This is a genomic window from Pseudomonas sp. C7.1, from assembly GCF_056312395.1.
Genome location: NZ_JBWDTL010000003.1, coordinates 57672 through 114257, shown reverse-complemented (window position 1 = coordinate 114257; position 56586 = coordinate 57672). Strand labels below are relative to the sequence as shown.

General features: G+C 60.9%; 53 protein-coding genes and 1 pseudogene (2 of these 54 running past the window's edge). 25 read left to right on the top strand and 29 right to left on the bottom strand.

What is annotated here, in order from left to right:
- Positions 1-1381: the 3' portion of a PAS domain-containing protein gene (locus AC0T4W_RS03840; protein WP_476316363.1), read on the top strand. It extends 2 nt beyond the left edge of the window; 1381 of the gene's 1383 nt are visible here — the last part of the coding sequence; only part of the start codon is in view: it crosses the left edge, with 1 base visible at position 1; it ends in the stop codon at positions 1379-1381.
- 73 nt (positions 1382-1454) lie between these two features.
- A complete protein-coding gene (locus AC0T4W_RS03835) occupies positions 1455-1634 on the top strand; it encodes a hypothetical protein (RefSeq protein WP_476316360.1) in 180 nt (59 codons plus the stop codon).
- Between the two features lie 2 nt (positions 1635-1636).
- Here the strand turns inward: AC0T4W_RS03835 and AC0T4W_RS03830 are convergent, their stop codons facing one another.
- The 3 genes from AC0T4W_RS03830 to AC0T4W_RS03820 all read right to left on the bottom strand — a co-directional run bounded on the left by AC0T4W_RS03830 (position 1637) and on the right by AC0T4W_RS03820 (position 7228).
- Entirely contained in the window at positions 1637-2821 is a 1185-nt protein-coding gene (locus AC0T4W_RS03830) for a multidrug effflux MFS transporter (protein ID WP_476316357.1), read from the bottom strand.
- Positions 2822-2947: 126 nt separating this feature from the next.
- Positions 2948-6076: an efflux RND transporter permease subunit gene (locus AC0T4W_RS03825; protein WP_476316354.1), complete on the bottom strand. Its 3129-nt coding sequence runs from the start codon at positions 6074-6076 to the stop codon at positions 2948-2950.
- 12 nt (positions 6077-6088) lie between these two features.
- Entirely contained in the window at positions 6089-7228 is a 1140-nt protein-coding gene (locus tag AC0T4W_RS03820; protein ID WP_476316351.1) for an efflux RND transporter periplasmic adaptor subunit, read from the bottom strand.
- 138 nt (positions 7229-7366) lie between these two features.
- On the opposite strand from AC0T4W_RS03820, the gene AC0T4W_RS03815 reads away from it, so the two are divergent.
- The gene (locus tag AC0T4W_RS03815) at positions 7367-8005 is read left to right on the top strand and encodes a TetR family transcriptional regulator (RefSeq protein ID WP_476316348.1); all 639 of its coding nucleotides are present in this window, start codon (positions 7367-7369) and stop codon (positions 8003-8005) included.
- On the opposite strand, the gene AC0T4W_RS03810 is transcribed toward AC0T4W_RS03815, so the two are convergent.
- Positions 7992-8204, bottom strand: coding sequence for a heavy-metal-associated domain-containing protein (locus AC0T4W_RS03810; RefSeq protein WP_476316345.1), 213 nt, complete (start codon positions 8202-8204; stop codon positions 7992-7994). The two genes, AC0T4W_RS03815 and AC0T4W_RS03810, sit on opposite strands and share 14 nt — an antisense overlap.
- A 148-nt stretch (positions 8205-8352) precedes the next feature.
- Between AC0T4W_RS03810 and AC0T4W_RS03805 the strand changes: the two genes are divergently transcribed.
- Positions 8353-10758 carry a heavy metal translocating P-type ATPase gene (locus tag AC0T4W_RS03805; RefSeq protein ID WP_476316342.1) on the top strand — a complete coding sequence of 802 codons (2406 nt, stop codon included), beginning with the start codon at positions 8353-8355 and terminating at the stop codon, positions 10756-10758.
- A gap of 198 nt (positions 10759-10956) precedes the next feature.
- Positions 10957-11355 carry a Cu(I)-responsive transcriptional regulator gene (cueR, locus tag AC0T4W_RS03800; RefSeq protein WP_476316339.1) on the top strand — a complete coding sequence of 133 codons (399 nt, stop codon included), beginning with the start codon at positions 10957-10959 and terminating at the stop codon, positions 11353-11355.
- 242 nt (positions 11356-11597) lie between these two features.
- Here the strand turns inward: cueR and AC0T4W_RS03795 are convergent, their stop codons facing one another.
- Positions 11598-12185 (bottom strand): HAD family hydrolase, encoded by a 588-nt coding sequence (locus tag AC0T4W_RS03795; protein WP_476316336.1) that lies wholly within the window; start codon positions 12183-12185, stop codon positions 11598-11600.
- Entirely contained in the window at positions 12182-13051 is an 870-nt protein-coding gene (gene tesB / locus AC0T4W_RS03790) for an acyl-CoA thioesterase II (protein WP_476316333.1), read from the bottom strand. The genes AC0T4W_RS03795 and tesB overlap by 4 nt, the downstream gene beginning before the upstream one ends.
- A 317-nt stretch (positions 13052-13368) precedes the next feature.
- On the opposite strand from tesB, the gene AC0T4W_RS03785 reads away from it, so the two are divergent.
- The 3 genes from AC0T4W_RS03785 (at position 13369) to AC0T4W_RS03775 (ending at position 16692) form a co-directional block, all read left to right on the top strand.
- Complete coding sequence (locus AC0T4W_RS03785) at positions 13369-14289, top strand: histone deacetylase family protein (protein ID WP_476316330.1); 921 nt, start codon at positions 13369-13371, stop codon at positions 14287-14289.
- A 287-nt stretch (positions 14290-14576) separates the two neighbouring features.
- Complete coding sequence (ampC, locus tag AC0T4W_RS03780) at positions 14577-15734, top strand: class C beta-lactamase (protein ID WP_476316327.1); 1158 nt, start codon at positions 14577-14579, stop codon at positions 15732-15734.
- Between the two features lie 133 nt (positions 15735-15867).
- The gene (locus AC0T4W_RS03775; RefSeq protein WP_476316324.1) at positions 15868-16692 is read left to right on the top strand and encodes a class I SAM-dependent methyltransferase; all 825 of its coding nucleotides are present in this window, start codon (positions 15868-15870) and stop codon (positions 16690-16692) included.
- 116 nt (positions 16693-16808) lie between these two features.
- On the opposite strand, the gene AC0T4W_RS03770 is transcribed toward AC0T4W_RS03775, so the two are convergent.
- On the bottom strand, positions 16809-17942 hold the full coding sequence (locus AC0T4W_RS03770) for an aminotransferase class V-fold PLP-dependent enzyme (RefSeq protein WP_476316321.1): 1134 nt from the start codon (positions 17940-17942) through the stop codon (positions 16809-16811).
- A 112-nt stretch (positions 17943-18054) separates the two neighbouring features.
- Here AC0T4W_RS03770 and AC0T4W_RS03765 point away from each other — a divergent pair, with 112 nt between their 5' ends.
- The 4 genes from AC0T4W_RS03765 to AC0T4W_RS03750 all read left to right on the top strand — a co-directional run bounded on the left by AC0T4W_RS03765 (position 18055) and on the right by AC0T4W_RS03750 (position 21299).
- Positions 18055-19299, top strand: a complete 1245-nt coding sequence (locus AC0T4W_RS03765; RefSeq protein WP_476316318.1) for a TIGR03862 family flavoprotein — start codon at positions 18055-18057, stop codon at positions 19297-19299.
- Positions 19300-19418: 119 nt separating this feature from the next.
- Positions 19419-20387 (top strand): response regulator, encoded by a 969-nt coding sequence (locus AC0T4W_RS03760; RefSeq protein ID WP_476316315.1) that lies wholly within the window; start codon positions 19419-19421, stop codon positions 20385-20387.
- A gap of 11 nt (positions 20388-20398) precedes the next feature.
- Positions 20399-20854, top strand: a complete 456-nt coding sequence (locus AC0T4W_RS03755) for a PAS domain-containing protein (protein WP_476316312.1) — start codon at positions 20399-20401, stop codon at positions 20852-20854.
- 82 nt (positions 20855-20936) lie between these two features.
- Complete coding sequence (locus tag AC0T4W_RS03750) at positions 20937-21299, top strand: VOC family protein (protein WP_476316309.1); 363 nt, start codon at positions 20937-20939, stop codon at positions 21297-21299.
- Between the two features lie 46 nt (positions 21300-21345).
- On the opposite strand, the gene AC0T4W_RS03745 is transcribed toward AC0T4W_RS03750, so the two are convergent.
- From AC0T4W_RS03745 to AC0T4W_RS03730, 4 genes are all read right to left on the bottom strand, one after another.
- Positions 21346-22686, bottom strand: coding sequence for a DEAD/DEAH box helicase (locus AC0T4W_RS03745; protein WP_476316306.1), 1341 nt, complete (start codon positions 22684-22686; stop codon positions 21346-21348).
- A gap of 149 nt (positions 22687-22835) precedes the next feature.
- Positions 22836-23930 (bottom strand): cell division protein ZapE, encoded by a 1095-nt coding sequence (gene zapE / locus AC0T4W_RS03740; protein ID WP_275961852.1) that lies wholly within the window; start codon positions 23928-23930, stop codon positions 22836-22838.
- Between the two features lie 151 nt (positions 23931-24081).
- Positions 24082-25428, bottom strand: a complete 1347-nt coding sequence (locus AC0T4W_RS03735) for a tryptophan--tRNA ligase (RefSeq protein ID WP_476316302.1) — start codon at positions 25426-25428, stop codon at positions 24082-24084.
- A 145-nt stretch (positions 25429-25573) separates the two neighbouring features.
- Positions 25574-26203: an alpha/beta hydrolase gene (locus AC0T4W_RS03730; protein ID WP_476316299.1), complete on the bottom strand. Its 630-nt coding sequence runs from the start codon at positions 26201-26203 to the stop codon at positions 25574-25576.
- Positions 26204-26361: 158 nt separating this feature from the next.
- Here AC0T4W_RS03730 and AC0T4W_RS03725 point away from each other — a divergent pair, with 158 nt between their 5' ends.
- Complete coding sequence (locus tag AC0T4W_RS03725) at positions 26362-26802, top strand: Z-ring associated ZapG family protein (protein ID WP_476316296.1); 441 nt, start codon at positions 26362-26364, stop codon at positions 26800-26802.
- 103 nt (positions 26803-26905) lie between these two features.
- On the opposite strand, the gene ltrA is transcribed toward AC0T4W_RS03725, so the two are convergent.
- The 4 genes from ltrA to AC0T4W_RS03705 all read right to left on the bottom strand — a co-directional run bounded on the left by ltrA (position 26906) and on the right by AC0T4W_RS03705 (position 32601).
- On the bottom strand, positions 26906-28162 hold the full coding sequence (gene ltrA / locus AC0T4W_RS03720; protein WP_476323438.1) for a group II intron reverse transcriptase/maturase: 1257 nt from the start codon (positions 28160-28162) through the stop codon (positions 26906-26908).
- 716 nt (positions 28163-28878) lie between these two features.
- The gene (gene cysN, locus AC0T4W_RS03715; RefSeq protein ID WP_476316293.1) at positions 28879-30780 is read right to left on the bottom strand and encodes a sulfate adenylyltransferase subunit CysN; all 1902 of its coding nucleotides are present in this window, start codon (positions 30778-30780) and stop codon (positions 28879-28881) included.
- Position 30781: 1 nt separating this feature from the next.
- On the bottom strand, positions 30782-31699 hold the full coding sequence (gene cysD, locus AC0T4W_RS03710; RefSeq protein ID WP_476316290.1) for a sulfate adenylyltransferase subunit CysD: 918 nt from the start codon (positions 31697-31699) through the stop codon (positions 30782-30784).
- 143 nt (positions 31700-31842) lie between these two features.
- Positions 31843-32601: a Nif3-like dinuclear metal center hexameric protein gene (locus AC0T4W_RS03705; protein ID WP_476316287.1), complete on the bottom strand. Its 759-nt coding sequence runs from the start codon at positions 32599-32601 to the stop codon at positions 31843-31845.
- A 112-nt stretch (positions 32602-32713) separates the two neighbouring features.
- Between AC0T4W_RS03705 and algW the strand changes: the two genes are divergently transcribed.
- Entirely contained in the window at positions 32714-33856 is a 1143-nt protein-coding gene (algW, locus tag AC0T4W_RS03700; protein ID WP_476316284.1) for a Do family serine endopeptidase AlgW, read from the top strand.
- Between the two features lie 225 nt (positions 33857-34081).
- Here the strand turns inward: algW and hisC are convergent, their stop codons facing one another.
- The 10 genes and pseudogenes from hisC to AC0T4W_RS03650 all read right to left on the bottom strand — a co-directional run bounded on the left by hisC (position 34082) and on the right by AC0T4W_RS03650 (position 41987).
- Entirely contained in the window at positions 34082-35134 is a 1053-nt protein-coding gene (hisC, locus tag AC0T4W_RS03695) for a histidinol-phosphate transaminase (RefSeq protein ID WP_476316281.1), read from the bottom strand.
- 65 nt (positions 35135-35199) lie between these two features.
- Positions 35200-36510, bottom strand: coding sequence for a histidinol dehydrogenase (gene hisD / locus AC0T4W_RS03690; RefSeq protein WP_476316279.1), 1311 nt, complete (start codon positions 36508-36510; stop codon positions 35200-35202).
- A gap of 180 nt (positions 36511-36690) precedes the next feature.
- Positions 36691-37317, bottom strand: coding sequence for an ATP phosphoribosyltransferase (gene hisG, locus AC0T4W_RS03685; RefSeq protein WP_476316276.1), 627 nt, complete (start codon positions 37315-37317; stop codon positions 36691-36693).
- A 4-nt stretch (positions 37318-37321) separates the two neighbouring features.
- A complete protein-coding gene (gene murA, locus AC0T4W_RS03680; protein ID WP_476316273.1) occupies positions 37322-38587 on the bottom strand; it encodes a UDP-N-acetylglucosamine 1-carboxyvinyltransferase in 1266 nt (421 codons plus the stop codon).
- A gap of 12 nt (positions 38588-38599) precedes the next feature.
- A complete protein-coding gene (locus AC0T4W_RS03675; RefSeq protein WP_476316270.1) occupies positions 38600-38839 on the bottom strand; it encodes a BolA family protein in 240 nt (79 codons plus the stop codon).
- A 121-nt stretch (positions 38840-38960) separates the two neighbouring features.
- On the bottom strand, positions 38961-39269 hold the full coding sequence (locus AC0T4W_RS03670; protein ID WP_476316267.1) for an STAS domain-containing protein: 309 nt from the start codon (positions 39267-39269) through the stop codon (positions 38961-38963).
- Positions 39266-39898, bottom strand: a complete 633-nt coding sequence (locus tag AC0T4W_RS03665; protein ID WP_476316264.1) for an MlaC/ttg2D family ABC transporter substrate-binding protein — start codon at positions 39896-39898, stop codon at positions 39266-39268. The genes AC0T4W_RS03670 and AC0T4W_RS03665 overlap by 4 nt, the downstream gene beginning before the upstream one ends.
- A gap of 14 nt (positions 39899-39912) precedes the next feature.
- Positions 39913-40383, bottom strand: a complete 471-nt coding sequence (mlaD, locus tag AC0T4W_RS03660) for an outer membrane lipid asymmetry maintenance protein MlaD (RefSeq protein ID WP_476316262.1) — start codon at positions 40381-40383, stop codon at positions 39913-39915.
- A pseudogene (gene mlaE / locus AC0T4W_RS03655) lies at positions 40383-41179 on the bottom strand (lipid asymmetry maintenance ABC transporter permease subunit MlaE). The gene mlaD and the pseudogene mlaE overlap by 1 nt, the downstream one beginning before the upstream one ends.
- Entirely contained in the window at positions 41124-41987 is an 864-nt protein-coding gene (locus AC0T4W_RS03650; protein ID WP_476316259.1) for an ATP-binding cassette domain-containing protein, read from the bottom strand. The pseudogene mlaE and the gene AC0T4W_RS03650 overlap by 56 nt, the downstream one beginning before the upstream one ends.
- Before the next feature lie 246 nt (positions 41988-42233).
- Here AC0T4W_RS03650 and AC0T4W_RS03645 point away from each other — a divergent pair, with 246 nt between their 5' ends.
- The 10 genes from AC0T4W_RS03645 (at position 42234) to AC0T4W_RS03600 (ending at position 49368) form a co-directional block, all read left to right on the top strand.
- Positions 42234-43208, top strand: a complete 975-nt coding sequence (locus AC0T4W_RS03645; protein WP_476316256.1) for a KpsF/GutQ family sugar-phosphate isomerase — start codon at positions 42234-42236, stop codon at positions 43206-43208.
- On the top strand, positions 43208-43747 hold the full coding sequence (locus tag AC0T4W_RS03640) for a KdsC family phosphatase (RefSeq protein ID WP_476316253.1): 540 nt from the start codon (positions 43208-43210) through the stop codon (positions 43745-43747). Before AC0T4W_RS03645 ends, AC0T4W_RS03640 begins: the two co-directional genes overlap by 1 nt.
- A 7-nt stretch (positions 43748-43754) precedes the next feature.
- Positions 43755-44324: an LPS export ABC transporter periplasmic protein LptC gene (lptC, locus tag AC0T4W_RS03635; RefSeq protein ID WP_476316250.1), complete on the top strand. Its 570-nt coding sequence runs from the start codon at positions 43755-43757 to the stop codon at positions 44322-44324.
- Positions 44311-44853, top strand: coding sequence for a lipopolysaccharide transport periplasmic protein LptA (gene lptA / locus AC0T4W_RS03630; protein ID WP_476316247.1), 543 nt, complete (start codon positions 44311-44313; stop codon positions 44851-44853). The genes lptC and lptA overlap by 14 nt, the downstream gene beginning before the upstream one ends.
- Before the next feature lie 2 nt (positions 44854-44855).
- Entirely contained in the window at positions 44856-45581 is a 726-nt protein-coding gene (gene lptB / locus AC0T4W_RS03625) for an LPS export ABC transporter ATP-binding protein (protein WP_476316245.1), read from the top strand.
- A gap of 138 nt (positions 45582-45719) precedes the next feature.
- Positions 45720-47234: an RNA polymerase factor sigma-54 gene (locus AC0T4W_RS03620; protein ID WP_476316242.1), complete on the top strand. Its 1515-nt coding sequence runs from the start codon at positions 45720-45722 to the stop codon at positions 47232-47234.
- A 190-nt stretch (positions 47235-47424) separates the two neighbouring features.
- Entirely contained in the window at positions 47425-47733 is a 309-nt protein-coding gene (hpf, locus tag AC0T4W_RS03615; protein ID WP_476316239.1) for a ribosome hibernation-promoting factor, HPF/YfiA family, read from the top strand.
- 16 nt (positions 47734-47749) lie between these two features.
- A complete protein-coding gene (gene ptsN, locus AC0T4W_RS03610; protein ID WP_282876768.1) occupies positions 47750-48223 on the top strand; it encodes a PTS IIA-like nitrogen regulatory protein PtsN in 474 nt (157 codons plus the stop codon).
- A 2-nt stretch (positions 48224-48225) separates the two neighbouring features.
- Entirely contained in the window at positions 48226-49083 is an 858-nt protein-coding gene (gene rapZ / locus AC0T4W_RS03605) for an RNase adapter RapZ (RefSeq protein WP_476316236.1), read from the top strand.
- 12 nt (positions 49084-49095) lie between these two features.
- Positions 49096-49368, top strand: coding sequence for an HPr family phosphocarrier protein (locus AC0T4W_RS03600; protein ID WP_476316233.1), 273 nt, complete (start codon positions 49096-49098; stop codon positions 49366-49368).
- A gap of 65 nt (positions 49369-49433) precedes the next feature.
- Here the strand turns inward: AC0T4W_RS03600 and pmbA are convergent, their stop codons facing one another.
- Positions 49434-50780 (bottom strand): metalloprotease PmbA, encoded by a 1347-nt coding sequence (gene pmbA / locus AC0T4W_RS03595; protein ID WP_476316230.1) that lies wholly within the window; start codon positions 50778-50780, stop codon positions 49434-49436.
- Positions 50781-50883: 103 nt separating this feature from the next.
- Here pmbA and yjgA point away from each other — a divergent pair, with 103 nt between their 5' ends.
- On the top strand, positions 50884-51402 hold the full coding sequence (gene yjgA / locus AC0T4W_RS03590; protein ID WP_304868319.1) for a ribosome biogenesis factor YjgA: 519 nt from the start codon (positions 50884-50886) through the stop codon (positions 51400-51402).
- A 206-nt stretch (positions 51403-51608) separates the two neighbouring features.
- Here the strand turns inward: yjgA and tldD are convergent, their stop codons facing one another.
- From tldD to AC0T4W_RS03575, 3 genes are all read right to left on the bottom strand, one after another.
- Positions 51609-53066, bottom strand: a complete 1458-nt coding sequence (gene tldD / locus AC0T4W_RS03585) for a metalloprotease TldD (protein WP_476316226.1) — start codon at positions 53064-53066, stop codon at positions 51609-51611.
- Positions 53063-53932 carry a carbon-nitrogen hydrolase family protein gene (locus AC0T4W_RS03580; RefSeq protein ID WP_476316223.1) on the bottom strand — a complete coding sequence of 290 codons (870 nt, stop codon included), beginning with the start codon at positions 53930-53932 and terminating at the stop codon, positions 53063-53065. Before AC0T4W_RS03580 ends, tldD begins: the two co-directional genes overlap by 4 nt.
- A gap of 85 nt (positions 53933-54017) precedes the next feature.
- Positions 54018-56586 carry the 3' portion of a YhdP family protein gene (locus AC0T4W_RS03575; protein ID WP_476316220.1) on the bottom strand. It continues 1265 nt past the right edge of the window, so the window shows 2569 of its 3834 coding nt (coding positions 1266-3834); its start codon lies beyond the right edge, outside the window — the gene reads right to left on this strand; it ends in the stop codon at positions 54018-54020.

Below are 56586 nucleotides of genomic sequence, written 5' to 3'. Positions count from 1 at the left end.
GCGACCCGATCTTCAAGGCCCATTGCGCCTGGCCGGCGTATATATCCTATTCAGCGTCCTGTGGATTTTCGGCAGTGACTATTTGCTGCATACGCTGGTCCTGGACAGCGAATTGTTGGCCGAGCTGCAAACCGGCAAAGGCCTGCTATTTATTCTGCTCAGCACCGGGCTGATCTTTTTTGTCAGCCTGCGTGACCGTCAGGCACAACGCCAACTGCTCGAAGAACTCACCCATAACAGCCGCGTACTGCAGCAAACCCAACGCAATGCAGGTCTCGGCAGCTGGGAATACCGCAATGGCTTCCACTGGAGCGAAGAAGCCCTCTGCCTGCTCGGCCGCGCCCCGGACAGCCAGCTATGTAACCCCGAACAGCTGCTCAGTTGGCTGCACCCCGCCGAACGTTCTGCCGTGCAGCGCGCCCTGCACGCCTTGCTCGAAAACCGCTGCGCCATGACAGTGAGCGCGCGCCTGCTGCATCCCCAGCCACATCAAGCCACCTGGCTGGTGTGGCGTGGTGAGGCCGACGAACACGGTCGTATCCTCGGCACCGTGCAGAACATCAGCGCGCAGAAACGCGACGAAAGCGCCCTGCGTGAGAGCGAACAACGCTTTCGCCTACTGTTCGAACAAACCCCACGAATTGCCGTGCAGGGCTATGACCGCGAACGCCGGGTGATCTACTGGAACCAGGCCAGCACCCTGCTCTATGGCTATGCCGTGCATGAAGTGATGGGGCGTCGCCTGGAAGAACTGATCGTGCCGCTCCCGGCGCGCAACAAGGTGGCCAGCGAGATCAACCTGTGGCAGCTCGGCGGCTCGCCAACTCCTGCGGCAGAGGTGCAGTTACAACGCAAGGACGGCAGCCTGGTCTGGGTTTATTCCAGCCACCTGATGCTGCGCAACAGCCTCGATCAGTTGGAGCTGTATTGCGTCGATATCGACCTGAGCGAACAGAAGAAAATGGACAGCGAATTGCAGGTCAGCGAGAGCCGCTACCGCTCGTTGGTCGAGCACCTGGGTGATGCGATTTTTATTACCGATACCGACGACAGACTGAGCTTCCTCAACCCGGCCTGGGAGCAGATCAGCGGTTACTCGATCCACGAAAGCCTGGGCAGCCCGTTACAGCGCTTTATGCCGGAACTGGGCCAAGCCACGCTTAGCCAACGCTTGGAAGCACTGCGCAGCGGCAAACTGGGCAACCTGCGTCTGGAATGCCAGCTGCTCACCCGCAGCGGCCAGGCACGCCGAGTTGAACTGCACCTCAACCTCAGTTTGCCCGAGCACAGCCTGCACGGCAGCCTGCATGACGTGCATGAGCGCCATCAGGTCCAGCACCCGCAAAGTGAGCGAATCGGACCAGCGGCGCGTCAGCCTTGATTGATTTGTTACAAGTCAATGAAAGTTCACATTAGGCGACTAGACTGGCTTTTCTTGCATAGGAGGCTCGTCGATGAACATCATGATCCAACCGGTAAAAAACGCCGCAGGTCCAGGCTGGCAAGTAAGTTTTGGTAAGCAGAGTGTGACCTTTCGCAGTGAAAGCGAGGCCCGTGAGTTTGTCAGCACCCTGCAAGCGCGCCTGAGTGCGCCACATATGTTGCCGTTCGAGCAGCAGCGCGCCGCTGGCTAACCCTATGCGCGGATCGCGCCGCGCTCGACCCAGCGGGTGAACAGGGAAAAGCTCACAGCCAATACCCCGCACGCGAAGATCACCACGGCAATCGGCCAGGCGCTGCCGTCATGCAGCACGCCCACCATGGCAGCGGCACTGGCGGCAATCACAAACTGCAGGCTACCGAGCAACGCCGAAGCACTGCCGGCATGGCTGCCTTGCCCGGCCATGGCGCAGGCTGAGGCATTGGGCATAAGAATACCCAGGCTGGCAATGCAGCCGAACAATGGAACCAGCAGTGGCCATAAGGCTTGCGGCTTGGCCAGTGCCACCAGCAACAGGGCCAGGCCGCACGCCAGGTAGAACCATACGGTCTTGCCCAACCAGTACGCGGGTCCATGCCGCGCCACCAGCCAGGCATTGAGCTGCGCCACCAGAATAAAGCCCAAGGCATTGCTGCCGAACAGCCAGCCGTAATGCTCGGCGGGGATGCCATACAGTTCAATAAATACAAACGGTGAGCCGGCGATATAGGCAAACATCCCGGCAATCGCACAGCCGCCGGTCAGCGCATAACCGAGAAACGGCAAGTCAGCGAACAGCCGCTTGTACTCCCCCAGCGCGCCGCGCAAAGGCGCAGGAGGCGCATCCTTGGCCAAGGTTTCCGGCAGCCACTTAGCCACCGCCAACAGGCAGATAAAGCTGAACAGCGTCAGGCAGATAAAGATCGACGGCCAGCCCAGAGTGCTGAGCAACAGCCCACCGCCCAGCGGCGCGAGAATCGGCGCCAGGCCCATCACCAGCATCAGTTGGGAAAATACCTTGGCCGAACTGATCGGGTCACACAGATCACGCACTACCGCCCGCGAGATCACCATCCCGGCGCAGCCGCCCAGGGCCTGCACAAAGCGCGCGGCAATCAGCCACTCCAGGCTCGACGCCAGGGCACAGGCCAGCGACGCCAGACTGAACAGCGTGACCCCGACCAGCAGCGGCTTGCGCCGGCCAAAGCGGTCAGCCAGCGGGCCGTACGCCAGCTGACCAATGGCCAGGCCGGCAAAGTAGGCGGCCAACGACAGTTGCACATGCTCCACATCGGTGGAGAACGCGCGTGCCAGGGTGGGGAAGCTCGGCAGGTAAAAATCGATGGCCAACGGGCCAAAAGCGCTTAACGCGCCAAGAACCAACAGAAGACGTAACGGCATGGGTGTCCAAAAATGAAATAACAGATGGAGCCGCCGTGGCCTGAATCAAACCCGAGCTACAGCGGCCTGACAAACCGCTCCCGAATGGCATCCGGGCTACGGTTTGTCATTACTGGCGGGCGCTACTCAAACCGGCGTGCCGGCCTTTTTCCGGCCTTTGCCGATTTTCTCTGCCAGCGATTCCACCAGCAGGTAGAACATCGGGATCAGGAAGATCGCCAGGAAGGTCGCCGCCATCATCCCGCCGATCACCCCGGTGCCAATCGAGTGACGGCTGGCCGAACCTGCGCCCGAGCTGATCGCCAGCGGCACAACACCGAGAATGAAGGCCAGCGAGGTCATGATGATCGGGCGGAAACGCAAGCGCGAAGCCTCCAGCGCCGACTCGAAGATGCCCATGCCCTGGCGCCTGCAAAGCACGGCGAATTCGACGATGAGGATGGCGTTCTTCGCTGCCAGACCGATCAGGGTGACCAGGCCGACCTGGAAGTACAGGTCGTTCTCGATACCGCGCAGCCACACCGCGAGAATCGCGCCGAACACCGCAAACGGCACGGCGGTCACCACCGCCAGCGGCAGGGTCCAGCGCTCGTACTGCGCAGCGAGGATCAGGAACACCATGATCAGACCGAAGATAAAGGCACTGCTACCCGAACCTTGCGAGGCCACTTCCTGGAAGGCCGAGCCGGTCCAGCCGATACTGTAATCGCTACCCAGCACCTCACCCGCCACTTCCTGAATCGCACTCAAGGCCTGACCGGAGCTGAAGCCAGGGGCCGGCCCGCCGAGGATCTTCGCCGCCGGGTAGACGTTGAAACGTGCATAGGTATCCGGGCCGAGAATCCGCTCGACCTTGACCAGACTGGCCAGCGACACCAGCTCGCCACTGCCCGCGCGCACATAGACCTGGGACAGGTCTTCGGGCTTACTGCGGAACTCCGCCTCGGCCTGCAAGCTGACCTGGAAGGTACGGCCATACAGGCTGAAATCGTTGACGTAATAGCTACCGAAAGTCGCCTGCATGGCGGTGAATACATCATTCACGGCCACACCCAGGGCGCGCGCCTTGGTGCGATCCAAGTCAATAAAGTACTGCGGCACGTTGGCACTGAAGGTGCTCTGCACCCCAGCCAGTTCAGGGCGTTTCGCTGCTGCGGCAAGGAAGGCCTGCACCTTTTCGGCCAGCTGCGCGGTGGTGCCACCACTGCGGTCCTGGATATAGCCTTCAAAACCGCCCGTGGTGCTCATGCCGGTAATCGGCGGCGGGTTGAAGCTCATCACCACACCGTCTTTCTGCGCTGCGCCCATGCCCATAAATTCACCGGTCAGGTTGCGCGCATCCAGCTCAGGCGTGGTGCGCTCACTCCAGTCTTTCAGCGGCACGAAGGACACCCCGGCGTTGCTGCGAGTACCGAAGGTCAACACGTCGAAGCCGGCGAAGGTCACCACGTCCTGCACCGCAGGATGGGCCATCAACTGCTGGGTCACGTCACCGGTTAGCTTCTCGGTACGGGTCAGCGAGGCGGCGGGCGGCAGGAAATAGGCGTTGATCACATAGCCCTGGTCTTCGTTAGGCACCAGGGAGCTGGGCACCCGATTAAACAGCACCACCATCAGCGCAATCATCGCGCCAAACAGCAGCAAACCGACCGCCGAACGCTTGAGGAAGAAACGCACGCCAGCGGTATAGCCGCTGGTCAGCTTGTCGAAAACCCGGTTGAACGCGCGGAACGGCGCTGCTGGCTCGTGGTGCCCGGGTTTGAGCAGCAAGGCGCACAGCGCCGGACTCAGGGTCAGGGCCACGATGCCAGAGATCAGCACCGAAATAGCGATGGTGATGGCGAACTGTTTATACATCTCCCCGGCCAGGCCGCCGAGAAAGCCCACCGGAATAAATACCGCGCAGAGCACCAGGACGATGGCGATGATCGGCCCGGTCACCTCCTCCATGGCCTTGATGGTCGCCTCGCGCGGGCCGATCTTGTCGGTGTTCATCACCCGCTCGACGTTCTCGATCACCACAATGGCGTCGTCCACCACGATACCGATGGCCAGCACCATGCCGAACAGGGTCAGCAGGTTGATCGAGAAACCAAGCATGTACATCCCGGCGAAGGTGCCGACCAGCGAAACCGGAATCGCCAACACCGGGATCAGTGTGGCGCGCCAGTTTTGCAGGAAGATAAACACCACCAGCACCACCAGGATCAGGGCTTCGAAGAAGGTGTGGATCACCTCCTTGATCGACACCCTGACGAATTTGGTGGTGTCGTAAGGCACCTTGTAGGTCATGCCGCTGGGGAAGTTCTTCGACAGCCGCTCCAGGGTATTGCTAACCGCCTCGGCGGTGTCCAGGGCATTCGCGCCGGGCTGTAGGTACACGCCAAACGCAGCGTTCTGCTGACCGTTGAGCGAGGTCATCAGCGAGTAATCCTGAGCGCCCAGTTCAATCCGCGCGACATCCTTGAGCAGCAGGCTGGCGCCAGTGTCGTCGGTACGCAGAATGACGTTTTCGAATTCTTTCGGGTCGGTGAAACGGCCCTGAGTGGTCACCGTGTAGGTGAAGTCCTGCTCCTGCTTGAGCGGCTGCTGGCCGAAGCTGCCGGCGGCAAACTGCGAGTTCTGCTCACGGATCGAGTTGACCACATCGGTGGGCGTCAGGTTGTACTGCGCCAGCTTGTCCGGGCGCAGCCAGATGCGCATGGAATAGTCTTTCGAGCCAAACTGGCTGACATCGCCCACACCCGGCAGGCGCTTGAGCTCATCGATCACATTGATTAGCGCGTAGTTGCTGATATACACCGGGTCGCGCGAGCCATCCGGCGAATACAGGGTCACCACCTGAAGAATGTCCGAGGACTTCTTCTGCACCTTGACGCCCTGCCGGCGTACTTCTTCCGGCAGTTTGGCCAGGGCGGCCTGCACGCGATTGTTAACGTCGATAGTGGCCTGATCCGGGTCGCGGCCCACCTCGAAGTACACCGACAAGCTCATGGCGTTGCCGCCGGAGTTGGACTGCTGGTAGATCATCCCCTCAACGCCGTTGATCGATTGTTCAAGCGGGGCGGCCACTGTTTCAGCAATCACCTGGGCGCTGGCCCCGGCATAGCTGGCGCTGACCGATACTTGCGGCGGGAGGATCTGCGGATACTGGGCGATCGGCAACGAGCGCATGGCCATCAGGCCCGCCAGCACGATAATGATCGAGATGACCGCAGCAAATACCGGACGGTCGATAAAGAAGCGTGAGATCACCGGGAACGCTCCTTAGGATTGGCTGGCAGCTGGGGCGGCAACTTTGACCGGGCTGTCCGGGCGCACCTTCGGCAGGCCCTCGACGATCACCCGGTCACCTGCGCTGATGCCGGACACAATCACCCAGCGGCCTTTAGCCGTATGCCCGGTGGTGACCTGACGCATACGCGCCACGCCGCCCTCATCCACCACGTAGACGAAGGTGCCGCCAGGGCCCTGAGAAATCGCGCGTTCCGGCAGAGTCATGGCATTGGGGATGCTCAGGCCTTTGACCTGTACCCGCACGAACTGACCCGGCAACAGCGTCTGATCCGGGTTGGGCACTACGGCGCGGGCGCTGACGGTGCCGGTGCCGCGATCCACAAGGCTGTCGGTGAAGTCCACCTTGCCTTCCAGCGGATAGACGCTGCCGTCGCCGAGTTTGATCTGCACGCTCATTTTGCCGTCTTCCGGCAGCATCAAGCTGCCGTTCTGCAGGCCGCTGCGCACGCTTTCCACATCGGAATCCGGGGCAGCGAAGTTGACGTAGATGGGGTCCAGTTGGGTGATATTGCTCAGCAGGCTGGCATTCGGATCGCCGGCCACCATCAGACTGCCTTCGGAGACGGTTTCCTTGCTGGTGATGCCCGAGATCGGCGCTTTGACTGTGGTGTAGTCAAGATCGATTTGCTTGGACTGCACCTCGGCCTCGGCGGCCTGGATATTGGCTTTGCTCTGCTCAAAGTTGGAGACGGCGTTGTCCAGCTCACTCTCGCTGGCAAAGCCCTTTTTCTGCAATTCGCGGATGCGTTTGAGGTCACGCGCGGTCTGCCGATAGCGCGCCTGCTCCTGCGCCAGCGCGCCTTTGGCGCGGCTCAGTGCGGCCTGGTAGGTGCGCGGGTCGATGCGAAACATTACCTGGCCCTGCTTGACCTGGCTGCCTTCCAGATAGGTGCGTTCCTGCAGAATGCCACTGACCTGGGCGCGCACCTGCACTTCACGGAAGCCCGCAGTACGCGCGGAATATTCAAGCTCCAGCGGCAGTGCCTCAGCCTTGACGATTTCCACCACCACCTCGGGCGCTGGCGGAGCATCGGCGGCAAACAGCGGGGCGGCCAAAAAAGCCAACAGCAAGGAGCCGGCAGTAACCGGCAGACGACGAGGGAAAAGCATGGATGTCTCCGAAAAAACGCAAGGCGCAACGTTTGAGACCAGCAATGCTAGTTACATACACAAGTGGTTGTAAATAGGACATTACCCTTAAGTTCATTACACTTTGTGCTTAGCCTAGCCAGAAATACGCCTGCCGCCATGCGCCGAACCAAAGAAGAAGCCGAGAAAACCCGTTGCGCCATCCTTGAGGCTGCCGAAACGCTGTTTCTGCAAAAAGGCGTGGCGCACACTAGCTTAGAGCACATTGCGCGAAATGCTGGAGTGACGCGCGGCGCGGTGTATTGGCACTTTGCCAACAAAGCTGACCTGTTCAACGCCATGCTTAATCAGGTGCGCCTGCCGCCGGAACAGCTGGCCGAACGCATGCGCGGCTGCCCCGAGCATGACCCGCTAATGACCCTGCGCGGGCTATGCATCGAGGCCATCGAGAATCTAGCCCGCGAGCCGCAGAAGAAGCGCATCTTCACCATCCTGCTGCGCCGCTGCGAATTCACCGAAGAATTGCGCGAGGCCGAAGAGCGCCAGGAAGCCTTTATCAACCTGTTTATCGCGCTCTGCGAACAGCAGTTCAACACGCCGTCAGTGCGCCTGCATGCCGGGCTGACACCACGACTGGCCGCACGCACCGTGCATGCGTTGCTGATCGGCCTGTTCTACGACTGGTCGCGCGACCCCAATCTGTTCGACCCGCTCAGCGACGCCGCGCCGATGATTGATGCCTGCTTTCGCGGGCTGATCCGCGACTGGCCAAACGCCGCAGTACTTACGCCAGGCTGACGCCGTAACCCTGCTCGACAATGGCGACCATCAGTTGATCCACCGGCACGCTGCTGCTCACCTGCACTTCGCCGCCGGGAAACTTCACTTTCACATCCGCCGCCGGGTCACAGGCCAACAGCGCCTCGGTGATGGTCTTAACGCAATGCTGGCAAGTCATGCCATCGACCCGGAATGCATGAACCTGAGAAACCTGCATAAACAACCTCCTGAATAAATAAGCCGCCATGGTAAACGGATAGCTGAGTGTTGGCCTTGCCATAAGGGTAAGGTCAAGGGATAAAAGGGCTTGACCTTACCAGCATGGCAAGGTTGATCCTGTGCTGGAACTCAATGGAGGACCATTCATGTCCAGCCTCACCACCTTTAACCTGCCCATCAGCGGCATGACCTGCACCAGCTGCGCCGGGCGGGTCGAGCGCGCGCTGGCCAAGGTGGCCGATGTCGCCAGTGTCAGCATCAACCTGGCCAGCGAGCAGGCGCGCGTCGAAGCGCCTGCCAGCAGCCTGGAACAGCTGGTTAATGCCGTCAGCGCAGCCGGTTATGAAGTGCCCAGCGAGCGCCTGGAGCTGAATCTTGAAGGCATGACCTGCGCCAGCTGCGCGGGGCGTATCGAACGTGCCCTGGCGCAACAGTCGGGCGTGCTTTCGGTCAGCGTCAACCTGGCCAGCGAGCGGGCGCAATTGCAGGTGCTACGTGGCACGGATCACAACGCCCTGCTGCAAGCCGTCAGCCAGGCGGGCTACCGCGCCAACCTGATCGGCGACCCACAGACAACCCAGGCCACGGCAGCCAAACAACTGCAGCGCGAACGCTGGTCCCTGCTGCTGGCCATTGCGCTGAGCGTACCGCTGGTTATTCCCATGCTTGCCGACCCCTTCGGTCTGCACTGGATGCTGCCGGCCTGGGTCCAGTTCGCCCTGGCCACGCCGGTGCAATTTATCTTCGGCGCACGCTTCTACCGCGCGGCCTGGAGCGCGCTGCGCGCCCGTGCCGGGAATATGGATCAGCTGGTGGCCATTGGCACCAGCGCCGCCTACGGCCTGAGTTTGTATCAATGGGCGGTGAGCCCGCCCGGCAGCATGCCGCATCTGTATTTCGAAGCTTCGGCGGTGATCATCACCCTGATCCTGCTCGGCAAATACCTGGAGAGCCGCGCCAAGCGCCAGACCAGCAGCGCCATTCGCGCCCTGCAGGCCCTGCGCCCGGAACGCGCCCTGCGCCTGCAGAACGGCGTCGAGCAATGGATGGCACTCGCTGAGCTGCAATTGGGCGACACCATCGTGGTCAAGCCCGGTGAACGCTTCCCGGTCGATGGCCTGGTTCGCGAAGGCCAAAGCCATGCTGACGAGGCGCTGATCAGCGGCGAAAGCCTGCCGCAGCCCAAGCAGCCAGGGGATAGCGTCACTGCCGGGGCAATCAATGGCGAAGGCCGTCTGCTGGTGGAAACCACCGCCCTAGGTGCGGAAACCGTGCTGGCGCGGATCATCCGCCTGGTCGAAGATGCCCAGGCGGCGAAAGCGCCGATCCAGAAGCTGGTGGATAAAGTCAGCCAGGTGTTTGTGCCCAGCGTGCTGCTGATCGCCCTCGCCACCTTGCTCGGCTGGCTGCTACTCGGCGCTGGTATCGAAACTGCGCTGCTCAATGCCGTGGCCGTGCTGGTAATCGCCTGCCCCTGCGCCCTTGGCCTGGCAACGCCCACGGCGATCATGGCCGGCACCGGCGTGGCAGCGCGCCACGGCATTCTGATCAAAGACGCCGAAGCCCTGGAAATTGCCCATTCGGTAACCCTGGTGGCCTTCGACAAGACCGGCACCCTGACCGCAGGCAGCCCACGCATCGCCCACCTGCGCGCGGTCGATGGCCCTGATGCTGCATATAGCGCGCAGTTGCTGCAACTGGCCGGCGCCCTGCAGCGCGGCAGCGAACATCCCCTGGCCAAGGCGGTGTTGGATCAGTGCACAGAGCAGCAGCTGAGCCTCGCCGACGTCAGCAACAGCAAGGCGCTGGCCGGGCGCGGTATTGCCGGGCAGATCGGCGAGCGGCAACTGGCCCTGGGCAACAAGCGTTTGCTGGAAGAACACGTTCTGCTGCCTGACGAACTGGCGGCCGACGCCCTGGCCTGGGAGGCCGAAGGCCGCACCCTGTCCTGGCTGCTGGAATTGGCACCGCAACCACAAGTGCTCGGCCTGTTCGCCTTTGGCGACACGCTCAAACCCGGCGCCGTTGATGCCATCGCCGCGCTGACCGCTCAAGGCATCGCCAGCCACCTGATCAGCGGCGACAACTCTGGCAGCGTACAGGCGGTGGCCCAGACCTTGGGTATCACGGAGGCCCATGCCGAAGTGCTACCGGCGGACAAGGCAACGATCATCACTGAGCTGAAAAAACACGCGGTGGTGGCCATGGTCGGCGACGGCATCAACGACGCGCCGGCACTGGCCGCTGCGGATGTCGGCATCGCCATGGGCAGCGGCACCGACGTGGCCATGCACGCCGCCGGCATCACCCTGATGCGCGGCGATCCGCGCCTGGTGGCCGACGCCCTGGATATCAGCCGGCGCACCTACAACAAGATCCGCCAGAACCTGTTCTGGGCCTTTGCCTATAACCTGGTCGGCATTCCGCTGGCGGCCGCCGGCCTGCTCAACCCAATGCTCGCCGGCGCAGCCATGGCGCTGAGCAGTGTTAGCGTGGTGAGCAATGCTCTGCTGCTGAAAACCTGGAAGCCCAAGGATGCGGAAAAACCGTAGCCCGGATGAAATCTGGGGGTGATTGACCCCGCAGCCCGGAGGATGGGTTAGGCGCAAGTAAATTATCCGGCAGCCCCAAGAACGCAACCGCCGTAACCCATCATCGATATTCGCCATGCCAGCGGGTACAGGCATAAATCGCTTGATGGGTATCGCTACGCTCAACGCCATCCTACGAACAACCTTTGCGAGACGACCATGAACATCGGCCAAGCCGCCAAGCAAACCGGCCTTAGCGCCAAGATGATTCGCTACTACGAAAGCATCGACCTGCTGCCCGCCGCCGACCGCACCGACAGCGGCTACCGCCAGTACAGCCAGCAGGACCTGCACCGCCTGGCGTTTATCAAACGCTCGCGCGATCTGGGCTTTTCCCTGACCGAAGTCAGCCAGCTACTGGCCCTGTGGCAAGACCGCCAGCGCGCCAGCGCCGATGTAAAAGCCCTTGCCGCCGCGCATATCAGCGAGCTGGAACGCAAGATCAGCGAACTCAGCGGCCTGCGCGACACCCTCAAGGACCTGATGGACAACTGCCAGGGCAACGACCGCCCGGACTGCCCGATCCTCAAGGACCTGGAGTCCGGCTGCTGTCATTAACAGACGCGGCGGTTAACCGTAGACCCTATGTGCATGTGCAAGGTCTACAACCTCGTAGAGTGGACATACCGAAGGCTTGTCCACCTTCCAGATACCAGTGGCGGACAAGGCTGCGCCATGTCCTCCCTACCAACGCGCACCCCGTAGCCCGGATGCAATCCGGGGCATTGTCGAATACGCGCGCCAGCCGTCCAGGATTGCGCTGCGCTTATCCAGGCTACACGACTGACTGCGCTCGTCCGCTACAACGCCCGCTGCAACGCCGTGCAATCCACGGCGAAGTGATCAGCCAACTCCGGCCAGGGGTTTTCCGCCAGGTTGACCAGCACGCTGCGCGCCCCGGCGGCGCGGGCGCATTCCAGGTCAAAGCGGTAATCGCCGACCATCACCAGCTCGCTGGGAGCCACCTGCCAGGCACTGGCGAAATGCAGCAGGCCGCCCGGATCAGGCTTGGGCGGCGCTTCATCGCGGCCGATCACATCCGCCACGGCAAAGCAGTCATCCAGACCGATGGCGCGCAGGGTCAGCAGCGCCAGCTCATGGGCATTGCGGGTGAGAATGCCGAGGCGACAGCCACGCCCGTGCAGCTCGCGCACCAGATCAATCGCTCCGGGCGCCGGCTGCGAAGCCAAAGCCAGCTCCCGCTCGTGCTCCAGCAGCCAGGCGTGTTTGGCGGCGGCCACTGCCTCGGGCAGCGCGGCCAGATGGCCAAGGATGTCTTCCGCCAGGGGAATATCCAGCGCCCGCTTGATCGCCTCGAAGTCGTGTACAGCCAAGGTCAGGGTGCCGTCCATATCGAACACCCAATGGCGGGCAGCGCTCAGGCTCACTTCCAATCCTCACGTATGCGGGTAAGACCTTCTTGGGCGACCGAGGCAACCAAATGCCCCTGACGGTTGAAAATGCTGCCACGGGAGAAGCCACGGGCATTGCCGGCCCAGGGGCTGTCCATGCTGTAGAGCAGCCAGTCGTCCATGCGTAGGTTGCCGTGAAACCACAGCGAGTGGTCGAGGCTAGCGACCTGCATAAATTTCTGCCACACCGACACGCCGTGCGGCAGCATCGAGGTGGTCAGCAAATTGAAGTCGCTGGCGTAGCCCAGCAGATATTTGTGTAACTGCGGATCATCCGGCAACTCACCAGCGGCGCGAAACCACACATGTTTAACCGGCTCGCTGGGTTTTGGCGCAAAGGGATTATCGACCGTCACCGGGCGAATCTCGATTGGCTTATCGCTTACCGCCCGCTCACGCATGCGCTCCGGCAATGCATCGACCACCAGGCGCGCCAGTTCGGTTTCCGATCTCAGCTCTTCCGGGCCAGGGACTTGCGGCATCAGGTTCTGATGGTGAAAGCCTTCTTCATCGAACTGGAACGACGCGCTGCAGGTAAAAATCGGCTTACCCTTCTGGATCGCCGTCACCCGCCGCGTGCTGAAGCTGCCGCCATCGCGCACGCGCTCAACCTGATAAACCACCGGCAGCGTGGCATCGCCGGGGCGCAGGAAGTAGCCGTGCATGGAATGCACATGCCGAGCAGGCTCCACGGTCTGGCTAGCCGCCGAGACGCACTGGCCCAACACCTGGCCGCCATACAACTGGCGAAAGCCGAGGTCCTGGCTGACGCCACGAAACAGATTTTCTTCGATGGTTTCCAGGGTCAGCAGGGCGACCAACTCATTCAACACCTGACTCATGCATGCTCTCCAAATAACGTGAAAGTCGCGTAGCGACGCCTTCCTTATGCCCTTCTCCCTCAGGGAGAAGGTGGCGCGAAGCGCCGGATGAGGGACGCGGCTGCCACGCCGGCCTTGATGATTCGAGGGGCCACTCGCAGCAGGCCCGGCAAGGCATCTAGATTGAGCGCGATGGTAAAGACTTTGCCAACGCTTGTGGGCCCGACTGAAAGATGGATGCGGACAATAATGGCAGCATTATGGCCAATCGACAGCCAGGGTTGAGCCCACTCCGAGCGCTCGCCATACTGCAGGCACTTCCGCCCGAGCCCGCCACCATGCGCCTGCCGCTGGTTTACCACGACGATTACAGCCCACCCTTCCCGGCCAAGCACCGCTTCCCCATGGAGAAGTTTCGCCTGCTGCGCGACCATCTGGTGGAAAGTGGCCTGTGCACAGACGCCGACTTGCTGCGCCCCGACCTGTGCCCAACGGACGTACTCGCCCTGGCTCACTGCCCGGCCTATATCCAACGCTTCGCCAGCGGCGAACTGGCTGATGAGGAACAACGCCGCCTCGGTCTACCCTGGAGCGCCGCTCTGGCGCAGCGCACCATTCGCGCCGTGGGTGGCTCGCTGCTGGCGGCTGAACAGGCGTTGCAACATGGCCTGGCCTGTCACCTGGCCGGCGGCACCCACCACGCGCATTACAATCACCCGGCCGGGTTCTGCATCTTCAACGACCTGGCGGTGATCAGTCAGTACCTGCTGGCCAGCGGCAAAGCCCAGCGCGTGCTGATCTTCGACTGCGATGTGCATCAGGGCGACGGTACCGCGCGCCTGCTGGAAAACACCCCAGAGGCAATCACCGTATCGCTGCACTGCGAAAAGAATTACCCGGCGCGCAAGGCAGCCAGCGACTGGGATATTCCCTTGCCCAACGGCATGGGTGATGACGATTATTTAAAGGTGGTCAACGATACCCTCAACTACCTGCTGCCGCTGTATCAGCCGGATATTGTGCTGTACGACGCTGGCGTCGACGTGCACCAGCACGACGCCCTCGGCTACCTCAACCTGACGGACGCCGGCATCGCTGCCCGTGACGAAGCCGTGCTCAATCACTGCCTGGGCCGCGACATTCCGGTAGTTGGGCTGATCGGCGGCGGCTATGACAAAGACCGCCACGCCCTGGCCAAGCGCCACGGCATTCTCCACCACAGCGCGGCCAAAATCTGGCAGGCGCGCGGGCCGGGATAAAGGCTATGTCCCAGACATGTGTTGCATGGGGCTGGCGCGCGTGGATTACCCCGCTTTGCGCGGCTGCAGCCTGCATGCCCAGGTAGGTTGGCGTTGAGCGTAGCGAAGCCCAACAGCTTGGGGCAGGATCGTTGGGCTTCGTCGCGTTGCTCCTCAACCCAACCTACGACTTATCGCCCTTGCAACACGCTATTGGGACAGAACCGGGATAAAAGCGCGACATGCACTGTCACATCGCCCATCTTTACGCCCCAAAAGCCCAAAACGACCAAGGAACCTCACACAGCATGCACGGAAAATTCAGCACTCTGCCAGCCCTGCTCGCCGCACTCACATTCGGCAGCGCTGCACACGCAGCCGACACACTGCAGTCACTGGTAGACGAAACCATCCGCCCGGTGATGGCGGAATACGACATCGCCGGCATGGCCGTGGCGATCAGCCACAACGGCCAGGCGCACTATTTCAACTATGGCGTGGCGCGGCTGGATGACCAGCAGCCGGTGACCCGCGACACCCTGTTTGAAATCGGCTCGCTAAGTAAAACGCTCACCGCCACCCTCGCGGGTCTGGCACAGGCAACCGGCAAGCTGACCCTCAGCGACAGCGCCGGCCAGCACTGGCCCGAGCTGCGTGGCAGCCAGCTGGAACACGCCGGCCTGCTCAACCTCGGCACCTACACCGCTGGCGGGCTGCCGCTGCAGTTTCCTGACATCGTGACCGACCCAGCCAGCATGCTCGCCTATTACCGCCAGTGGCAGCCTGAATATGCGCCTGGCAGCCACAGGCGCTACTCCAACCCCAGCATCGGCCTGCTCGGCTTTCTCGCCGCACGCAGCATGGGCCAACCCTTCCCCACGCTGATGGAAGGCACCCTGTTCCCCGCGCTCGGCATGTCGCACAGCTATATCCAAGTGCCAGCCGCGCAGATGCCGCGCTATGCCTACGGCTATAGCAAAGACAACCAGCCGCTGCGCGTCTCGCCAGGGATGCTCGACGCCGAAGCCTACGGGGTAAAAACCAATGCCAGGGACATGCTGCGTTTTGTCCAGGCCAACCTCAGCCCATCCGGCCTGAGCCAAGAACTGCAGCGCGCCATCGCCACCACGCAGACGGGCTATTACCGCGTCGGCGAAATGACCCAGGGCCTCGGCTGGGAGCGTTACCCCTACCCGATCAGCCTGGAACGCCTGCAGGCAGGCAACTCCCCAGCGATGGTGCTGGAAGCACAAAAAGCCAGCCGCCTCGCACCACCTGAATTCGAGCCAGGCAGCAGCCTGTTTAACAAAACTGGCTCCACCGGCGGCTTCGGCGCCTACGCGGTGTTTGTCCCCGGCCAGCAACAGGGGCTAGTTATGCTGGCCAACAAGAACTACCCCAACGCGGCCAGAATCAAGGCGGCCTACGCCATACTGAGCGCGCTGAATAAGCACAGCCACCCGTAGGATGGCGTTGAGCGCAGCGATACCCATCAGCAGGTATCGCTGCAACGCCAGGCAGAGTGATGGGTATCGCGATGCTCAACCCATCCTACGCACTGGATAAGCACTCCCCCACACACTGAATGGAAACACCGTCATGGATGATTCGTTTGCCCTGAACCAAGCCAACTGGAACGAGCGCGCCGCCCTGCATGCGGCCTCGCCTGATTACCAAATTCAGCTGTTTATTGCCTCACCCATGCATTTATCCGAAGTAGTGCGCTTTGACCTGCCGCGCCTTGGCGATATCCGCAGCCTGCGCGCGGTGCACCTGCAGTGCCATATCGGCACCGACACCCTGTCGCTGGCCCGCCTGGGCGCGCAGATAAGCGGCCTGGATTTTTCTGCAGCCTCGCTGGAGCAGGCCCGCCAGTTGGCAAGCGCCTGTGGCGAACAGATCGAGTACGTCGAAGCGTCGGTGTACGACGCCGCCAAGGTGCTCGAAGCGCAATCGTTCGATCTGGTTTATACGGGCATCGGTGCGCTGAACTGGCTACCGAAGATTGATGGCTGGGCGCGCAATGTCGCGGCCCTGCTCAAACCCGGCGGACGGCTATTCCTGCGCGAGATGCATCCCGTACTGATGACGCTCGACGAAGACTGCCACGATGCCCTGCAGATCACTCAGCCCTACTTTGAACATAGCGCGCCGATGGTCTGGGATGACGAGTACAGCTACGTAGCCAGCGACAGCAAACTAACCGCCACCACCACCCACGAATGGAACCATGGCCTGGGCGAAATCATCACGGCGCTGCTGCGCCACGGTATGCGCCTGACCGCGCTGGAAGAACACACCAGCATCCCCTGGGAAGCCCTGCCGTGCCAGATGAGCCTGGGCGAGGATGGCGAATGGCGGCTGAATAACCAGCCAGAAAGACTGCCGCTGAGCTATACCCTGCAGGCGATAAAGGTCGGCTAAAACCGTAGGATGGCGTTGAGCGCAGCGATACCCATCAGCAGGTATCGCTGCGAGGCCAAGAGAGTGATGGGTATCGCGTTGCTCAACCCATCCTACGCACTACGCACTCTAGGGTTCTACCCCGCCAACACCTTATCTAGCGCCTGCTCCAACGTCGCCACGGTGCGGTCGATATTGCCCAACTTATCCAGCCCGAACAGTCCCAGACGGAAGGTCTGAAAGTCCGCCGGTTCATCACACTGCAACGGCACGCCGGCAGCGATTTGCAGGCCCTGGGCGGCGAATTTGCTGCCGTTTTTGATGCTGGCATCTGTGGTGTAACACACCACCACACCGGGGGCTTCGAAACCTTCGGCGGCGACGCTTTTAAAGCCTTTGCTGGCCAGTAATGCGCGCACGCGGTCGCCGAGCTCCTGTTGTTGCTGGCGCACGGTGGCAAAGCCTAAGGCTTGCGCCTCACGCATGGCATCGCGGAAACGCGCCAGGGCATCGCTGGGCATGGTGGCGTGGTACGCGTGGCCGCCCTGTTCGTAGGCCTGCATGATCTGCAGCCACTTCTTCAGGTCGCAGGCAAAGCTGGTACTTTGCGTGGCTTCGACGCGGGCCTGGGCAGCTTCACTAAGCATGACCAGAGCGCAGCAGGGTGAGGCGCTCCAGCCTTTTTGCGGAGCGCTGATCAGCACGTCGATACCGCAGGCCTGCATATCCACCCAGAGGGTGCCGGAGGCGATGCAATCGAGCACAAACAGGCCGCCGACTGCATGCACGGCATCCGCCACGGCGCGCAGGTAGCCGTCCGGCAGGATCATCCCGGAAGAGGTTTCCACATGGGGGGCGAACACCACTTGGGGCTTTTCGGCGGCAATTACAGCCAGCACATCGACCAGCCGTGGCGGGGAAAACGCCGCCTGGCTGCCTTCGGCGACCGGGCGGGCCTTGAGCACGATTGATTCGGAGGGGATCTGGCCCATCTCGAAAATCTGCGTCCAGCGGTAGCTGAACCAACCATTGCGCAGCACCAGGCACTTCTGCCCGGTGGCCAGCTGACGCGCCACCGCTTCCATGCCATAGGTGCCACTACCCGGCACTATAGCCATCGCATGGGCGTTGTAGACCTGTTTCAGGGTGCTGGAAATATCCTTCATCACGCACTGAAACGACTGCGACATATGGTTGAGGGAGCGGTCGGTGTAGACCACCGAGTATTCGATCAGGCCGTCGGGGTCGATGCTGGGATAGAGGTCAGACATAAGGGGCTCCAGTCAGAAATTCACCCCGCGACCCTGCCCGAAGCCGGGGCAAATGACAAGGTCGCGGCGGCCTCGGTTAGAATGCACGCCCTTAATCCCCGCCGACAAAGCCATGACTACTAACACCCAACAGCCAGCTCCCCGCGTTGCCATTATCGGCGGCGGCCCCGCCGGGCTGATGGCGGCTGAGGTGCTGGCCCAGAGCGGCGTGCAGGTCGATCTTTATGACGGCATGCCTTCGGTGGGGCGCAAGTTCCTCTTGGCCGGCGTCGGCGGCATGAATATCACCCATTCCGAGGCCAAGCCGGCCTTTGTCGCCCGTTACGGCCAGCGTCAGGCGGAAGTGGCCGAACTGCTGCAGGACTTCGATGCCGACACCCTGCGCGCCTGGATTCACGATCTGGGCATCGACACCTTTGTCGGCACCTCAGGCAGGGTGTTCCCCACCGACATGAAAGCCGCACCGCTGCTGCGCGCCTGGCTCAAGCGCCTGCGCGAACTGGGCGTGCAGATCCACACTCGCCATCGCTGGCTGGGCTGGGATAACCAGGGGGCGCTGCGGATCGCCTCGCCCGCCGGCGAACACCTGATCAAAGTGGACGCCACCCTGCTGGCTCTGGGCGGCGGCAGTTGGGCGCGACTGGGCTCGGACGGTGCCTGGGTCAGCCTGCTGCAAGCGCGTGGTGTGACTATCGCGCCCTTGCAGGCGAGCAACTGCGGCTTTGATGTCAGCGCCTGGAGCCCGTTTCTGCGCGACAAATTCGCTGGCGCGCCGCTAAAAAACGTCAGCCTCAACCTGCCCGGTGACACGCCGCGCCTGGGCGAGTTTGTGCTGACTGCCAGCGGCATCGAAGGCAGCCTGGTGTATGCCTTATCGGCCGTTATTCGCGAGACGATCAACCTGCACGGCAGCGCTACCGTTCACCTCGATTTGCTGCCCCAGACGCCGTTGGCCAAGCTGCAGGCGGCCCTGAGCAAACCACGCGGCTCGCAGTCGATGGCCAAGCATCTGCATCGCCAGGCCGGCATCGACGGGGTCAAGACCGCCCTGCTGCGCGAGCTGGCCAGCGCCGAGACGTTCAATGATCCTGCCCTGCTGGCCAGCGCGATCAAATCCCTGCCAATCATCCTGATCCGCCCAAGGCCGCTGGATGAAGCCATCAGCACGGCCGGCGGCGTGCCCTTCGAACAGCTGAACGGCAACCTGATGTTCAAGGCGCTGCCTGGCACCTTCTGCGCCGGGGAAATGCTCGACTGGGAAGCGCCCACTGGTGGCTACCTGCTAACCGCATGCTTTGCCAGCGGTCGCCGCGCCGCCCAGAGCATCCTGGCATGGCTCACGTACAAGGCCGAATAAGCCTCCGCGCACAATCTCAAACGGCTATGCTTGAGGGAAACCGCCCCAGAGCGGTGCTCTTCAACGCGCACAGGTAATCTCTAGCCGTGATCCCTCTAGTGGTCTGCGACGACTCAAACATGGCGCGCAAGCAGTTGATTCGCGCTCTGCCGCCCGAATGGCCGGTGACCATCAGCCAAGCCACCAATGGCCAGGAAGCCCTTGCTGCACTGCGCCAGGGGCTTGGCCAGGTAATGCTGCTGGACCTGACCATGCCGGTCATGGATGGCTACGAAACCCTCGCCGCACTTCGCGCCGAAGGCCTGGCCTGCAAGGTGGTGGTGGTTTCCGGAGACGTACAAGAGGAAGCCGTACGCCGGGTCAAGGAACTCGGCGCCCTGGCCTTTATCAAGAAGCCCGCCGACCCCGAGATACTGCGCGCCACCCTGCTCGAACTTGGCCTGTTCGACCCGAAAGCCACGCCCGGCGCCATAGCCCAAACAGCGGTGCTCGATGAGCTGAAAGTCAATTTCCGCGATGCCCTGCGCGAGATCACCAACGTCGCCATGGGCCGCGCCGCCGCGCTGCTGGCCAAAGCGCTCGGGGTCTTTGTGCAGCTGCCAGTGCCACAGGTGAATATCTTCGAGGTCAGCGAACTGCATATGACCCTCACCGATGCCATGCGTGGCGAACACCTGAGCGCGGTGTGCCAGGGCTTTATCGGCGATGGCATCGCGGGCGAGTCGCTGCTGCTGTTCCATGATTCGGAAGTGGCCGATATGGCACGCCTGCTCGACTGGCAGCCGAAGGATGATCTAGAAACCTCGGAAATGCTCCTGGATCTGGCCAGCATCCTGATCGGCGCGTGCCTGGCCGGGATTGCCGAGCAGATCGACGTGCGCTTCTCCCAGGGCCATCCGCAGCTACTCGGCCAACACTCCTCCATCGAGCGGCTGATCCACCTCAACCAGCGCCGTTGGAAAAAGACCCTGGCGGTGGAAATCAGCTACAGCCTGGAAGCGCACAATATCCATTTCGACTTGCTGCTGCTGTTTACCGAAGACTCGATCAAGCGCCTGACCAACAAGCTCAACTACCTGATGAACTAGGCGGTACGTCCATGCCCGCACAGATAGATATTCAAGAGGTGCACTGGCTGCTCGATATTGTGCAGTGCATCGACGTCGGCGTGATCGTGCTCGACCGCCAGTACCAAGTGGAAGTGTGGAACAGCTTTATGGAGAACCATTCCGGCATGGGCCCGGATGAAGTGCATGGCAAGACGCTGTTCAGCCTGTTCCCTGAAATCAACGAAACCTGGCTAAAACGCAAGATTGATACCGTGGTGCAACTGGGCACCCGCGCGTTCAGTCTGTGGGAGCAGCACCCCTATCTGATGCACTTCAAGAACTACCAGCCGATCACCGGCCAGGAAGACTTTATGTACCAGAACGTCACCTTGCTGCCGCTGGCTGGGGCCAAGGGTGAGGTCGAGCATATCTGCGTGGTGATCTACGACATGACCGCCGCTGCGACCCACAAAAAGCAACTGGAAACGGCGCGTGCCAGTCGTTAACCTCTGCTCTCCGTAGGCCCCAGCAGAGGGCTAGCGCAACCGTTATCAGCTTGCTCGATCACTCTCGTGCCGGAATTACCCGATGTTGCAAAGCGTTGAACTGAAAACCTTCGTGCCAGCCCGCGACTTCGCCTTGAGCCAGGCGTTCTATCAGGCGTTGGGCTTCAAGCCTGGCTGGGTCGGCGATGACATGGCCTATTTCAGCCATGGCGATCACTGTGCCTTTCTGCTGCAGAACTTCTACGTCAAGGAGCAGGCGGAGAACTTCGTCATGCACCTGCTGGTGGAGAACGTCGACGCCTGGTGGCAGAAGGTGCTGGATGAGCGACTCAGCGAGCGCTTCGACGTGCGCCTGGTGCCGCCCCAGGATCAGCCATGGGGCATGCGCGATTTCGTGATTTTCGATCCCAGCGGCGTGCTTTGGCGGATTGCGCAGAACATTTAGCTTCTCTGGTGGACAAGCTTCGCGTTGTCCACCCTACGGCCTGAGATTACTTAACAAACTTGCCGGGTTTACCCGGTTTGCTACCAAAGCTCGGCACCTTGCGCACGGCCTTGACCGATGGCGTGGCCGGTTCGTCAGCCTCCATCCAACGACCCAGGCTGCCGCCCTTGCCGCCGCCAACCACTTTCGGCTTCTTGGCTTTCTTCGGCTTTTTCACCACCTGGCCGCCTGGCAAAGTCTGCGGTACGCGGTGGTCGGGGATAAAGTCCGGCTCATCGATGCGCTGCAGCACTTGCTGGGTCAGGGTTTCGATGGCCGAGAGCAGTTGCACTTCATCGGCGCACACCAGCGATACGGCCTGGCCGGTGGTGCCGGCACGGCCGGTGCGGCCGATACGATGCACATAGTCTTCGGCGACGATGGGCAAGTCGAAGTTGACCACCAGCGGCATGTCGTCGATATCCAGACCACGGGCCGCCACATCGGTGGCCACCAGCACCTTGACCTCACCGTCCTTGAAGCGCTGCAGGGCGCGCTGGCGGGTGGCCTGGGGCTTGTCACCGTGGATCGAGTCGGCGCTGATGCCGTGGCGCTGCAGCTCGGCTTCCAGCTCATCGACGCCCTTGCGGGTCTTGACGAAGACCAGGGCCTGGCTCCAGCGCTTGGCCTGGTACAGGTGCAGAAACAGCTCGCTCTTGCGCTTCTTGTCCACCGGAATCAGCCACTGCTTGACCGATTTGGCAGCAGCATTGCGCGGGCTGACCTCAATACTCAGCGGATCATTGAGCATCTCGCCGGCCATGGCGCGGATCGCGTCGGAGAAGGTCGCGGAGAACAGCAGGGTCTGGCGCTTTTTCGGCAGCGCGCGGAACACACTCTCCAGCTCGTTGGCAAAACCGAGGTCGAGCATGCGGTCGGCTTCGTCCAGCACCAGGGTCTGCACCTGGTTGAACTTCACCGCATTCTGCCGATAGAGGTCGAGCAAACGGCCAGGGGTGGCCACCAGCACATCCACGCCTTTACGCAGCTTCATCATCTGCGGATTAATGCTGACCCCGCCATACACCGCGTAACTGCGCAGCGGCAGATGCTGACCGTAGGTGAGAAAGCTCTGCAGCACCTGCTCGGCCAGCTCACGGGTTGGCACCAGCACCAGTGCGCGCACCGAGTTGCTGGCAACCTGCGGCCCTTCCATCATCAGCCGTTGCAGCACGGGCAGGGCAAAGCCGGCGGTTTTGCCGGTGCCGGTCTGTGCGGCGGCCATCAGGTCACGGCCTTGCAGAACCGGCACTATGGCCTGAGCCTGTACGGCGGTAGGGGTTTTGTAGTCGAGGCTGTCGAGGGTGCGCAGCAGAGGCTCGATCAGGCCGAGGGAGGCAAACGTCATAGGGCTAACCGCTGAAAATAAGTCGATGGTGCAGAGTTTATCCTGCTTGGGCACGCACGCTGCTCGTAGCTTTTGTAGGAGCGAGCTTGCTCGCGATCATCGAACGCAAGATCGCCAGCAAGCTAGCTCCTACAGATTGCTTGCCCGACTCAGGGCTTGTGCGGCCGCGCGAGAAACTCATGCGACTGCATCTCCAGCAGGCGGCTGAGGGTGCGCTGGAATTCGAAGGTCAGACGACCGCCGGTGTAGAGGTCTTTCAACTCAACTTCGGCAGAGATGATCAGCTTGACGTTGCGGTCGTAGAACTCGTCCACCAGGTTGATAAAGCGCCGAGCCATGTCGTCCTTGGCGGTGCTCATCTGCTCGACGTTGGCCAGCAGCACGGCGTGGAAGATCTTGCCCAGTTCAATGTAATCGTTCTGGCTGCGCGGGCCGTCGCACAGCTCGCGGAAGTCGAACCAGGCCACGTCGTCACCGACCTTGCGCGCGACGATGGCGCGGTTTTCGATCATCAGCGGCTCGTTTTCCTGCACCTCGCAGTGCTCGGGTAGCAGGCTGACAAAGCTCTTCTGCAGGCTTTCCTCGGCGGCAGCATCCAGCGGCCAGTGAAACAGCTCGGCCTGCTCAAGGGCGCGCAGGCGGTAGTCGATGCCGCTGTCGACATTGACGATCTCGGTGTGCTGCTTGAGCAGGGCGATGGCCGGCAGGAAGCGCGCGCGTTGCAGGCCGTCCTTGTACAGGCCATCGGGCACGATATTGGAGGTGGCGACCAGGCTGACGCCGTTTTTGAACAGCTCCTCCAGCAGGGTGGCGAGAATCATCGCGTCGGTAATATCGCTGACGAAGAATTCGTCGAAGCAGATCACCCGCGCCTCATCGGCGAAACGTTTGCCGATAATGGTCAGCGGGTTCTTCTCGCCCTTGAGGGTGCGCATTTCTTCGTGCACACGCTTCATAAAGCGGTGGAAGTGCGTGCGCACCTTGCGCTCGAATGGCAGCGAATCAAAGAAGGTGTCGACCAGATACGTCTTGCCGCGACCCACGCCACCCCAGAAGTACAGGCCCTTGACCGGCCCCTGCGGCTTTTTGCCAAACAGCTTGCCGAACATGCCGGAGCTGCCCTTGTCGGCGGCGACCAAGTCGTCATACAGGCGCTGCAGATGACGCACCGCAGTTTCCTGGGCGGCATCATGGAAGAATTCGGGGCGTTTAAGGTCAGCCTGGTAGCGTTCTAGAGGGGTCATAAATTCGTTAGCCGGGCAAGTAAAACGGGGGCGTCACTTTAGCGACGGCCCCGTTGATTGGCAATCGGGTAGGTTGGCGTTGAGCGCAGCGAAGCCCAACAAAAACGCAATGTTGGGCTTCGTCGCGTTGCTCCTCAACCCAACCTACACCTTACTCCTGCGGTGCTAGAGCCTCACGCAGACGCTGAATCGCCGCCTGACAGTCGCTGCTATCGGCAAATGCTGGGCTTTGCGCCACGCATTCATCGTCCAGCCAGACGCCAAATCCGCCGCTCTGCTCGCGTACATCCAGTGCCTCGCCGGATTGCAGGCGTTTGTTGACCATGCCTGCAGCCTTGCCATCGGCAAAGGATTTGGACAGCAGCAACTGCTCACCAGCGGCATCGAGCAGGCGGAAGCGGAAGCTGCCGTCGTCATCACGGAAGCTGACAAAGCGCGCGCTCTTGCCGGCTTTCTTCTTCTCGCCCGCCGTGTTGACGGCCTGGCTGCGGAACGAGCGCAGGCCAACGGCCTCACGCAGTTCACCAAGAAATGGCGTAGCAGTCTTGCGCGCCTTGGCGGCACCGGCCAGGAGGATATCTTCCAGATCAGCCGGTTTGCTGATCAGCGCGTGATAACGCTCGCGCGCCTCGCCCAGCTCGGCTTCCAGCAGGTTGCACAGCGCCTGCTTGGCTTCGCCCCAGGCCATGCCGCCCTCCAGCGCAGCGCGGAAGTCCGCCTGCTGAGTCGGCGCGGCAAAGGCCTGATACAGGGTAAACAGGTGCGAGCTGTCCGGGTCTTTCGGCTCGCCCGGCAGCTTGGAGTCGGTGACGATGCGCGCGACGGCGTCCTTGAGCTGCTTGGCGCTGCCGAACAACGGAATGGTGTTGTCGTAGCTCTTGCTCATCTTGCGCCCGTCGAGGCCCGGCAGGGTTGCCACGTCTTCCTCGATCACCGCCTCGGGCAGGGTGAATAGCTCCTTGCCGTTGCCGAACAGGTGGTTAAAGCGCTGAGCGATGTCGCGGGCCATTTCCACGTGCTGGATCTGGTCACGGCCGACCGGCACCTTGTGCGCGTTGAACATCAGGATGTCCGCAGCCATCAGCACCGGGTAGCTGAACAGCCCCATGCTGATGCCGGCATCCGGGTCTTCGCCCTGCTCGACGTTCTTGTCCACCGAAGCCTTGTAGGCGTGGGCACGGTTAAGCAGGCCCTTGCCGGCGACGCAGGTGAGCAGCCAACACAGCTCGGGAATCTCGGGAATATCCGACTGACGATAGAAGGTCGCCTTGTCAGTATCCAGGCCCAACGCCAACCAGGTTGCGGCGATTTCCAGACGCGAACGCTGGATACGCGCCGGTTCGTCGCACTTGATCAGCGCGTGATAGTCGGCCAGGAAGTAGAACGAATCCGCATCGGCCGCGCGGCTGGCAACGATGGCCGGGCGAATCGCGCCCGCGTAGTTGCCCAGGTGCGGCGTGCCGGTGGTGGTGATGCCGGTAAGGATACGAGTGGTCATATTCAAATTCGCTTTGCTTGAACCATCTTGCTGATCTTGCGAGCTAGAAGCTGGCTAGGCAAAAGCAGGCGAGGAAGCGGAGTGTACGGCTGTACATGAGCATTCCGAGCCTGATTTTAACGACGCCAGGTCGACGCGCAGCTGATCAGAGGCGAGGCAGCAGCAGATCTTTTAGGTCTGTAAGCTTGCCGTGAAAAAAGTGGCCGCATTCTGCCACTTTCAGCAGCTCATGGGCACGCCCGAGTGCAGCCGACCACTGGTAAACCGCCTGCGGGTCGATCACTTCGTCGTCTTCGGGCTGGATCACAATGAGCGGACAGTGGCTGGCTGGGGGGGCTTCCTCAGTCAGCCGGTGCACCGCCGGCGCCACCATAAACAACTTGTCGAGTGTCACGCCCTGGGTCTCAAGGCGCGCGCCCAGGGCAGCGGCAACAAAGCCGCCAAAGGAGAAACCCAGCAGGGTCAGGGGTAGCTCGGGGTGCTGTGCACGCAGCCAGTTGGCTACGGCCTCAGCATCATCCACCTCACCGCTGGCCATATCGTGGCTGCCAGCGCTGGCGCCGACGCCACGGTAATTAAAGCGCAACGTCGCCAAGCCACTGTCACGGGCAGTGCGCTGTAAAGTGGAGACCACCTTGTTGAGCATGGTACCGCCCTGCACCGGATTGGGATGGCAGATCAGCGCCACACCACGGGGATCGGGGGTGTTCAGCCACAGGGCTTCAAGTTGGCCGCTGGGGCCGGCAATCATCAGAGGGGTTTCGCGGGTGAGCAACAGGGAACTCCGTGACCTCACAGTGGGTCGACTCGTCTAGCTACAGCCTGCGCTGCTACACAGCTATACCGCCGCACACATCTCGGCATTGCATTGCGGTATACAGCGCAGGTTCGAGCCGTTAACGTAAAGCAAAGCCGTTTAGAGAGGAAGGACTCGTGGAACAGACGCTCACCGCCTGGTTGCTACCCGCCATTACCCTGGTCGCTGGCATTGCCATTGGCTTCCTGATTGCTCGCCTGGCGCCCAACGCAGCGCCAAGCCGCACCCAGCGTCAGCTGGATGAAATTCAAGAACGCTTCGCCACCTACCAGAGTGAGGTGGTGACCCACTTCAATACCACCGCAAATCTGGTGAAAAAGCTCAGCCAAACCCAGTTCGACGTGCAACAGCACCTGTCCGATGGGGCCAATCGCCTGGCACTGGATGAACTGACTCGCCAGCGCCTGCTCGCCACCTTGCATGCTGATGACAGCAGTGAAAAGCGCGAACGTATCAAGGCACCAGCACATCACGAAATGCCCAAGGACTACGCGCCGAAAAGCGCCGATGTACCGGGAATGCTCGACGAAAGCTACGGTTTGAAGAACAAGAAATAGCCGTTTATTCGGTCGCTTCAGCGACGGACAGAATCGAGTAGGAGGCGGATTCACATCCGCCGTCCTCTCACACCACCGTACGTACGGTTCCGTATACGGCGGTTCAGGCTATGCGGGTAAGCCGGTTGATCGTATCCAGTATCGAGACCAGTCCAAGCCGATCCCACAGCTTCTTCGGCAACGCCTGATTCATATGGGACGCTCCCGAGTTCCACCATGGGCCGCGACCATTAAAGGCTGACTTACAGGCGCGGGCTTCGCTGAGCCCCAGGCGCATCAGGTTGCGCGCCCTCGTTGAAGGCCGCTTCCATTGACGCCAGATGACGCAGCGAAGTTTATGCCGCACCCAACCGTCCAGTTCCTCAAGGGGTCGCTTGCTCTGACTTAGCTTGAAGTAGCCCGCCCAACCGCGCAGCACGGGGTTTATACGCTCGACGACGTTCGCCATCTTGTGGCCCCGCGCTCCGCGCAGCAGGTTTCTGAGGCGGTCGCGTAAACGACCCAAACTCATCGTCGACACTCTCAGCCTCGGCGGTTGATGCCAGCTCATCCCGTAGCCCAAGTAATCACACATCCACGACCCGGCTACTCGACTCTTTTCCCGGTTCAGCCTCAGTTTCAGGCGCTGATTCAGGAAACGCTCAACACCGGCCATCACTCGCGCGCCAGCACGACGACTGCGCACATAGATGTTCGCGTCGTCGGCATAGCGCACGAAGCGGTGGCCCCGCCGTTCCAGCTCGCGGTCAAGTTCGTTGAGCAGGATATTCGACAGCAACGGCGAGAGCGGGCCGCCTTGCGGCGTCCCTTCCTGCCGTCGACTGGAGATCCCGCCTGTCATCGTTCCGGCCTCGAGATAGCGGCGAATGAGCCTGAGCACCTGCTTGTCTTCGATTTGACGCTCTAAGTGGGCCATTAAAATGTCGTGATTGACCCGATCGAAAAATTTCTCCAGATCAAGTTCCACGCACCAACGGTGACCCGCTGCCACATGGGCGCGGGCTGTTTCAATGGCTTGATGAACGCTTCTGCCCGGACGAAAACCGTAGCTGTAGTCCGAGAACAGCGGATCGAAGATCGGCGTGAGTTGTTGCAGCAGGGCCTGCTGGATCAAACGATCCACGACGCAGGGGATACCCAACTGCCTGGTGCCGCCTTTGGGCTTGGGGATTTCGACGGCGCGCACACCTTGTGGGTGATACTCGCCGGCCAGCAGTCTCGCCTTGAGGGTTGGCCAATACTGTTTTACGTGGCCCGCCAATTCGTCGACCGTCATGCCATCGGCACCCGGCGCTCCCTTGTTGCTGACCACGCGCTGATACGCACGCTTCATATTCGCCGGTGCAAGCACCCGCGCCATCAGCGTGTCCGGCTCCGCGTTCGTCCACGCCACAGACGTCGCCGATGTCTGTGCACTGCCAGCCGCAAACCTCGGATTCCGTCCGGGACTTGGGGGGACAGCCCTCGTATTGAGAGATTTCTGCTTTTGCGACATTCGACAAGACTCTGACGCCTACTGGCGGCATAACCTGTTCGGCCCTTGGTGGCGCGGTTACTCGCCACTTACTACGGCCTGGGCTGACTTCTGCACGCTCATTCCGGCGCCTCACGGCGCTCGGTAGCACAGTGGCAAGCGTGCAGATCTCCCAGGGTAATTCGCGCGACCTTCCTGCTTATGCCTGTCGGATCTACGTCGTAGCGTTCCGTGCAAGTATCGGGCTTTGACGATTTTGGCCGCCTTACCCCGCTACGCCGCCTCATCCGCTTCCTGTACGTCAGGCCAGCATTTTGCCTCGGACTTCCTTCAGATTCGCAGTCACCCGCGACACCCTTGCCTCTGGCTAACACTTCCCCTTGCCGGGTGTGTAGAGGACTTTCACCTCCAAGTCACCAGCGAGGCCACCACAGCCAAGCTTGTTGCGCTTGCGCGCAACGCGCCATGCCTGGCGCACCAACAAAAAGCCCCGCTAACTTGGCGGGGCTTTTTATTGGCAGCAGATTATTGCCTGTAGAAGCGGCCCATGGCCGCGACCGCTTTTTCGCGGGCGTGGGCCGCTCCTACAATCGCCGCGTCCCTTAGATCGCGCCGCGCTCGCGCAGTAGAGCCAATACCTGTTTGACGCCCTCCTCCACCGACACCGACTGCGTATCGATCACCAGATCGGCATTCAGCGGCACGTCATAGGGGAAGGACTCGCCCGGGATATTGTCGCCACCGGCCGCGTACAAGCCTTGCGGGTCACGCTCGGCGCAGACTTGCGGGGACGCCTGGACGTAGACGGTGATCAGACGCTCGGCACCGATCAGCGCCTTGGCCTGTTCGCGGCCTTCGGCATCTGGCGCAACAAAGGCGGCCAGGGTCAGCAGGCCAGCTTCGTTGAACTGACGCGCGACGTGGGCGGCACGGCGCCAGTTCTCGGTACGCCCGGCGCGATCCTGCGGCAGACCTTTGTTCAGGTCGTGGCGCAGGTTCTGGCCATCCAGCACATACACCGCACGACCGGAGTCGAATAGTTTGCGCTCCACGGCATAGGCCAAGGTGCTCTTGCCGGCGCCGGACAGGCCGCTGAACAGCACGGTCGCCGGCTGCTGGCCGAAGCGCGTGGCACGCTCCTCAGTAGATACATGCGCCAGCTTGCCGTGATGGCCGCCAGCACCCGCTGCACCAAGCGGTTCAGCGATGATCATGCCAGCACCGACGGTGCCGTTGGTCAGGCGGTCGATGACAATAAATGAGCCGGTGGTGCGGTTGTGTGCGTAACCATCCAGCGCAATCGGGGCATCCAGGGCGATGCGCACCTGGCCGATTTCATTGAGCTGCAGGCTGCTCGCCGCGCCGTGTTCCAGGGTGTTTACATCAACCCGATGGGTAATGCTGGCAATTGAGCCCGGCACGTAGCTGGTGGCGCGCTTGATGTCGTACTTCTTGCCCGGCAGCATCGGCTCTTCGGCCATCCACACCAGCATGGCGTCGAAGCTGTCGACCACCTGCGGACGGTTGTCGCCGTGCACCAGCATGTCGCCACGGGAGACGTCGATTTCGTCTTCCAGGGTGATGGTAATCGCCTGGCCTGGGCCGGCCTGCTCCAGCTCACCTTCAAAGGTAACGATGGATTTGACCTTACTGCCCTTGCCCGATGGCAGGGCGATGACTTCGTCACCCTTGCGCACGATGCCGCTGGCCAGGGTGCCGGCGAAGCCACGGAAATTCAGGTTCGGACGGTTGACGTACTGCACCGGGAAGCGCAGATCGGTGAAGTTGCGGTCGCCCGCCACTTCTACGGTCTCAAGAATTTCCATCAGCGACTGGCCGGTGTACCAAGGCGATTGCTCGCTGTGGTTGACCACATTGTCGCCTTTAAGCGCCGACATCGGCACGAAGTGCAGCGAGCTTGGCTTGAGCGCGATACCTTCGGCGAACTTCAGGTAATCAGCCTTGATTTGCTCGAATACGCCTTGATCGAAGCCCTTGAGGTCCATCTTGTTGATGGCCACGACGATGTGCTTGATGCCCAGCAGGCTGGCGATAAAGCTGTGGCGCTTGGTCTGGGTCTGCACGCCATAACGCGCGTCGATCAGAATAATCGCCAGGTCGCAGTTGGAGGCACCAGTGGCCATATTGCGGGTGTACTGCTCATGGCCAGGGGTATCGGCAATGATGAACTTGCGCTTGGTGGTGCTGAAATAGCGGTATGCCACATCGATGGTGATGCCTTGCTCGCGCTCGGCTTGCAGGCCGTCGACCAGCAGCGCCAGGTCGATATCTTCACCGGTGGTGCCGACTTTTTTCGAGTCTTTGGTGATGGCATCCAGATGGTCTTCGTAGATCATCTTGGAGTCATGCAGCAAGCGGCCGATCAGGGTGCTTTTGCCGTCATCGACGTTGCCGCAGGTCAGAAAACGCAGCAGCTCTTTGCGCTCGTGCTGGGCCAGATAGGCGAGGATGTCCTCGCTGATCAGTTCGGATTGGTGCGACATCTTAAAAGTACCCCTGACGTTTTTTCTCTTCCATCGAGCCGGATGAGTCATGGTCGATGACTCGGCCTTGGCGCTCAGAGGTCTTGGCCAACAGCATCTCCTGGATAATTTCCGGCAAGGTGCTGGCTGTGGATTCCACCGCGCCAGTCAGCGGGTAGCAACCCAGGGTACGGAAGCGCACCATCTTTTTATGGATGCTGGCTTTTTGCTCAGGAGTGAGGTGTTCGAGGATGCGCTCGTCGTCGATCATGATCAGCGCGCCATTCATCTCGATCACTTCGCGCTCTTCGGCGAAATACAACGGCACAATCGGGATGCTTTCCAGGTAGATGTACTGCCAGATGTCCAGCTCGGTCCAGTTGGACAGCGGGAACACGCGGATCGACTCGCCCTTCTTGACGTTGCCGTTGTAGACATTCCACAGCTCGGGGCGCTGGTTTTTCGGGTCCCAGCGGTGCTTGTTGTCGCGGAAGGAGTACACGCGCTCTTTGGCGCGGGATTTCTCTTCATCGCGGCGCGCGCCACCGAAGGCAGCGTCGAAACCGTATTGGTCCAACGCCTGCTTGAGCCCTTCGGTCTTCATCACGTCGGTGTGCTTGGCACTGCCGTAGGTGAAGGGGTTCATGTCCTGCGCCACGCCATCGGGGTTGATGTGGGTGATCAGGTCCAGGCCGTACTCGTTGACCATCTTCTCTCGAAAGCGATACATCTCCTGAAACTTCCAGCGCGTATCGACGTGCAGCACCGGGAACGGCAGCTTGCCGGGAAAGAATGCCTTGCGCGCCAAGTGCAGCATCACGGCGGAGTCTTTACCGATGGAATAGAGCATTACCGGGTTGTCGAATTCGGCGGCCACTTCACGAATGATGTGGATACTTTCCGCCTCCAGCTGTTTCAGGTGGGTCAGTTTATCGAGCATGGCTACTCACGAAATTCGGTGTGTTTGGGCCGGCGGGCCGTGGACGAGGGCGCACTCTAGCACAGCACTCACTTCTATTCAGGGGCCTAGTTAGATCGAAAAGATCTAGCTTTATTCCCGCCGAACTGACCGTTTACGACCCATCAGATCGGATTAGGGCAGTCGATAAACAGATGCTCAATGGCAAAGCGCCGCGCCAGATAATCGCCCAACGCCTGCACGCCGTAACGCTCGGTGGCGTGATGGCCGGCGGCGATAAAGCTGACGCCATTCTCGCGGGCGCTGTGGAAGGTTTGTTCGGAAGCTTCGCCGGTCAGGTACAGATCAACCCCGGCGGCAATCGCCTGATCGATATAACCCTGACCGCCGCCGGTGCACCAACCGACTCGACGAATCATCTCATTGCCCTCGACCAGCAGCGGCTCACGACCGAGTACTTGATGCACATGGCGGGCGAAATCGCGCGGGCTCATGGCCTCACTCAGCGAGCCGACCAGGCCGACGGTGCGCGGGTTTTCCGGCTCCAGCGGCCCTTCGACGGTGATGCCCAACTGCGCGGCCAACTGCACGTTGTTGCCGACTTCAGGATGCACATCCAGCGGCAGGTGATAAGCCAGCAGGCTGATGTCGTTGGCTAACAGCGTTTGCAGACGGCGGCGCTTCATCCCGGTGACGCAGGGGTTTTCGCCCTTCCAGAAGTAACCGTGATGCACCAGCAGCACATCGGCTTCGGCCTCCACCGCAGCATCGACCAACGCCTGACTGGCGGTCACCCCGCTGACGATCCGGCGCACCTGCGGCCGGCCTTCGACCTGCAGGCCATTGGGGCAGTAATCGCTGATGCGCGCGGCATTCAGGTAGCGGTCGGCGTCTTCCACCAGGGTCGCCAGGGCAATGGCCATAGGGGTTTCCTTATCAACAGGGGTGCAGGCGCTGCTTTATTGCCGGCCGCTTCTCTATAATGGCGCACCTTAAGGGGCACACCCGCCCCCGGCAACCCTCAGGATTGGATCGATGTTCAAGGCCCTGCGTTTCCTCGGCTGGCCCCTGCTGGTCGGCGTGCTGTCAGCACTGCTGATCATGCAGTATTTCCCCCAATGGGTCGGCTTGCCGGGACAGGACGTGCACGTGCGCCAGGCACCGTTCTATGGCCGTATGCAGGAAGGGCCGGTGTCCTATGCCGCAGCGGTAACCGCTGCGTCCCCGGCCGTGGCCAACCTGTACTCCACCAAGTTCGTTAACAAAACCGCGACCCCGCTGTTCGAGGACCCGCAATTTCGCAAGTTCTTCGGCGACAACCTGCCCAAGCAGCGGCGCATGGAGTCGAGCCTCGGCTCGGCAGTGATCATGAGCCCGGAAGGCTACCTGCTGACCAATAATCATGTGGTCGCCGGTGCCGATCAGATTGTCGTGGCCCTGAAAGATGGCCGCGAAACCCTGGCGCGGATCATTGGCAGCGACCCTGAGACTGACCTGGCGGTGCTGAAGATCGACCTGCAGGACCTGCCCTTTATCACCCTCGGCCGCTCAGACAATATCCGCATCGGCGATGTCAGCCTGGCCATCGGCAACCCCTTTGGCGTCGGCCAGACCGTGACCATGGGCATTATCAGCGCCACCGGGCGCAACCAGCTGGGCCTCAACACCTACGAAGACTTTATCCAGACCGACGCGGCAATCAACCCCGGCAACTCCGGCGGCGCCCTGGTGGATGCCTACGGCAACCTGGTGGGCATCAATACCGCGATCTTCTCCAAATCCGGCGGTTCGCAGGGCATCGGCTTTGCCATCCCGGTGAAACTGGCGATGGATGTAATGCAGGCGATCATTGAGCACGGCCAGGTGATTCGCGGCTGGCTGGGTATCGAGGTGCAACCGCTGACGCCGGAGCTGGCGGAATCCTTCGGTATGGACGGTCGCCCCGGCATCGTTGTTGCCGGCATCTACCGCGACGGCCCGGCGCAAAAAGCCGGCCTGCAACCGGGTGATCTGATCCTCAGCATCGACGGTGAGGCCGCCGGTGATGGCCGCAGCTCGATGAACCAGGTGGCACGCGCCAAGCCGGGACAGAAGATCCTCATCGACATTCTGCGCAACGGCAAAGCGCTGCAACTAACCGCAGAAATAGGCGTAAGACCGCCCGCCAACGAAAAATGATCTCTCAGGTTTCGACTGCACGTCACACCAGGCCACCCGCATTAATCTGCAGGCGACAAAACGGCTATCTACCAATTGCGTGTAGCAAGGCGAGCATTCGTAGGTTGGGTTGAGGAGCAGCGCGACGAAGCCCAACGGGGCATACCGATCAGATGTAACCAATAACGGGGACATCGCCATAAAAAACCGCAGCAGTAACCAGCCCCGATTTTTTATGGCTGTTATCTACAACCCTTGCAGCACGTCCAGCAGCGCCTGGTTCTGCTCCGGCGCACCGATGGTGATACGCAGGAACTGGGCAATACGCTGTTGCTTGAAGTGACGCACGATCACCCCCTGTTCACGCAGGCCTGCTGCCAGAGTCGCCGCATCCTTATCCGGATGACGAGCGAAGACGAAATTCGCCGCAGAGGGCAGCACTTCAAAGCCCAGCGCCTTCAGCCCCGCCACTACCGCTTCACGGCTGTCGATCACACGCTGGCAGGTCTGCTCGAAGTAGGCCTTGTCCTCGAACGCCGCCGCCGCGCCGGCAATCGCCATGCGGTCCAGCGGATAGGAGTTGAAGCTGTTCTTGATCCGCTCCAGGGCTTCGATCAGATCCGGATGGCCGACCGCGATACCGACCCGCAGCCCGGCAAGCGAGCGCGACTTGGACAGGGTCTGGCTGACCAGCAGGTTGGGATATTTATCCACCAGGCTGATGGCCGTTTCACCGCCGAAATCAATATAGGCCTCGTCCACCAGTACCACGCTATCCGGGTTGGCCTGAAGCAGACGCTCAATGGCGTCTAGCCCCAGGGCACAGCCCGTCGGCGCATTAGGGTTGGGGAAGATGATGCCGCCGTTGGGCCGCGCGTAATCTTCCACGCGAATCTGAAACTGCTCATCAAGCGGAATTTGCTCGTTGGCGATGCCGTACAGCCCGCAGTAGACCGGATAAAAGCTGTAGCTGATATCCGGAAACAGCAGCGGCTGGCCGTGTTGGAACAGGCCGTGGAAAGCATGCGCCAATACCTCATCGGAGCCGTTGCCGACAAACACCTGGGCGGTCTGCACGCCGTAGTAATCAGCCACAGCCTGCTTAAGGTGGTCGCTATTGGGGTCCGGGTACAGGCGCAGGTTGTCATTCACCTCAGCCTGCATGGCGGCGATGGCCTTGGGCGATGGACCGTAAGGGTTTTCATTGGTGTTGAGCTTGACCAGCTTGGCCAGCTTCGGCTGCTCACCCGGCACGTAAGGCACCAGGTCTTTAACGAAAGGACTCCAGAATTTGCTCATCTGCCCTTCTCTCCTCGAATTCGTTGCGTTTTGATGGGTATCGCTGCGCTCAACCCATCCTACGTTTAGCCCTTGATGCGGTATTCGGCGCTGCGGGCGTGGGCGGTGAGGGACTCACCACGGGCCAGCACACTGGCCACCTTGCCCAGCTCCGACGCACCTTCAGCCGAGCAATGGATGATCGATGAGCGCTTCTGGAAGTCATACACCCCCAGCGGCGAGGAATAGCGCGCGGTGCCGGAAGTCGGCAGCACGTGGTTGGGGCCTGCGCAGTAATCGCCCAGGGCCTCGGCGGTGTAGCGGCCCATAAAGATTGCGCCAGCGTGACGGATCAACGGCAGGTACTGATCGGGATTTTCCACCGACAACTCCAAATGCTCCGGCGCGATACGGTTGGCCACCTCGATGGCCTGGGCCATATCAGCTACCTGAATCAGCGCACCACGGCCTTCCAGAGAAGTACGGGCAATGGTCTCGCGCTCCAACGTTGGCAGCAGCTTGGCGATGCTTTCGGCAACACGATCAAGGAAAGCAGCATCCGGGCTGACCAGGATCGACTGGGCGTCTTCGTCGTGCTCGGCCTGTGAGAACAGGTCCATGGCGATCCAGTCCGGATCGGTCTGGCCGTCACACACCACCAGAATCTCCGACGGGCCGGCGATCATATCGATACCGACCTTACCGAACACATGGCGCTTGGCGGTGGCCACATAGATATTGCCGGGACCAACGATCTTGTCCACCGGCGGCACGCTCTCGGTGCCATAGGCCAGCGCGGCCACAGCCTGAGCGCCGCCGATGGTGAATACGCGGTCGACACCAGCGATGCAGGCAGCGGCCAACACCAGCTCGTTAATTTCACCACGGGGGGTCGGCACCACCATGACCACTTCCGGCACGCCGGCAACCTTGGCAGGAATCGCGTTCATCAGCACTGAGGATGGGTACGAGGCCTTGCCGCCCGGCACATACAGGCCGGCGCGGTCCAACGGGGTGACTTTCTGCCCCAGCACCGTGCCGTCGGCTTCGGTGTAGGTCCAGGAATCCTGCTTCTGCCGCTCGTGGTAGCTGCGCACGCGCTCGGCGGCTTTTTCCAGGGCACTGCGCTGCTCGGGGGTGATGCGGGTCAGGGCCAGTTCCAGACGCTCGCGCGGCAGGATCAGGTCCGCCATGGAGGCAACATCCAGGCCGTCGAACTGCTTGGTGAACTCGACCAATGCCGCATCACCGCGCTCACGCACGGCCTTGATGATCTCCAGCACGCGATGGTTGACCGCATCATCCGAGACACTTTCCCAGCTCAGCAGATGATCCAGATGCTGGGCAAAGTCCTGGTCAGCGGCATTGAGACGGCGGATAGCGATAGGAGCGGTCATAGCGGGCCTCTTAGATTGGCAAATGCTCAAGCGCCCGTAGAGTAACAACCACTCCGCGCGGGCACCTGAGAATTTTGGCTATAACGCGGATAGGCTAGGCCGCACTGGGCGGCCATCAGACTCAGGCTGGAAGGTCGAAAAATGCTCCTGCATTTTCGACATTTCCGCCATCCCTGGCGGTCATCGCGCTTCGACCGCATCGCGCAGAGTATCGATCAACGTCTGAATACGCGCGTGCTGCATCTTCATCGAGGCTTTGTTGACGATCAGCCGCGAGCTGATCATGGCGATCAGCTCCTGAGCTTCCAGGCCATTGGCACGCAGGGTGTTGCCGGTGTCGACCACGTCAATGATCTTGTCAGCCAACCCCACCAGCGGCGCCAGCTCCATGGAGCCATACAGCTTGATGATATCGACCTGACGGCCCTGCTCGGCGTAATAACGCTTGGCCACGTTGACGAACTTGGTGGCCACGCGCAGCCGGCCTTTCGGCTCAGGCGCACCAACCGCACCGGCGGTCATCAGCTTGCACTGGGCAATACGCAGGTCCAGCGGCTCATACAGACCCTGGCCGCCGTACTCCATCAGCACGTCTTTACCGGCCACGCCGAGATCCGCCGCGCCGTGTTCGACATAAGTCGGCACGTCGGTGGCGCGCACGATCAGCAGACGCACGTCATCCAGGGTGGTCGGAATAATCAGCTTGCGGCTTTTATCCGGATTCTCGGTCGGTTCGATACCCGCCGCCGCCAGCAGCGGCAGGGTGTCATCGAGAATCCGACCTTTGGAAAGGGCAATGGTCAGCATGGCATCAACCCGGCACGCGGCGGATTTTGGCGCCCAGCATCTGCAACTTCTCTTCGATGCACTCGTAACCACGGTCGATGTGGTAGATACGATCGATCAGGGTGTCACCCTCGGCCACCAGGGCTGCAATCACAAGGCTGGCGGATGCACGCAGGTCGGTGGCCATGACTGGCGCGCCCTTGAGGCTTTCAACGCCAGTGACGATGGCGGTGTTGCCTTCGACCTGGATCTGCGCGCCCATGCGGATCATTTCATGCACGTGCATAAAGCGGTTTTCGAACACGGTTTCGATCACCGTGCCGGTGCCCTCGGCAATCGCATTGAGGGCGATAAACTGCGCCTGCATATCGGTGGGGAACGCCGGGTATGGGGCGGTGCGCAGGCTGACGGCTTTCGGCCGTTTGCCGTGCATGTTCAGCTCGATCCAGTCGTTACCACAGGTAATCTCTGCACCGGCCTCCTGCAACTTGGACAGCACCGACTCCAGGGTGGTCGGATCGGTGTCCTTGACCTTGACCCGGCCACCGGTGACCGCAGCGGCCACCAGGTAGGTGCCGGTTTCGATACGGTCGGGCATTACGCTGAAACGTGCGCCGTGCAGGCGCTCAACGCCGTCAATGGTGATGGTGTCAGTGCCGGCACCCGAAATCTTCGCGCCCATGGCGATCAGACAGTTGGCCAGGTCGACCACTTCCGGCTCGCGCGCGGCGTTTTCCAGCACGCTGCGGCCTTTGGCCAAGGTGGCGGCCATCATGATGTTTTCGGTGCCGGTCACGCTGACCGTATCGAAGAAGAAGTGCGCGCCACGCAGGCCGCCTTCCGGGGCCTTGGCCTTGATATAGCCGGCTTCGACATCAATGATCGCGCCCATGGCTTCGAGGCCACGGATGTGCAAATCAACCGGGCGCGAGCCGATGGCGCAACCACCGGGCAGAGCCACTTCGGCATAACCGAAGCGCGCGACCATGGGGCCGAGTACCAGAATCGAGGCGCGCATGGTTTTCACCAGCTCATAAGGTGCGACCAGGGTCTTGATCGCCCGCGCATCCACTTCCACGCTGAGCTTCTCGTCGATGACTGGCTCAATGCCCATGCGACCGAACAACTCGATCATGGTGGTGATGTCGTGCAGGTGCGGCAGGTTGCAGATGGTGACAGGTGCGTCACCGAGCAGGGTGGCGGCGAGAATCGGCAGGGCAGAGTTCTTCGCCCCGGAAATGCGGATTTCGCCATCAAGGCGCACACCGCCGGTAATAATCAGTTTGTCCATGATTCTCTCGGTTTAGGAGCGCGCGGCCCAATCGGCACGGCTAAAAAATTTCATACTCACGGCGTGGATGCTGCCATCGGCGATCCAGGCATTGAGGTGGGCGTAGATCTGCTGCTGACGCTTGACCGGACTAAGGGCGGCCAATTGGTCACTGATCAGGTTCAACTGAAAGTTGCAGCCTTCGCCTTCAACTTCTACCTGGGTATCCGGCAATTTAGCCTCAAGGAGACTTTTTACTTCTAAGGCCTGCATGCTCAACCTCGATCAATGCATGAATTAACGACTGCCGAGCAGACGCTCGCGGGCCTGGCATCATACAAAAAAGCCCCCCGCCTGCGAACCCCGCATTATTCCCAGCCGACCGCAGCCCTGCTCAAGCTTGCAACGGCAGAATTTCAAGCAAACCGCAGACGCCTGCTATTTCACGCATATCCTTGGGCAGATTGCTCACACTCAAGGTCTTGCCGGCTGCACTGGCGTCGCGCATAAACGCCAGCAGCAACGATAGGCCAACGCTGCTGGACTTCTCCACACCGCCGCAATCGAGCACGCAAACGGCTGCCGGGCTGACCTTGAGCAGACGTGCGCCTTGCTCGCGCAGCGCCGGAGCGCTCAGGTAATCCAACACACCCGTCAGGCTGAAAACGCCTGGCGACATCTCACTGATGCTGGCCTGCCTCACGATGCATTTGTCCCTTGACGAGCCTTGGCAACGCTATCGGTCCAGTTGTCGATAACCTTGTCTAGGTCATTACGATTGTCCTGCATAGCCTGAGCGAATTGATCACGGAACAATTTGCCGACGTTGATACCGTTGATGACCACATTGCGCATTTTCCAGATGCCGTTCTGGTTGACCATGGTGTAGGACAACGGGTAGACCGTGCCATTACCGTCCTTGATCTCCATATTCACCGAGGTGCGCTGCGGGTCCTGCGCACCATTCACCGGCAGCACGCGGATGCCCTGGTTGTTGTATTCCAGCAGGGCATTGCCATAGAACTGCATCAGGCTGCGCTTGAAGTTTTCCTGAAAGCGCTGCATCTGCTCGGGCGAGGCCTGGCGTGAGTAGCGCACGGTCATCACGCCACGGGAAATACCGTCGACGTCGACTACCGGCCCGAGAATGTTGTTCAGCGCGTTGTAAAACGCCCCCGGGTCGGTACGGTACTGCTCTTTGTTGGCCTTGAGGTCAGCCAGCAGCGTGGTAGTGGTCTGCTGCACCACCTCATGAGCAGCTGGGGCGGCCAGCGCCGAGAAAGACATGGCAGCCAGACAAATAAACAGACCATTACGCAGTGCTTTGAACATAGTCAGTACCTCTATTAATTAGCCTGGTCTTTATTGACCGAATTAAGCAAAAACTTGCCAATCAGGTCTTCCAGCACCAATGACGACTGCGTGTCGTGAATAGTGCCGCCATCGCGCAGCACTTCTTCTTCGCCGCCCACGCTAATCCCAATGTATTTTTCGCCCAGCAAACCTGCGGTCAGAATCGAGGCGGTGGAATCTGTCGGCAGGTTATCTACAGCATCATCGAGCACCATGGTGACGCGCCCCATATAGCTGTTGCGGTCCAGATCAATGGCGGTGACCTTGCCGATTGCCACACCGGCCATGGTCACTTTCGATCTGACCGTCAAACCGGCAATATTCTCAAAGTGCGCGTACACCTTGTAGGTATTGTCGCTGCTGCCGACGGTCAGGCCACTGACGCGCAAGGCCAGCAGTAACAAGGCCAATAACCCGGCCAACAGGAACAAGCCGACACCAATTTCCAGCGTGCGGTTCTGCATCAGAAATCTCCAAACATCAAAGCGGTCAGAATAAAGTCCAGCCCCAATACGGCGAGCGAGGCGTACACCACGGTTTTCGTGGTGGCACGACTAATCCCTTCCGAAGTCGGCTCACAGTCATAGCCCTGGAACACGGCGATCCAGGTCACGACAAACGCAAAAACCACGCTCTTGATCACACCATTGAGCACATCTTCACGAAACGAAACACTGCTTTGCATATTGGCCCAGAACGAGCCCTCATAAACCCCCAGCCAGTCAATGGCGACCATCGCCCCCCCCAGATACCGACCACGCTGAAGATCATCGCCAGCAGCGGCATCGAGATAAAACCGGCCCACAAGCGCGGCGCGACAATATATTTAAGCGGGTCAACGCCAATCATCGCCAGACTCGACAGCTGCTCGGTGGATTTCATATTGCCGATCTCTGCGGTTAACGCCGACCCCGCACGGCCAGCAAACAACAAGGCGGTGACCACCGGACCCAGCTCGCGCAGCAGGGTCAGGGCAACCATCTGCCCAACCGCCTGCTCAGAGCCGTACTGGGCCAAAATGCTAAAGCCCTGCAGCGACAGCACCATGCCGATAAAAACGCCGGACACCACAATGATGGCCAAGGACATCACGCCAACCGAATACAACTGCTTAACCAGTAACTGAAAACTGTTACCGGTTGAGCTACGACCAAACAGCGCGCGCAACAGAAACACACCAGAACGCCCCAGTGTGGCTACTACATCAATACCGGCGCGCCCAAATAAACGCACCCGTTCGAGCACAGATGTCTTGCGCATCAGCGCCCCCCAAAAGATCGTCGCGGTAGTTGGCCGCCGGAAAGTGGAACGGCACCGGGCCGTCGGGGATGCCCTGCATAAACTGACGCACGCGCGGATCATCCGACCCCATCAACTCGGCCGGTGTGCCCTGCCCCAGCACCTGAGTATCGCCGACGATATAGATGTAGTCGGCGATGCTCGCGGTTTCCGCCAAGTCATGGGACACCACAATGCTGGTGATCGCCAACGCATCGCTGAGCAAGCGAATCAGACGCACCAGAACACCCATGGCAATCGGGTCCTGCCCCACAAAAGGCTCGTCATACATGAGGATTTGCGGATCTAGAGCAATCGCCCGGGCCAGCGCCACACGGCGCTTCATACCGCCGGACAACTCATCTGGCATCAAGTCCAGCGCACCACGCAGGCCCACCGCCTGCAACTTCATCAGCACGATGTCGCGAATCATCTCTTCCGGCAGCTGGGTGTGCACCCGCAGCGGGAAGGCGACGTTCTCGAACACATCCAGGTCAGTAAATAGCGCACCACTCTGGAACAACACGCCCATCTGCTTGCGCATATCGAACAGTTCGCTGCGCGACAGCGTCGGCAAATTCAGGCCATTGACCCAGACTTCACCCTGGCTCGGTTTGAGCTCGGCCGCGATCAGGCGCAGCAGCGTGGTTTTGCCACAGCCAGACGGCCCCATGATCCCGGTGACCTTGCCACGGGGAATGTTGATATCGATGTTTTGGAAAATATCCCGCTCGCCGCGTTTAAAGCTGACGTTTTTCAGCTCAACTGCATACGGGTTCTCGGCGCTCATCTGGACTCCTTGCTCAACGCGTGCCTGACTGACGTAGCGCCCCGAACAAAGGACACCACGAGTCGTCGAACGTACCGAAAATGGCCGCGAACTATACCATCGTGGCATTCCTCGCCCAAGACTGAAGGTGTTGCCGAAGATAAGCGCCGCACAGTTTCTGCAAGCAACTGACGACTGGAAACACTGGGCAGGCGCACCTTTACCGTTATAATCGGCTGCTTTTAGCCCGTACACCGCAGAGAAGTCATGAGCCAGTCAACCGATCTGATCCAGTCAGCGCAGCGCACCATTCGCCTGGAACTCGAAGCAATCCAGGATCTGCTGGCGCGCATCGACGGTGATTTTGTCCGCGCCTGCGAGCTGATTCTCTCCAGCAAAGGTCGGGTCGTGGTGGTCGGCATGGGCAAATCCGGCCACGTCGGCAACAAGATCGCGGCCACCCTGGCCAGTACCGGCACCACCGCATTTTTTGTGCATCCAGCCGAGGCGAGCCACGGCGACATGGGCATGATCACCCGCGATGACGTGGTGCTGGCCCTTTCTAACTCGGGCTCCACCGCAGAAATCGTCACCCTGCTACCGCTGATAAAACGCCTCGGCATCCGCCTGATCAGCATGACCGGCAACCCCGAGTCGCCACTGGCCAAGGCCGCCGAAGTCAATCTGGACGCCCGCGTATCCCAGGAAGCTTGCCCACTGAACCTGGCCCCAACGTCCTCCACCACCGTATCGCTGGTACTCGGCGACGCCCTGGCCATTGCTCTGCTGGAAGCCCGCGGCTTTACCGCCGAAGATTTCGCGTTTTCCCATCCAGGCGGCGCATTGGGCCGACGCCTGCTGCTCAAGGTGGAAAACGTCATGCACGCCGGCGATAGCCTGCCACGCGTCAACCGCGGCACCTCGCTGCGTGATGCACTGCTGGAAATGACCCAGAAAGGCCTGGGCATGACCGTGGTGACCGAAGGCGATGGCCGCCTGGCCGGGATATTCACCGACGGCGACCTGCGCCGCACCCTGGATCGCAATATTGACGTGCGCCAAACCATTATTGATGACGTAATGACCGCCCACGGCAAGACCGCCCGCGCGGAAATGCTCGCGGCAGAGGCTTTGAAAATCATGGAAGACCATAAGATCAGCTCGCTGGTGGTGATCGACGACAACGATCTGCCAATTGGCGCACTGAACATGCACGACCTGCTCCGCGCCGGGGTGATGTGATGAGCACAGAACAGATCAACCCCGACCTGCTGCAACGCGCCCAGGCCATCAAACTGGCTATTTTCGATGTCGACGGCGTGCTCACCGACGGCAAACTGTACTTTCTGGTCGACGGCAGCGAATTCAAGACCTTCAACACCCTCGACGGCCACGGCATCAAGATGTTGATCAACTCTGGCGTGCGCACCGCAATTATCAGCGGCCGCAAAACGCCGGTGGTTGAACGACGCGCGCAGAACCTGGGTATTCAACACCTGTACCAAGGCCGCGAAGACAAGCTGGTGGTGCTCGATGAACTGCTCGGCGAACTGGGCCTAGACTATGCTCAGGTCGCTTATCTGGGTGACGACCTGCCCGATCTGCCGGTGATCCGCCGCGTAGGTCTGGGCATGGCGGTCGCCAGTGCCGATGGTTTTGTCCGCCAGCACGCCCACGGCATTACCCGCGCTCGCGGCGGTGAAGGCGCCGCCCGTGAGCTCTGCGAGTTGATCATGCACGCCCAAGGCACCCTTGAAGCCGCTCAAGCCGCTTACCTATAGGCCAACCATGCCCCGCAAGTTATTCAATATTGCCCTGTTCGCCTTTGCTGCACTGCTGGTGGCGGCGCTCGGCTACTGGAACCTCAACCCGGACAGCTTTAATCAGCAAACCGGTAAGAGCGAGACGGACAACGCCATCGATTTTTACGCCACCAACACCCATACCGTGCAATACCAGGCCGATGGCAAACTGCACTACGAGCTGACCGCAGACAAGGTTGAGCACGTCAAGGCCAGTGACGTCACCCTGATGACCAGCCCGAACATGAACCTGTTCCGCGGCACTGAGCTACCCTGGAAAATCCGCAGCGAGCACGGTGAAGTGTCGCCAGGCGGCGTTGAAGTTGAACTGATCGACAAGGTGCGCGTTGAACGCACCGATGCCAAAGGCCGCCCGACCATCCTCACCACCAGCCGCCTGACCATATTCCCCGAGAAGGAATATGCGCAGACCCAGCAAGCCGTTAGAATCGACGCGGCCAATGGGGTGACCACGGCAAATGGAATGAAAGCGTACATGAATGACGGCCGGATGCTCCTGCTGTCCAACGTAAGAGGTCAGCATGAGGCTCGTTAACACCCTCCCCCTACTACTTAGCCTTAGTGCCGCACTCGGAAGTGCAAGCGCCTGGGCCCTGCCGTCCGACCGCGAACAGCCTATCCGTATTCAGGCCGACAGCGCAGAACTGGACGACAAACAAGGCGTAGCCGTTTATCGCGGCGATGTAATCATTACCCAGGGCACCATGAAGGTTACCGGCGACACCGTAACCATCACCCAGAATGCCCAGGGTGATGTCGAGGTATTCACCTCAGTTGGCAAACCCGCCTACTACGAACAAAAACCGTCAGCCGACAAACAGATCGTCAAGGCTTATGGCCTGACCATCCAGTACTTTATGGCCAATGATCGCGTGGTGCTGATCGACCAGGCCAAGGTGATTCAGGAAGGCAACACCTTCGAAGGCGAGAAAATTGTCTACGACACCCAGCGCCAGATCGTCAACGCCGGCCGCGCCACAGGCACCAACATCACGGTGCCACGCCCGCGCATCGACATGGTGATCCAACCGAAGAACAAACCAGCCGACCAGCAGGCGCAGTAATAATGGCCACATTGAAAGCCCAACACTTGGCCAAAAGCTATAAAGGCCGCCAGGTCGTGCGCGACGTCAGCCTGAGCATCGATAGCGGGCAGATTGTCGGCCTGCTTGGCCCCAACGGCGCCGGTAAGACCACCTGCTTCTACATGATCGTTGGTTTGGTCCAGGCCGACCAGGGTCGCGTGATGATCGACGATCTCGACGTCAGCCATCAGCCGATGCATGGCCGTGCTCGCGCCGGTATCGGCTACCTGCCGCAGGAAGCTTCAATTTTCCGCAAGCTCAGCGTGGCCGACAACATCATGGCCATTCTGGAAACTCGCAAGGACCTCGACGGCGCCGCACGCCGCAAGGAGCTTGAGGGTCTGCTGCAGGAATTCCATATCAGCCATATCCGCGACAATCTCGGCATGAGCCTGTCCGGCGGTGAACGCCGCCGCGTGGAAATTGCCCGCGCCTTGGCGACCAACCCCAAGTTCATCTTGCTTGATGAACCCTTCGCCGGTGTCGACCCGATTTCCGTGGGCGACATCAAGCAGATCATCCATCACCTCAAAGACAAGGGCATCGGTGTATTGATCACCGACCACAACGTCCGCGAGACCCTGGACATCTGCGAAACCGCCTATATCGTCAGTGATGGCCAACTGATCGCTGAAGGTGATGCCGAGGCGATTCTGGCCAACCAGACAGTGAAAGAAGTTTACCTGGGGCATGAGTTCAAGCTGTAACCACCGCTTTTATCAAGCCGACTGCTGCCACGGCTAGGCAAAACCTTTAAAGTCAGGCATATAATTTGCTTCCTAGTGGCGCTTTTTAAAAACGCCCTGTAGTGGATTGCGCACAGACGCCGGTAAATAAGGTCTGCAATGAAACCATCGCTAGTCCTGAGAATGGGCCAGCAGCTGACGATGACACCGCAGCTGCAACAGGCCATCCGCCTGCTCCAACTGTCCACCCTGGATCTGCAACAAGAGATTCAGGAGGCCTTGGAGTCCAACCCGATGCTCGAACGCCAAGAAGATGGCGATGACTTCGACAATTCGGACCCTATGGCCGATGGCGCAGAAAGCGCCAGCCCCAGCGAACAGCCCGAAACGCCCTATCAGGAAACCAACTACCAGGAAGCCACGCAGACCGTGGACAACCTGGAAGAAGGCGATTGGGGCGAGCGTATTCCCAATGAGCTGCCTGTCGATACCGCCTGGGAAGACATCTACCAGACCAGCGCCAGCAGCCTGCCCAGCAACAGCAATGATGACGACGAGTGGGATTTCACCACCCGTACCTCCAGCGGCGAGAGCCTGCAAAGCCACCTGCTCTGGCAGCTCAACCTGGCGCCGATGTCGGACAAGGACCGCCTGATCGGCGTTACCCTGATCGACTGTATCAACCAGCAAGGCTACTTAGAAGAAACCCTGGAAGAAGTGGTCGAAGCCTTCGATCCGGAACTGGACATCGAACTCGACGAAGTCGAAGCCGTGCTGCACCGCATTCAGCAGTTCGAGCCCACCGGCATCGCCGCGCGCAACCTGGGCGAATGCCTGCTGCTGCAGCTGCGCCAGCTGCCGGCGAAAACCCCGTGGCTGAGCGAAGCCCAGCGTTTGGCCAGCGACTACCTCGACCTGCTCGGTAGCCGCGATTACAGCCAACTGATGCGCCGCATGAAGCTCAAGGAAGATGAACTGCGCCAGGTTATCGATCTGATCCAGAGCCTCAACCCGCGCCCTGGCTCGCAGATCGAATCGAGCGAACCGGAATACGTGGTGCCCGACGTGATTGTGCGCAAGCACAACGAGCGCTGGCTGGTGGAGTTGAACCAGGAAGCCATGCCGCGCCTGCGGGTCAACGCGCAATACGCAGGCTTTGTGAAGCGTGCCGACTCCAGCGCCGACAACACCTTTATGCGCAACCAGTTGCAGGAAGCGCGCTGGTTTATCAAGAGCCTGCAAAGCCGCAACGAAACCCTGATGAAGGTCGCCACGCAGATCGTCGAGCACCAACGCGGCTTCCTCGATTACGGCGACGAGGCCATGAAGCCCCTGGTGCTGCACGATATTGCCGAAGCAGTGGGCATGCACGAGTCGACCATTTCGCGGGTCACCACGCAGAAGTTCATGCACACCCCGCGTGGCATTTACGAGCTGAAATACTTCTTCTCAAGCCACGTCAGCACCTCCGAGGGCGGCGAATGCTCGTCCACCGCGATCCGCGCCATCATCAAAAAACTGGTCGCAGCGGAAAATGCGAAAAAGCCGTTGAGTGACAGCAAGATCGCTGGTTTACTGGAAGCACAAGGCATTCAAGTCGCCCGCCGCACGGTCGCTAAGTACCGTGAATCCCTCGGAATAGCGCCTTCCAGTGAGCGCAAACGATTGATCTAAGGCGGCACGAAGAAGGAAGACAGCACTCGATACAGAACACGCACGGTCTCGTCTTTCGCAAAAGCAGCCATACTGCAAACACGCAATAAGCGACCGTGCCAGGCTCGTTCTGCAGAGTCTTCCACGCCACAGTGTTCCGGCGGCAGGCCTCTCGCCTGCCTCTTACACACGGCAACAAGGAGAAAGCGGTATGCAAGTCAACATCAGTGGACACCAGCTGGATGTGACCGACGCCCTGCGCGACTACATCGGCGAGAAACTCAGCCGATTAGAGCGCCACTTCGACAAGATCACCAATGTGCAGGTCATAATGGAGGTCGAGAAGCTCAAGCAGAAAATCGAAGCGACCTTACATATTGCCGGCGGCGAGATCGTCGGCAATGCCGAACACGAAGACATGTACGCAGCCATCGACCTGCTGACCGACAAACTCGATCGACAACTCATCAAGCACAAGGAAAAACAGCTCGAACGTCAACAGGGCGCAATGGCCCGCTGACTTCGCACTCCCTCCTATGATCCGACTTGAAACCATACTGACCCCCGGCCGTTCTTTGGTGAACGTGCCGGGCGGCAGCAAAAAACGTGTTCTCGAACAGATTGCCAACCTGGTGGCGCGCGAGCTGCCTGACCTGGACGGCCAAGACATCTTCGAAAGCCTGATTGCCCGCGAAAAACTCGGCTCAACCGGTTTCGGTAATGGCATTGCCATTCCCCACTGCCGCCTGCCCGGTTGTACCGCGCCGATCAGCGCTTTATTGCGCCTGGACGCCGCCGTGGACTTCGACGCCATCGACGGTGCGCCCGTGGACCTGTTGTTTGTCCTGCTGGTACCCGAAGCGGCAACCGATGCTCACCTGGAACTGCTCCGGCAAATCGCCAGCATGCTTGACCGCAGCGATGTGCGCGCCAACCTGCGCCAGGCAGAGAGTAGCGAAGCCTTATATCAGGTGGTCGTGGACGTACAAAGCCAACTTAACCGAGCCTGAGCATGCGTCTGATCATCGTTAGCGGTCGCTCCGGCTCCGGGAAGAGCACCGCCCTTGATGTGCTCGAGGACAACGGTTTCTACTGCATCGACAACCTGCCCGCCGGGCTGCTGCCTGAACTGGCCGAACGCGCCCTGCTGCACACCGAGCTGCTGCAACCGCAGGTCGCGGTGTCGATTGATGCGCGCAACCTGCCGAGCCATCTCAAGCGCTTCCCCGAACTGCTCGATGAAGTGCGCGCACGGAACATCAAGTGCGATGTGCTCTACCTGGATGCTGACGAAGAAACCCTGCTCAAACGCTTCTCAGAAACCCGCCGGCGTCACCCGCTGACCAACGAGAATCGCTCGCTGGCCGAAGCCATTGCCGATGAAGCGCTGCTACTGGGTCCGATCATCGACCTGGCCGACCTGAAGATCGACACCACTCACCTCAACCTGTATCAGCTGCGCGACAGCCTCAAACTGCGCCTGCTTAATCAGCCCGAGCCGGGCACCGCGTTTCTGCTGGAGTCTTTTGGTTTCAAACGCGGTATGCCGGTGGATGCCGACCTGGTGTTCGATGTGCGCTGCCTGCCCAACCCCTACTGGAAGCCGGACTTGCGCGACTTCTCCGGGCTCGACCAGCCGGTCGTCGACTACCTCTCGGCCCAGGCCGATGTCGAAGACATGTACCAGGACATCCTCGCCTACCTGACCAAATGGCTGCCGCGCTTTGCCGCCAGCAATCGTGCTTATGTAACGGTGGCGATTGGCTGTACCGGCGGTCATCACCGCTCGGTGTACCTGGCCAACCGTCTGGGGCAAACCCTCAAACCCATCCTGAAAAACGTTCAGACTCGCCACCGCGACCTCAGTTAAGGAATTGCCGCGATGCCCGCCTGCGAAATCACCATTATCAACAAGCTTGGCCTGCACGCCCGCGCGGCGGCCAAGTTTGTCGGCGTCGCTGGGCGTTTTCCTTGCCAAGTCAAAGTCGGCCGCACGCCGGAAAGCCTGGTCGACGGCAAGAGCATCATGGCAGTGATGATGCTCGCTGCCGGCAAGGGCACTGCCGTGCATGTGCATACCGAAGGCGAGCAGGATAGCGAGGCGTTGCAGGCTCTGAGTGAGCTGATCAACAACTACTTCGATGAAGGCGAATAGCTGATCCAAAGACAAAAAAGGGGCTGAACGCTTAAGCGACAGCCCCTTTTTTCATACAACAGGAATCAACTACCCGCCACGGTCATCCGCTCAATCAGCACCGAACCGGTGCGGATATTGCTGCGCAGCTCCAAGTCATTGCCCACCGCGACAATCTGCTTGAACATATCGCGCATATTGCCGGCGATGGTGACTTCCTGCACCGGGAACTGGATCTCGCCGTTCTCCACCCAGTAACCGCCCGCACCGCGTGAATAGTCGCCGGTGACCATATTCAGCCCCTGCCCCATCAGCTCGGTGACCAGCAGGCCGCGCCCCATACGTTTGAGCAGCGCCTGCTGATCTTCATTGCCATGGCTGACAAACAGGTTGTGCACACCGCCAGAGTTGGCGGTGCTGGGCATGCCCAGCTTGCGCCCGGAGTAGGTACCCAGCACATAGGACAACAGCTCGCCGCGCTCGACAAAGGCTTTGGCATAGGTCGCCAAGCCATCACCATCGAAGGCCGCACTGCCCAGCGCGCGGGGAATGTGCGGGCGCTCATCCAGCGTCAGCCACTCTGGGAATAACTGCTGGCCTAATGTCCCCTCAAGAAACGACGATTTGCGGTACAGGTTGCCACCGGAAATAGCCGCGAGAAAGCTGCCAAACAGGCCACCGGCCAGCTCGGCGGCGAACAGCACCGGTACTTCGCAGGTCGGCACCGGGCGCGCACCCAAACGGCTTACAGCCCGCTCGGCGGCGCGGCGGCCGATGCTGCCGGCATCGGCCAGCAGCTCGCCCTGGCGATTGACGTCATACCAATAGTCACGCTGCATCTGCCCGCCGTCTTCGGCGATCATCACGCAGCTCAGGCTGTGCCGCGTGCTGGCATAACCGCTGATAAAACCGTGACTGTTGCCATAGACCCGGCAGCCCTGATGGGTATTGAGCGTGGTGCCGTCGGCATTCTTGATCCGCTTATCCGCCGCAAAGGCCGCCGCCTCGCAGCTCAAGGCCTGTTCGATGGCCTGCTCGGGGGTGATCGACCAAGCGTGATACAGATCCAGCTGCGGCAACTCGCGGGCCATCAGCGCGGCATCGGCCAGACCGGCGCACTCATCTTCGGAGGCATGCTTGGCAATCGCCAGGGCCGCCGCGACGGTTTCGCGAATCGCTGCCTCACCGCTCGCCGAGGTGCTGGCCGAGCCTTTGCGCTGACCGACATACAGGGTGATGCCAAACCCCTGGTCGCGGTTGAACTCGACCGTTTCCACCTCAGCCTGACGCACCGTGGTGGACAAGCCCTGCTCCACCGATACCGCCACTTCGCAGGCACTTGCGCCCTGCTTTCTGGCCTCGGCAATAATCTGCTCCACCTGCGCCTGCAATTGCGGCACAGCCTCGGGGCCGACGATGTCTACTGCACTCATAAAAACTCCTGAACGATAAGCGGCAAGCGCGGCCACACAGGCCAGACGCTTACAGCTGGAAACTTGCTGCTATCATGTCGGCGTTTTCCACTGGACCGCCACCATGTCTGAATACCTTGACGACTTCTCCGGCGAGAAGAGCAAAACCCAGGTCAAGCGCGAGTTTCATGCGCTACAAGATCTGGGGCAACGCCTGACTACCCTGAAACTCGACCTGCTGAACAAGCTGCCGCTGACCGACGAGCTGCGCCGCGCGCTGGCCGAAGCGCCCAAGCACACTGCCAATGCCGCGAAGAAGCGCCATGTGCAGTTTATCGGCCGCTTGATGCGCGACCAGGACATCCCCGCCATCCTGACCCTGCTCGACCAACTGGATGCCTCCACCCGCCAGTACAACGAACGCTTTCATAACCTGGAGCGCTGGCGTGACCGTTTGCTCAACGGCGACGACGACACCCTGGAAAAGTTTGTCGGCGAATACCCCGACGCCGACCGCCAGCACCTGCGCCAGCTGATCCGTCAGGGCCAGCACGAACTGGCGCAGAACAAAGCACCGGCCGCTTCACGCAAAATCTTCAAATACATCCGCGAGCTGGATGAAACCCAGCGCGGCTTGCGCTAGGCCTCTCAGCCATGATGGGTTACGCCTTCGGCTAACCCATCCTACGTCCTTGCAGACCGTAGGTTGGGTTGAGCTGGCGAAGCCCAACATTGCCATCTCGGACAACCACAACGTATACACGCGAGACCGCCGAGCGGAGCGCTACGCGCTCCATGTTGGGCTTCGTCGCATGCTCCTCAACCCAACCTACGACCGTGTAGCAGCCGTCAGCCTCCCGTTCCACCCACCGTAATCGCATCAATCTTCAGCGTCGGCTGGCCAACGCCCACCGGCACTGACTGACCGTCCTTACCACAGGTACCGACGCCGCTGTCCAGCGCCAGGTCGTTACCAACCATCGACACCTTGCTCATGGCTTCCGGGCCATTGCCGATTAGGGTCGCGCCTTTGACCGGCGCGGTGATCTTGCCGTCCTCGATCAGGTAGGCCTCGCTGGTGGAAAACACGAACTTACCACTGGTGATATCCACCTGACCGCCGCCGAGGTTGGCGCAGTAGATGCCCTTCTTCACCGAACGGATAATTTCTTCCGGATCACTCTCGCCAGCCAGCATGTAGGTGTTGGTCATGCGCGGCATCGGCAGGTGCGCGTAGGACTCACGGCGACCATTACCGGTGCAGGCCACGCCCATCAGGCGGGCATTCAACTTGTCCTGCATATAGCCCTTGAGCACGCCGTTTTCGATCAGCGTGGTGCACTGGGTCTGCGTGCCTTCGTCGTCCATGCTCAAGGAGCCGCGACGTTCGGCCAGGGTGCCGTCATCGACGATGGTGCACAGGCTCGACGCCACCTTTTCGCCAATCTTGCCGCTGTAGGCCGAACTGCCCTTGCGGTTGAAGTCGCCTTCCAGGCCATGGCCAACGGCTTCGTGCAACAGCACGCCGGACCAGCCTGCGCCCATCACCACCGGCATAGTGCCAGCCGGCGCCGGAATCGCTTCGAGGTTAACCAGCGCCTGGCGCAGGGCCTCACGGGCATAGCCCATGGCGCGCTCTTCGTTATTGCTGGTCTGCTCAAGGAAGTAGCGGTAATCGGTACGACCGCCGCCACCATGGCCGCCGCGCTCACGGCGACCGTTCTGCTCGACGATCACGCTGACGTTAAAGCGCACCAGCGGGCGGATATCCGCGCCCAGGCTGCCGTCGTTGGCGGCAACTAGAATGCGATCCCAAACGCCAGCCAGGCTGACCGACACCTGTTTGATGCGTGGATCAAGGGCGCGGGTGGCGACATCGATGCGTTTGAGCAACTCGACCTTTTCCGCACGGCCCATTACATCCAGCGGATTGTCCTGGGCGTACAGCGGCTTGACCAGCGGGCTGCTGAACGCTTGCACGCGGCCATTCTGCCCGGCGCGGGCAATCGAGCGGGCTGCGCGGGCGGCCTGGCTCAGGGCATCCGCAGTGATCGCATTGCTGTAGGCAAAACCGGTTTTCTCGCCGGACTGGGCACGCACGCCGACGCCTTGATCGAGGTTGAAGCTGCCCTCCTTGACGATGCCATCCTCCAGCGCCCAGGTTTCCGACACCTGGCTCTGAAAATACAGGTCGGCCGCATCGATTCCCGGCCCGGCCAGATCAGCCAGCACCGCCGGCAGATGCTCAATGGTCAAACCGCCCGGCCCCAGCAGATGCTCGCTAACGGATACCAACATAGTGTTCATTGCTCAATCTCGTTTATGACTGTTGCACCTGGCAGCCGTGGTTCGGCTGCCGCAAAAAATCGTTTATGCCGCGCCACCGGCATGCGCTGACGGATCGCCGCCTGCTCGGCTGTATCACGCTCGGCCAGCAGCACGCCTGGCCCCTGCGGCAGCTCGGCCAGCACACTCCCCCAAGGGTCAACAAGCGCCGAATGGCCGAAAGTCTCGCGCCCACCTGGATGGGTGCCGCCCTGCCCGGCCGCCAGCACATAGCACTGGGTTTCGATGGCCCGCGCGCGGGTGAGTACCTGCCAATGCGCTGCGCCGGTAACCGCAGTAAAGGCCGCCGGCACGCTGATCAACTCGGCGCCCGCAGCACGTAACGCGCTATAGAGTTCGGGGAAGCGCAGGTCATAACAAACCGTCATGCCTAAGCGGCCAACCGGGGTATCAGCCACCACCACCTGGCTGCCGAAGGCGTAATCATCAGACTCGCGGTAGCGGCCGTGGCTGTCGCTGACATCTACATCGAACAGGTGCAGCTTGTCATAACGCGCCACCCGCTGGCCGGTATTATCGATCAGCAGCGAGCAAGCGTGAGCCTTGGCGTCGGGCTGGCCATCCGGCGGCAGGGGTATGGTGCCAGCGACTATCCACAGGCCCAGATCGCGGGCGGTCTGTTGTAACCAGGGCAGAATCGGCCCCTCGCCCAACGCTTCGGCACGCCCCAACGCGGCCTGGTCACGTCGGCCCATGGCGGCGAAGTTTTCCGGCAACACCGCCAACCGCACACCTTGCGCGGCGGCCTGTTCGAGCAACTGCCGAGCCTGCGCCAGATTGGCCAGGACATCGGCCTGGCTGACCATTTGGATGACTGCGAAAGTCATGACTGCCTTATCTCGCTATAGGTATCAGGCTTCAGCTTACAAGCCATACCGGCTGACTGCACGGCTGCATATCCACCGCGCGGGTTTACTGGGGCTTCTCGAAGGGTTTGTCGAAACTGATATCCGGGTTCTGCCAGGCGCCTGTAACGTCGTACTGCACACTGGCAAAGCGCGCCACGCGGTCGCCCAGCAGCTTATCGGCGATAAACAGCGCACCACCGATGGCTGGCGCACCAACGATCAGCGCGGCCAAAGGTAGGTTGTTGGTCACCGGCAAGGTCACCAATAACTTGGCGTCAATCCGATCATTGGCCATATCCAGGGTGCCATTAAGCTCCAGATTGCTCGATGGCCCGGTAAGGGTGATCGGCTCGCGGGTAACAAATACGCCGTTATCGGCCACCAGCAGTCCCTTGACCCGGTCATAGCTCAGGCCTTTGCCGAGCAGGTCGGAAAAGTCCAGGCGTAGGCGCCGGCCAATCGAGTTGAAATTCAGCAGGCCGAATACCCGCAACGCCGACGCCGGACCTTCGACTTCGGAGAACTTCCCTTTGCGCAGGGAAGCATCCAGCGAACCGCTAAAGCGTTTCATGCTGAACCAGGCCGGCGAACCGGGCCAGTTACCGTCCACATCCATATGAAAGTCGCGGCTGCTGGCAGTGGGTGCAAAGCCCCAGGCGATCAGCACATCGGCCAGATCAGCGCCGCCCATACGCCCGTCATAACGCGTTCGTGTGCCATTCGCGCTCTTTAGCCAGGTGGCCCGGCCCGCAATTTTCAAGCCTTTGAGGTTGAGATCAAGCTCGCTGAACTGCACACCGGCGCTAACCGGGCGCGCCTTGAGCGACCAGCTGCCTAGCGGCTCGATACCCTGATAAACCTCAGCAATACGCACATCCAACGCTGGGAAGCTACTCGGATCGACGCTTGCCAGTGGGTCGGGCGCATCCACCACGGGTTCGTCTTTAACCTTGAGTTCTGCCGCCGGGAAGCGCAGGTAATCGAGGGTCAGGGCAATCGGCACTCTGGCGGCATCCGGCAAACCGACTTGGCCTTTCAGCTGCGGGCTGTCGAGACTGACCGCCCAGGTGGCTGCATCGCGTTTCACCGCCACTTCCAACGCATCCAGATTGATGCCAAAACCCGTGAAGCGGCCAATCCGCAGCTGGGCATCCTTGAACAGCCGCTGCGCATCATCAACCGGTACGCTGGCATAAGGCTGCAACACCTGCTGCCAGGCCGACCAATCCAACTCCACCACCCGCCCGCGCAGGCGCAAGCCCTGGCTGGTGGGTAGGCGAGCCGGGCCATCGGCCAGGCGTATCTCACCGCGCCCTTGGTTGAACTGCCCCGGGCTCGCGGCAAAGGTCAAGCTCAGCAAATCAGCGTAATCCAGCCAGTAGCGTTGTTCACGCCCGCCCAGGGTCATGCGCCACTGCGTCGCGCGTTCTTCGGCTGCGGTTTTGCCGAACGGTGACGGCAGCGCCACCGTCGCGCCTTTAAGGGTGGAGCTTACGCGCAGCTGACTGTCGGCGCCGTCCAGGGTCAGATTAAGGCTATACGGCAGATTGCCGCTGACAGGCAGCGGCTGAGTCACGCCCAGCCAGGTGCTCAGCTCCTTGACGGCGATCTGCCCGCTGGCCTCGATACGGCTGCGTGCTTTACCGCGCGCGCCCTCGGCCATAGCCTTGGCACGCACCGCATGACCCAGCACCTGGGCACGAATATCCGGGGCACTCAGGCCGCTGGCGGTGTTGTAACGAAAGGCGCCCTGCAACTGGCTGAACTGCAACGGCGGAGTGGGCAGGCTGAGTTGCGCGCCTTGCGTGGCGAAATCCACCACCACTTCTGGGGCCAGGCCTTTGCGCAGCGGCAGGTCGAGCTTGAGCTTGCCGGCCAAGGCCCCTGCGCCCGTCCAGCCGGCAAAGGTCTCTGCGGTGCCAATTGGCGCCTGCTGCAGGATATGCAGGGCATCATCGACATTGCTGCTCAGGTCACTGGTCAGCAACAGGCGTGGCGGCTGACCTGGCAATGCAGTCGCGATCTGCGCCTGGGCGTTGCTCACGTGGCTATCGAGGATGCGCCCTTGCGCCAGTTCGACCCGCACACCCGTGTCCTCGATCAAGACCCGCCCACGACCCTCGCGCAGCGCCGGCCAGCCGGGCTGAAAGGCCAGCTCGGCATCATGTACGGCGAAGAACAGGCTGATACTGCGCGCAGTCTGCTCCGCGCCCTTGTTCAGCGAGCCCTGGTACTGGAAGTAGCCCTCGTCGACCACGCCACCCCGGATGGCGCTTTTCAGCCAGGCATCCAGCTCGGGGCTCAGGCCCGGAGATCGGCTGGGCAGGTATTTCTCGGTAAAGCGCGCGTCGCCGTTACGCAGACCAACGCGCAGGTCCATGTAGTCTTCCTGCGCCGGGTCAAAACGCAGGCGAATCAGGAAATCACCCGCAACCGGGCCTTCTTCCCCCACCACCTGCAGATACGGACTGCGCAGGGTGAACGCCTGCTCATCAATCTGCCAGGTCAGCAGGGCGTTGGCTTTCTGGTAGAGCCAGGGTTTGGGGAACAGGGTGTCCAGATGCAGGGAAAAGTTTTCGCTGTCGAGGCGCAACTCACCCTGACCGAGATCACCGCTGATGCTGCCGCTGACG

Excerpts from the sequence above, each read along its gene's own strand:
- tesB (WP_476316333.1), bottom strand. The coding sequence starts at position 13,051 with ATGAGTCAGGTGTTGAATGAGTTGGTCGCCCTGCTGACCCTGGAAACC.
- lptB (WP_476316245.1), top strand. The coding sequence starts at position 44,856 with ATGGCCACATTGAAAGCCCAACACTTGGCCAAAAGCTATAAAGGCCGC.
- cysD (WP_476316290.1), bottom strand. The coding sequence starts at position 31,699 with ATGCTCGATAAACTGACCCACCTGAAACAGCTGGAGGCGGAAAGTATC.
- zapE (WP_275961852.1), bottom strand. The coding sequence starts at position 23,930 with ATGACCCCTCTAGAACGCTACCAGGCTGACCTTAAACGCCCCGAATTC.
- pmbA (WP_476316230.1), bottom strand. The coding sequence starts at position 50,780 with ATGAGTGCAGTAGACATCGTCGGCCCCGAGGCTGTGCCGCAATTGCAG.
- AC0T4W_RS03810 (WP_476316345.1), bottom strand. The coding sequence starts at position 8,204 with ATGCAGGTTTCTCAGGTTCATGCATTCCGGGTCGATGGCATGACTTGC.
- hisG (WP_476316276.1), bottom strand. The coding sequence starts at position 37,317 with ATGCTGACCATTGCCCTTTCCAAAGGTCGGATTCTCGATGACACCCTG.
- cueR (WP_476316339.1), top strand. The coding sequence starts at position 10,957 with ATGAACATCGGCCAAGCCGCCAAGCAAACCGGCCTTAGCGCCAAGATG.
- AC0T4W_RS03645 (WP_476316256.1), top strand. The coding sequence starts at position 42,234 with ATGAGCCAGTCAACCGATCTGATCCAGTCAGCGCAGCGCACCATTCGC.
- lptA (WP_476316247.1), top strand. The coding sequence starts at position 44,311 with ATGAGGCTCGTTAACACCCTCCCCCTACTACTTAGCCTTAGTGCCGCA.
- AC0T4W_RS03735 (WP_476316302.1), bottom strand. The coding sequence starts at position 25,428 with ATGACCACTCGTATCCTTACCGGCATCACCACCACCGGCACGCCGCAC.
- AC0T4W_RS03835 (WP_476316360.1), top strand. The coding sequence starts at position 1,455 with ATGAACATCATGATCCAACCGGTAAAAAACGCCGCAGGTCCAGGCTGG.
- mlaD (WP_476316262.1), bottom strand. The coding sequence starts at position 40,383 with ATGCAGAACCGCACGCTGGAAATTGGTGTCGGCTTGTTCCTGTTGGCC.
- AC0T4W_RS03750 (WP_476316309.1), top strand. The coding sequence starts at position 20,937 with ATGTTGCAAAGCGTTGAACTGAAAACCTTCGTGCCAGCCCGCGACTTC.
- AC0T4W_RS03820 (WP_476316351.1), bottom strand. The coding sequence starts at position 7,228 with ATGCTTTTCCCTCGTCGTCTGCCGGTTACTGCCGGCTCCTTGCTGTTG.
- tldD (WP_476316226.1), bottom strand. The coding sequence starts at position 53,066 with ATGAACACTATGTTGGTATCCGTTAGCGAGCATCTGCTGGGGCCGGGC.
- yjgA (WP_304868319.1), top strand. The coding sequence starts at position 50,884 with ATGTCTGAATACCTTGACGACTTCTCCGGCGAGAAGAGCAAAACCCAG.
- cysN (WP_476316293.1), bottom strand. The coding sequence starts at position 30,780 with ATGTCGCACCAATCCGAACTGATCAGCGAGGACATCCTCGCCTATCTG.
- AC0T4W_RS03805 (WP_476316342.1), top strand. The coding sequence starts at position 8,353 with ATGTCCAGCCTCACCACCTTTAACCTGCCCATCAGCGGCATGACCTGC.
- AC0T4W_RS03775 (WP_476316324.1), top strand. The coding sequence starts at position 15,868 with ATGGATGATTCGTTTGCCCTGAACCAAGCCAACTGGAACGAGCGCGCC.
- AC0T4W_RS03650 (WP_476316259.1), bottom strand. The coding sequence starts at position 41,987 with ATGAGCGCCGAGAACCCGTATGCAGTTGAGCTGAAAAACGTCAGCTTT.
- AC0T4W_RS03675 (WP_476316270.1), bottom strand. The coding sequence starts at position 38,839 with ATGCAGGCCTTAGAAGTAAAAAGTCTCCTTGAGGCTAAATTGCCGGAT.
- ltrA (WP_476323438.1), bottom strand. The coding sequence starts at position 28,162 with ATGGCGCGGGTGCTTGCACCGGCGAATATGAAGCGTGCGTATCAGCGC.
- algW (WP_476316284.1), top strand. The coding sequence starts at position 32,714 with ATGTTCAAGGCCCTGCGTTTCCTCGGCTGGCCCCTGCTGGTCGGCGTG.
- AC0T4W_RS03745 (WP_476316306.1), bottom strand. The coding sequence starts at position 22,686 with ATGACGTTTGCCTCCCTCGGCCTGATCGAGCCTCTGCTGCGCACCCTC.
- ampC (WP_476316327.1), top strand. The coding sequence starts at position 14,577 with ATGCACGGAAAATTCAGCACTCTGCCAGCCCTGCTCGCCGCACTCACA.
- hpf (WP_476316239.1), top strand. The coding sequence starts at position 47,425 with ATGCAAGTCAACATCAGTGGACACCAGCTGGATGTGACCGACGCCCTG.
- AC0T4W_RS03765 (WP_476316318.1), top strand. The coding sequence starts at position 18,055 with ATGACTACTAACACCCAACAGCCAGCTCCCCGCGTTGCCATTATCGGC.
- AC0T4W_RS03770 (WP_476316321.1), bottom strand. The coding sequence starts at position 17,942 with ATGTCTGACCTCTATCCCAGCATCGACCCCGACGGCCTGATCGAATAC.
- AC0T4W_RS03665 (WP_476316264.1), bottom strand. The coding sequence starts at position 39,898 with ATGTTCAAAGCACTGCGTAATGGTCTGTTTATTTGTCTGGCTGCCATG.
- AC0T4W_RS03830 (WP_476316357.1), bottom strand. The coding sequence starts at position 2,821 with ATGCCGTTACGTCTTCTGTTGGTTCTTGGCGCGTTAAGCGCTTTTGGC.
- AC0T4W_RS03705 (WP_476316287.1), bottom strand. The coding sequence starts at position 32,601 with ATGGCCATTGCCCTGGCGACCCTGGTGGAAGACGCCGACCGCTACCTG.
- ptsN (WP_282876768.1), top strand. The coding sequence starts at position 47,750 with ATGATCCGACTTGAAACCATACTGACCCCCGGCCGTTCTTTGGTGAAC.
- AC0T4W_RS03580 (WP_476316223.1), bottom strand. The coding sequence starts at position 53,932 with ATGACTTTCGCAGTCATCCAAATGGTCAGCCAGGCCGATGTCCTGGCC.
- murA (WP_476316273.1), bottom strand. The coding sequence starts at position 38,587 with ATGGACAAACTGATTATTACCGGCGGTGTGCGCCTTGATGGCGAAATC.
- hisD (WP_476316279.1), bottom strand. The coding sequence starts at position 36,510 with ATGACCGCTCCTATCGCTATCCGCCGTCTCAATGCCGCTGACCAGGAC.
- lptC (WP_476316250.1), top strand. The coding sequence starts at position 43,755 with ATGCCCCGCAAGTTATTCAATATTGCCCTGTTCGCCTTTGCTGCACTG.
- hisC (WP_476316281.1), bottom strand. The coding sequence starts at position 35,134 with ATGAGCAAATTCTGGAGTCCTTTCGTTAAAGACCTGGTGCCTTACGTG.
- AC0T4W_RS03640 (WP_476316253.1), top strand. The coding sequence starts at position 43,208 with ATGAGCACAGAACAGATCAACCCCGACCTGCTGCAACGCGCCCAGGCC.
- AC0T4W_RS03785 (WP_476316330.1), top strand. The coding sequence starts at position 13,369 with ATGCGCCTGCCGCTGGTTTACCACGACGATTACAGCCCACCCTTCCCG.
- rapZ (WP_476316236.1), top strand. The coding sequence starts at position 48,226 with ATGCGTCTGATCATCGTTAGCGGTCGCTCCGGCTCCGGGAAGAGCACC.
- AC0T4W_RS03620 (WP_476316242.1), top strand. The coding sequence starts at position 45,720 with ATGAAACCATCGCTAGTCCTGAGAATGGGCCAGCAGCTGACGATGACA.
- AC0T4W_RS03755 (WP_476316312.1), top strand. The coding sequence starts at position 20,399 with ATGCCCGCACAGATAGATATTCAAGAGGTGCACTGGCTGCTCGATATT.
- AC0T4W_RS03600 (WP_476316233.1), top strand. The coding sequence starts at position 49,096 with ATGCCCGCCTGCGAAATCACCATTATCAACAAGCTTGGCCTGCACGCC.
- AC0T4W_RS03760 (WP_476316315.1), top strand. The coding sequence starts at position 19,419 with ATGGCGCGCAAGCAGTTGATTCGCGCTCTGCCGCCCGAATGGCCGGTG.
- AC0T4W_RS03815 (WP_476316348.1), top strand. The coding sequence starts at position 7,367 with ATGCGCCGAACCAAAGAAGAAGCCGAGAAAACCCGTTGCGCCATCCTT.